This window comes from Marinomonas flavescens (assembly GCF_004352835.1).
In the GTDB taxonomy this organism is placed as follows: Bacteria; Pseudomonadota; Gammaproteobacteria; order Pseudomonadales; family Marinomonadaceae; genus Marinomonas; species Marinomonas flavescens.
Genome location: NZ_SJSB01000014.1, coordinates 1 through 57,671, shown reverse-complemented (window position 1 = coordinate 57,671; position 57,671 = coordinate 1). Strand labels below are relative to the sequence as shown.

Here is a 57,671-nt window from a genome sequence, read left to right as displayed (position 1 = left end):
TATTTCAGAATGGAGCATGATTTACGAACCCTCAGCCACTATTTTTTATGCTCATTAGAATCATAAGGAAATCGTTAGATTATGAAAATGCGAATTGAAAAAGACAGCATGGGTGAACTAAATGTCCCTGAAAGTGCGCTTTATGGCGCACAAACTCAACGAGCAATTAATAACTTTCCTGTTAGTGGCGAGCCTCTTCCTGAAGCGTTTATACGCGCTCTTATTCTGATCAAAGCGGCTGCGGCACGAGCTAATGAAACTCTAAAATGCATTACTTCTGAGCAGTCTCAGGCGATTCAAAGCGCGTGTGAAGTATTGTTGAGTGACACAAACCTAATGACGCATTTCCCTGTGGATGTGTATCAAACAGGCTCTGGTACTAGTACTAATATGAATGCGAATGAGGTGATAGCAACGATGGCAAGTCGTCACTGTGATACGCCGATTAGCCCTAATGATCATGTGAATTTTGGTCAAAGCAGTAACGATGTGATACCGAGTGCCATTCATGTGAGTGCGAGCATTGAGCTAACGGGGCATTTAATCCCAGCGCTTTCACATCTAAAAGCCGTAATTGAAGAAAAAGGCGACACATTAAAAGATTATACCAAAACAGGTCGAACGCATTTAATGGATGCTATGCCGGTTCGTTTTGATCAAACGTTTCATGCTTGGGCTGCTCAACTCGGCGATAATCTAGATAATTTGCAGTACATAGAGACGAAAATTACTCGCCTTGCACAAGGTGGAACGGCGGTTGGTACCGGTATTAATGCACACCCTGAGTTTGCCGCATTGTTTGCCAAAGAGCTTTCTTATTTAACTAAAGTAACCTTTACACCCGGTGAGAATTTCTTTGCTTTGATAGGTTCCCAAGACACAGCTGTCGCGCTGTCGGGCCAGCTGAAAGCGGTAGCCGTCACGTATATGAAAATCGCCAATGACCTTCGTTGGATGAATTCGGGCCCATTGGCTGGTTTAGGTGAAATTACTCTGCAAGCCTTACAACCTGGTTCATCTATTATGCCGGGTAAAGTGAATCCTGTTATTCCTGAAGCCGCGGCTATGGTGGCGGCACAGGTTATTGGTAATGACGCTGCGATTACCATTGGTGGGCAAGCTGGGAATTTTGAGCTCAATGTTATGTTACCAATGATCGCGAAAAATTTGCTTAGCAGCATTAAGTTGTTAGCGAATAGCGGTCAATTGTTAGCGGATAGTGCCATTGCGACATTGACGATCAACGAAGACAAGCTGAATGAAGCCTTGCATCGCAACCCGATTTTAGTCACCGCATTGAACCCTATTATTGGTTATGCCAAGGCCGCTGAAATTGCCAAAAAAGCGTATAAAGAAGGGCGTCCTGTTGTTGATGTAGCGGAAGAAAATACTGATTTGAGCCGAGAAGAATTATTGGCTTTATTAGATCCCGCAAAATTAACCCATGGTGGATTATAGTTTCACGATTCGTTTTGTCTCTCTTGCTAAAAAGCATAAATAGACCAGCGCAAATGCGCTGGTTTTTTTTGCAAAGTTTACATCGGGTCAAGGTGGGGATGGGTCTTCATTCGTGTATTTCTTGTGATGTTAAAAAGGTGATCCGATCCTAATACTTGCCTATTAAACAAGATAATGATTATCTTAGGACTCTTTCGTACAGCATGATATCGAGCAAGTGCTTCGTTCGTTGAATGCAAGAAATAGTACTTAATTTGGAGGCACCGATGAATTCGAAGTTTTTTCTTCGACCAGCGACCATGAGCGACGCCGATTGCTTATTGGAATGGCGTAATGACATAGTTACGCGCCAAGCGTCTCTCTCACCAGAAAGAGTGGAAGTAGCGAGTCACTTGAAATGGTTAAAATCGACTATTCATAATGAGCATCGTAAGTTGTGTATTGCTGAGTTGAATCATCGAGCGGTCGGAACAATACGTGCAGATAAAGACAAAGACGGTTGGATTTTATCTTGGACTGTCGCACCTAAATCTCGGGGTAAAGGCATCGCACAAAAAATGTTAAATGCCTTTATTCAAGGCTTCGATGGCGTGTTATTAGCACAAATAAAAGCGACTAATATTGCGTCGCAAAAAGTCGCTGAACGAGCTGGATTTACATTAATAGAGAAATCGGAAGGCGACGATCTATACCACTACCATCGAGTATGTAAAGCTTAATTATCAAAACGAATTCGAACCTTCGGTTCATCTGTTTTTTTCTCGGTTGGATTGCGCAGAGGATCTACTAATTTTTCCAAGCCATTAATTTTGATTTCCAATGCCAGTTGTAGCCACTGTCCTAGATTGCCACTCGGCCAACCTTCTTTGGCAAACCATAGTAAATAGGCTTCGGGTAAGTCGATCAAAATACGGCCATTGTACTTTCCGAATGGCATCGTTTGGCGGGCAACTTGGACAAGATCTTGTTGGGAAAACATAGCTGGCTCGTTTATCAAAATTGTTTAGCGTATTTAATCATAGGCACGCCTTACTGGCTATGCAGCCATCGCCGTGGCGTCTTTTGTTCTATCTGATACCAGCCAGTTGCCCACTGCGTTCCACCTTGTGTGGACTTAACTTATTTGAATAACACTATTTTCAATTTATAGAAGCACAACTGACATAAATTGATTTTTAATATATCTACTCATCCAAGCGTTAAGGAATAGCAATGAAATTGATCACAAAGAATCTACTTCTGGGGGGCATTTTAGCTCTATTTACCTCTTCGGCTTTTTGTAACACTTCGCCTTTAGCAACAAATACACATGTGCCATTTGATATACACATTACCTTTAGCTCCAGAGATGTATTGAGTTTAGCGACACCAGAACAAATCAAAAACAATCCTTCTTTCTTTAATGCATTACGTCATTTTGAGTCTCCTGTTATGCATGCGACTCAAAACATACACCATGAGAAAAGTCCGCTTTCATTAGAAAAAGCCTTTTCCGGTACGAAACAAACAACGACGTTAATTTCCCAATATACGACGCCTAATAAGGTGCATTTAAATGTGAAGCTAAACGCATCTTCACATACCGCATCTTTTCAGGGAGATTCTATTTTGATGGTGGATTTCACCTTTAACATTAGTGATGGAAAAGGGGATGCCATTAAGATTAAGGGCACGGATGTAATGGGGTTAAATATCCATGATTATGTCATTACTGTTAATAAAAATAATCTTAGATCCATGACGCTGGCCTCTTAATTTGGGGAGATTATAGATAGGCTTATTGAGGCTAAAAAGGCGGATTTTGTTTGAGTCGATGAATCAAATAATCACAGATTTTCTGTAACTTTGGCGAAGGTTGACGTACTTTTGGATAGACTAACCAAACACCGCTATAAGGGTATTGGTACTGTGGTAGCAGGGCAATGAGGTGTCCAGAAGCAAGGTCATCGGCAACATAATAATCGGGTAGCTGTGCGATACCGAGTCCTTTTCTAACGGCGTCTAGTAAGGCTGGGCCTGAGTTGCTGCGCCAATTACTGACGATTTTTACTTCTTTGCGTTGACCGTCTTGTTGAAATAACCAATGGTTTTTTGAACCGATAAGGCATTGATGTTTACTCAACTCGGCCAAAGTGTGAGGAATGCCGTGCTGATCCACGTAGCTTCTAGAAGCGCACAAATATTCCGCACGATCGCAGAGCCGTCGTGATAAATGGCTAGAGTCCTTTAGTGCCCCCATTCGGATGGCTAAATCATAGCCTTCTTCGATCAGGTCTACTTCTCGATTAGTAAGATGAAAATCCAATTCTATCTTGGGATGATCAATCAAAAAATCGTTCATTAAGGGCGCAATAAAGCGCTCCCCAAACGTTGTAGCGCAGGTCATTTTAAATGGGCCAATGGGCGCTTGATTTAGCGTAGAGATAACTTCTTCAGCACTGCTTAAGGCTTCTGGTAAACCTCGACAGTGTTGGTAGTAAAGTTCGCCTGCTTCACTTAAACGGATGCGCCTTGTAGTTCGAAACAATAAGGTGGTGCCCAGCTCGCTTTCTAGTTGAGTAATAAGGCGGCTGATGTGTGAAGCGGATACTTTAAGTTGTATGGCGGCGGCGGAAAAACTACCTTGTCGTACGACTTCAATAAAGGCCTCCATGGCTTCCCAGTTTTTCATTACGCGCTCGCTTTTTTCGTTAATTAGTCGGCTGGTATTTTAACGTGAATCTTTGAAAGAAAAAATGATTGATGCTGTGTGGCAATAATCATTTTCTAAAATAGCTATTATCGTCTTAATCATTTAGGGATAAAGTAGCTGCACTTAAATTATCTTATCCTTTTCGTTAAAACATATTTTGGAGAACGCAATGAAATGTAAAGCAGCAGTTGCTTGGGGCCCAGGCCAACCACTTAAAATTGAAGAAGTAGATGTTCAAGACCCACAAGCGGGTGAAGTGTTAGTACGTATGGTCGCAACGGGCGTTTGTCACACGGATGCGTTTACCTTATCGGGCGACGATCCAGAGGGCGTATTTCCTGCAATTCTAGGCCATGAAGGTGCTGGTGTTGTTGAAGCCGTCGGTGAAGGTGTCACGACGCTTAAAGCAGGTGATCACGTCATTCCTCTTTATACGGCTGAGTGTGGTGAATGTAAGTTCTGTAAATCAGGCAAAACTAATTTATGCAGTGCGGTTCGTGAAACGCAAGGTAAAGGCCTAATGCCAGATGGCACCAGTCGTTTTAGTATTAATGGTGAACCTATTTTTCATTATATGGGGACGTCAACGTTTTCTGAATACAGTGTAGTACCGGAAATTGCCCTGGCAAAAATTCAGGTTGATGCGCCACTGGAAAAAGTCTGTTTGCTAGGTTGTGGTATTACCACTGGTATCGGCGCGGTATTGAATACAGCGAAAGTAGAAAAAGGTGACACGGTAGCGGTATTTGGTTTGGGTGGCATTGGGTTGTCTGTTATTCAAGGCGCACGTATGGCGGGCGCAGGTCGTATCATCGCGATCGACATTAACGAATCTAAATTTGAAATGGCTAAGCAATTTGGTGCGACCGATTGCGTTAACCCGAAAAAATTCGATGCACCGATTCAGCAAGTCGTTGTGGACATGACTGACGGAGGCGTAGATTACTCTTTTGAGTGTATCGGTAATGTTGATCTTATGCGCTCAGCGCTTGAGTGTTGCCATAAAGGTTGGGGCGAATCCATCATCATTGGCGTAGCGGGTGCAGGTCAAGAGATCTCAACGCGTCCATTCCAGTTGGTAACAGGTCGAGTCTGGAAAGGCTCTGCTTTTGGTGGTGTAAAAGGTCGCAGTCAATTGCCTGGTTACGTAGAAGATTACATGAATGGCAAGATCGAAATTGATCCATTCGTGACGCATACTATGCCGCTTGAAGACATCAACAAAGCATTCGATTTGATGCATAAAGGCGAAAGTATTCGTACTGTTATCCTTTTTGATAAATAAATTTTTTCATACGGTCGCACGGTGTTTTCCGTGCAACCTGAAAGGAATGTAAAGATGGAATTGCTATCTAGTACAAAAGCTTTTGGTGGCTGGTTGAAACGTTACCGCCACGAAAGCTTGTCGGTTCGTGGTGAAATGACTTTTGCTATTTATTTACCACCACAAGCGGAAACACAAAAAGTACCAGTGTTGTATTGGTTGTCTGGCTTAACCTGTACCGATGAAAACTTTATGCAGAAAGCCGGTGCTCTTCGTAAAGCGTCAGAACTTGGCTTGGCGATTGTGTGCCCAGATACTAGCCCACGCGGTACGGATTATCCTGAAGAGCATGCTAGTTATGACTTTGGTTCTGGCGCAGGTTTTTATCTGAACGCCACGGTGGAACCGTATTCTAATACGTATCATATGTACGATTATGTGGTTCAAGAATTACCGCATTTGGTTGAAGCCCACTTTCCAGTGACGGATCAGCGTTCTATTTCTGGTCATTCTATGGGCGGACATGGTGCTTTGGTTTGTGCACTTAAAAATCCGGGCAAATACCAGTCTGTTTCTGCTTTTGCGCCGATCGTAAACCCAACACAATGCCCTTGGGGTGAGAAAGCCTTTACCGGTTATCTGGGTGAAGATCGCAAAGCATGGGAAGAGTGGGATGCTACTTATCTAATCGAGAAAGCGGAAGAGCGTTTGCCACTGTTTATCGATCAAGGTGAAGCGGATAATTTCTTAGTGGAACAGCTCAAACCTGAGGCGATTGAAGCCGCATGTGAAAGTGTTGGACACCCGATTACCTTGCGCCGCCAGCCAGGTTACGACCATAGCTACTTCTTCATCGCTAGCTTCATTGATGAGCACCTAGAACATCATTCCAGAGCATTAAGCTAACGGATAAACTGTTCAGAATAAGTAATAGAAAGGCGGGCTTAGGCTCGCCTTTTTTTGTTTAAAAATCGCACCGTCCCCGCCCATTATTGTCAATAATCTGTCGCCAAGGGAAAATTGTTTTATAAGAAATCTAAAAATATGCCGTAACTCATGCAATATTTTGGTTAATGAAAAAGCAATTACTAATTGCCACCTTGATTATTTTGGTGGCTCAGTCTGCACTTACAAAGTTAGAAATCGATAGAATAAATGTAATTATTTCGACTATGAATGCTAATATATTGAATAATAGTTATTTTTTAGAGAGCAAAAAAACGATGTGGTTTTAATCTCCGCTTTCTTGATCATTAGCGCTATACGGCCTCAATAGACACACCCAACACCCAACACCCAACACCCAACACCCAACACCCAACACCAAAGGCAGAGTAAGGCTTAATATCAACCATAATGCTATTGGTAAGGGTGATTGGTTTTGTTTCGAAAAAAGATTATATATGCAGCAAAAAGTAAGCCTAATAAATGTAGAAAACCAACGCATAATCGGCACTATTTTAGACCTTGACCTCTCGATATTTAATGTAAAAGTGACTAGCTTTCCTTGTCGTTAAAAAAACAGAATTATAACTATTAATATAGACCCGAATTCGATTCCCCCTCAGTAAATTTCAATTATAGGCAGAGAAAATGAGCGCAAAGTTAAAACTAATACTATCAATAGGTGGCTTATTCATAATAGCCATTTCTATTGTAACAACTAGCAATTATATGGCTTTTAAAAGTGAGTCGACTGGCAATGGAACCAGTATATTACAGAATGAATCGTTACTTATTTCAGACGCGCTTGATCAACATATGGAGCGATATTTTGACGCACTATCGATAGCCGCCCTTAGCGTTCCTGTCAGTGCAAATGGGGATGTGAATGATGAAAAATTAGCCCCTATACTTGCGTCTCTAATAAGCGAACTGGGTGCTGAAGAAGCCTATTTAGGCCTTAAAGATGGCAGTTCGCACGATAAAAATGGTATTGAAGTAGGCTTTAATGCAAAGGCACTTAAGCGAGAATGGTATGAACGTATCTTTTCAGGAGAGAAAAAAGTCGTTACTACGCCATTTCAAAGCGCATCCGGTAAGACACTTACGGCCGTTGCTGTACCAGTAATCCGAGATGGCGACCTTATTGGTAGTTTGAATATTAATATTTCAGTGGGGAGTGTTGCCAAATTTGCTAACAGCCTAACCAGTACGAATAATGTGATAATAACGCGGGCTGACGGATTCATTATCTCATCTACAGAACACAACGTAGGTGAAAATATTTACAAAGCAATACCTTCGCTAAGTGGTTACGAAGCAAAACCTGCTGGCCTATACAGTGTCTTGCTTAATGGACAGAAAAGCTTAGTCCAAAAAACGATAACGCGTGAGTTAAAGTGGATCGTATGGTCTAGCTCCTCTAATGCTGCTCTTAATTCTGCCTCTAATAGCAATCTAGTGCGCAGCATTCTGGTATCCACTGTTCTTATATTAATTTCCTTGTTTGTAGTCTACTTGATTATCAATAAATTAATGTACAAGCCTATCGGTGGCGAGCCAACCGAGATTGAAAGCTTAGTTCGTGACGTATCAGAAGGTGATCTCACTTTAAATAGAGCACCTACTCCTGATGACACAGGCATTTTCGCAGCAACCCTAAAGATGATTGTAAGCTTACAAAACATCGTTCATTCGATTACCGCTACAAATTTAAAACTTAAAGCTGCCTCCGATGAAACAGCGGCAGCCGCGCTGCAAACTAATAGAAGCTCACAATCTCAAATGGATCACTTGGTATCAACATCCACAGCCATGAACGAAATGACCGCAACGGCTGAAGAGGTTGCTCGCAATACGCTCATGGCTTCTGATGCGGCTGATAAAGCGAATATCTATGCACTCAATGGAGAAAAAGCGGTCAATGAAATGAACGACGACATCACTTCATTGGTTTCAGAAATCCAAAATGTAACGACAGCCACTCGACAGCTAGAATCTGAAACACAGGAAATTGGCTCTATCCTTGCGGTGATTGATGCCATTTCAGAGCAGACTAACTTGCTGGCATTAAACGCCGCCATTGAAGCAGCGAGAGCTGGTGAGCACGGGAGAGGTTTTGCCGTGGTGGCCGACGAAGTGCGTAATCTTGCTAATCGCACCAAAGCCAGCACACAAGAAATACAAACTGTGATTACCCGTCTCCAAAGCGAAGCGAAAAGATCGGTTGAGCTTATGGAGGCTAATGTTAATAGTGCGGTATCAACCTCAGCGAAGGCACTGACTGCAAATGAAGCACTTAAGAGTATAAGTGAAGCGATTTCCGATATATTGGATATGAACAATCAAATAGCAACGGCGGCCGAACAACAGACACAGGTCGCTTCAGAAATTAACAATAGCATCATTGATATCAATGAAATGGCTAAGCAAACACAGCAAAGCTCAGAAAGTAGTAAAGCTCTGTCATCCGAACTGCTTAGACTTTCAACAGAGCTAGACTCGTCAATCGATCAATTCAAAATATAATCTACTAAGGTGGATTAACATCGCTTATAGACCTCACGGCAAACCTGCTGTGAGGTCTATAACTTTACCTTATACAAATTACGTTCAATTCCATTTTTTTTAATTAGCCGCTTTGCTCTCAACGAGACGAAAGCGAATATGATCGTAGCCATAATTAAATGTGATGGCATACGCTAAGAAGAAAACAACTAGACCACTTGCGAAGATGAGTGCAGGCCAAGCAGACAGATTTAGCATCCACATAATGAGCGGTACGGTGGCGAGTAATAAACCTAATTCAAAGCCTAAACTATGAAATACTCTCGTCAGTAAGGTTCTTTTGATACGTTGATGGCCAAATATCGAATCGAATCCTAAGTTATACAAAAAATTCCATGTCATGGCCGTTAATGACATGGCGATACCTAGGCCTGTCATGGTCACCATTTCCGTTCCCATCAGTAATGCCGACGTCGGCACGACAACTAACAATGCCAGTCCTTCAAATAATAAGCTGTGAAAAACGCGTTCTTTTACCGACATCAGTGACATAACCAGAGAGCTCCAAGTGCAAGTGTTCTAAAAACGCAATAATGACCTGAAATCAGGATAGATCAAAGTTAATTACTATCGGTTTTAGTGATGGTAAAATGTTTTTTTCTAACAGAGTTTTTGATATGTATAGCTTGGAGCAATTAAGAATTTTTTCAGAGGTTGCCGCCACTGGTTCGTTTTCGGCTTGCGCCAGAAAACTCTCTAAAGCTCAGTCTGCCATTAGCCAATCTATTGCCGCATTAGAGATAGATTTGGATACCTTGTTATTTGATCGAAGCGCCAGAACACCGGTATTAACACCAGCAGGTGACAAGCTTCTTGGCTACGCCCAAGCGGTTTTAAAACAGAGTCAGGAGCTTAATAAAGCGGCGACCGCGTTATCTAAAGCGGAAGAGTCTCATCTCATTATTGCCATTGATGATGCTTTAATGTTGCCCAAGTTAAAAAGTATTTTGGTGGACCTTAGTCATCATTTTGTTGCCTCAGAGGTCGAAATACACAGTATTGCCAGTCCAGATATGATGGATCACCTCAGTCAAGGCAAGGCGGACATCGGTCTACAGTTTGCTAATATCGGTCTAGAAAGTGCGTTTGATGTTTGTAACTTAGGAGATTTGCCTTTTTACGCGGTTGCTCACCCTAATCATCCGTTAGCGGCGTTATCCCAGATTGATATACGCGATATTATGTCTCATAAGCAATTGTTAATTCGAGGTGTAAATGGGCGTCATCTCACGCATTTTTTGCCAATTTCAGTACAAAAAATGTACTGCAATAATTTTGATACTCTACGACAACTTACTAGGCTTGGTTTAGCGTGGAGTTATTTGCCTTGCCACATGGTTGAAGAAGATATTACGGGTGGTAAGCTAATGAAACTGCCTTTTAATTTTGACTATAAACCATGGCAAGCACCTGTAGAATGGGTGCGTCCTAGTCAGCAAACGGTGGGCCCCGCCTTGAGCTGGTTTGAGCAAGAATTGAAACACTTATTCAATTAATACAGGGTATTTTGTAAAGGTTGGAATAGACGCTCAAATGTCGTTAGGCACACCACTGGTATTGCTTTACTCTGATTATTGTCTATTAGGGTCATATAGTGAAAATAGCAGGGGGATGCAGTAGAACGTTGTCTAAGCTCGAATAGAAAAACCATAGGTAGATATTTGCTATCAATGGGTAACAACATTGTTTTGCATTATTAGCATTGAGATAACAGCGGATGTTAGCTGATATGAAGATAAGGAGTCGACATGAAAGAACCAAAACAACCGCCAAATGAGGCAGAACGATTGCATGCTTTAAGAGCGCTTAAAATCCTTGATACTTCTTATGAAGAAAGGTTTGACCGCATTACTCGTATGGCTAAGCAGATGTTTAAAGTGCCCATTACCTTGGTAAGTTTGATTGATGAAGATCGGCAGTGGTTTAAGTCTTGCCAAGGTTTAGAAGTAACAGAAACTCCTCGAGCATTGTCTTTTTGCGGTCATGCAATCAATCAGGATGAGGTCTTTATCGTACCTGATACCCTGAAGGATGAGCGGTTTGCTGATAATCCATTGGTAACTGGAGACCCTAAAGTTCGTTTTTATGCGGGCTATCCTCTTAAGTTACGCCCCGGAATTAATTTAGGGACCTTGTGTATTATTGATTCAAAACCCAGAGAGCTTAGTGCTGAAGATAAGCAGCTGCTAGAGGACTTTGGTGCAATGATTGAGCAAGAGATTAAATCGATGCAGTGGGCGACCTTTGATGACCTAACGATGGTTTCTTGCCGCCGTGGTTTTATGTCGTTGGCGGATTATGCCAAGAAAGTATGCCATCGTGACAAAATGTCTATGGTGTTTATTTTGCTCGACTTAGATAAGTTTAAAGTGATTAATGACCTTTATGGTCATCATGAAGGTGATGTTGCACTCATTCAGTTTGCAGAAGTTATGCGTGAAACGTTTCGAGAAAGTGACATTATCGGCCGTCTAGGTGGGGATGAGTTTGTCATCATGTTATCAGATATAGCTATCGACAAAGTTAATGCGCTGTTGAGTCGCTTTGACGATGCGATTGCAGACATGAATGTTCGTATTAATAAGCCCTACAAAATTGAATTTAGCGTTGGCGTAGCTTCTTTTCCTTATGATACGAAGAAGTCATTAGATGACATGGTAGCTGCCGCAGATTTGGCTATGTACGAACAGAAAAAACGTAAGAAATCCGAAGCAGAAAAGCCTGAATAAACCTCATTCGATAATACAGTAAAATAAAAAGTGAGCCTAGGCTCACTTTTTATTTGCTTTCGTTTTAGGAGGCAATGCCAATACTTAATCGAACGACGCCCAAATAATAGCAATGACCGTTAATGGGCAAACGAAACGCACGTACCATGGCCAAATTTTCCCGAACCTTGTATTACGAAACTCAGCAAAGCCGCTTTCTAACTCTTTGAATTTCGCATTTCGGTTCCATACCCAACCCCCAAATAAACAGAACATTAGGGCTGCAAAGGGCTGTAAATATTGCGTGGCGAGTGTAACAACTAATCCAAACATGGCGCCAAAGTGATAAACAATAACAGCGCTAAAGAGGGCAATGATAATACCAAGTACCCAGCTAGTGGGTGTGCGTTTGGTATTGAACCGTTCTGACACTAAAGCCACGGGGCATTCTAACATCGATATGGAAGAGGTAAGCGCAGCGATGGTCAGTAGAAGGAAGAAGATCACCGAGAACAACTGACCAAGTAAACCAAGGCTATTAAACATCAATGGCAGCACGGTAAAGACTAAGGTATCAGAGCTAAGTAGTGAACCGTCGTCGGCGTAAATTTGTACACCGTTGTGCATGGCAACAAACATGGCAGGGAGTACAACCAAACCCGCAACGAAAGCAACAGAGGTATCTATCAAGGTAACGCTTAGTGCCATTTTGGGAAGGTTTTCTTTCTTGCTTAAGTAAGATCCATAAATCAGCATCGAACAACCGCCAATGGTAAGCGAGAAAAAGCCTTGTCCCATGGCCGCGAGAATCAGTTTGCGATCCCAGATTTTGTCAAAGTCAGGAATGAGGTAGTGCTTTAAGCCTTCCATCGCTCCTTGTTGCATCATGATGTAAATGAACAAAATAATGAAAAGAGCAAAAAGGGCAGGCATGAGGCGTGTTGACCATTTCTCTATACCGCGTTTTACGCCACCTTGGACGATTAAGATGGTGAGCACATAGAAGAGGAGGGTGCCAAATAAGTTACGCTCAATACTAAAGCCTTTTAACCAGCTTGCTTGATCGGTTAAACCAACTAAACCTGCAATAGCGGCAAGTAGAAAACAAATAATCCAACCACCGACAATGCTATAAAACGCCAAAACAACACTGGGAACACTCAGACCGAGCCAACCAACCAAAGCCCCAATACGTTGTGCAATAGGGTTCTTGTTTAGCGATCGCATGCTATCGACAGGGTTGGCTTGACCATAACGGCCAATGGCCATTTCGACCACTAACATTGGAAAGGCAACTACGAAAATTAATACCAAATAGACCAGTAAGAAGGCTCCACCACCATTACTGGCCGCTTGTGTTGGAAAGCCCCAAATATTTCCTAAACCAACGGCCGCACCGGCCGCCGACAAAATAAACCCAATGCGGGAGCCAAAGGTTTCCCTAGTACTTTCGTTTTTCACGATATCTTCCATTACAATTACTTTAGATAGACAAAATTTTCCAGTAACCTAAGTGAAAAGAATCAAAATAACAAGTATTTAGGTCATAACTGGTACAGAGTGTTGATTAGGCACAAATGCTTTCACAGTGAGTGCAGGTGCTTGTTGCTATCTATTATGTTTTTCAAAAGAGGATCTAGCATGCAGTACTCGATTTTAATCACAGGTTGTTCAAGTGGTATTGGTCTTGAAGCCGCTAAAATGTTGCAAGAGCGTGATTTTTTGGTGGTGGCTAGTTGCCGACGTGAAGAGGATGTGGAAGCGCTAAAATTAGCAGGACTGCGTCATGTTGTGCAGCTGGATCTTGCTGATTCTGCCTCGATTGAAAAAGGCTTACAAGAAGCGTTAGTCATTACAGGTGGTCATTTATATGCGTTATTTAATAATGGTGCCTATGGGCAACCTGGCGCGGTTGAAGACTTGTCAGTAGAGGTATTAAAAACTCAGTTTAATACTAATTTCTTTGGTACTCATGAGTTGACCTGCAAAGTGCTAAAGCTAATGTTAGCGCAAGGTTATGGTCGTATCGTAAATAATAGCTCTGTCCTTGGCTTAGTTGCTATGCCATTTCGAGGGGCTTACAACGCCAGCAAGTTTGCCTTAGAAGGTTTAACCGATACTTTACGTCTAGAGCTTGCGGATACTCCGATTCATATTTGCTTAATTGAACCAGGTCCGATTGAAAGCCGTTTTAAAGCCAATGCCTTGGCCGCCTTAAGAGATAATGTAGATATTTCTCAAAGCCGACATCAACAAGGCTATGAAGAAGCGATTGGGCGTTTGTCTAAAGAAGGGCCGACTTCGTCACAGACATTACCAGCCAGTGCGGTAGTCGCCAAACTGATTCATGCATTAGAGTCTCGTCGTCCTAAGCCTAGATATTACGTGACAACACCGACTTATATTGCAGGTATTTTAAAACGAATTTTACCAACGCGATTGCTTGATTTGGTGATGAGTAAGCAGAGTAATTGACGGCTTACTCATCTGGTTTCTTTTCAATCTCATTTTTATGTGTTTGTTCTATCAGCCAAGAGTCGATACTGGCTAAGTAGGCTTCTCTGGCTGGTAAGTGTGATAGGTATAAGTCATGAAAACCTTTGGGAATAATCGCGATATCGAGGTTGGTAAAGGTTTTAGTGGCGGCGTCTTGCATGCTGTTTATATTAAGAACACCGTCACCCATTTGCATGTCTGCGACGTTTTTTGTATTGATGGTACTGATCTCAGAATGGCATAAGAGGGTGGGAGTCTCTATGTGTTTATTAGTCAGGCTACGCTGCGCCAAAGTAATTTGTTTGAGCCAGTGAAATGATAATGGGAAGCCAGCCGCCGGTTTCCAATCTAAACGATAATCCCATTCACCATTAAATGTCGTATGTAATGATTGAGAGTAGAGCGTCGCTTCTTTTGCTTGAAATGACACAAAAGGCAGTAATGAAACAAGCGTGTAGATAGGGCAATTAAGACGCTTCAGTACCTTTGGTGAAAATGGTAAAGCTAAAAAAGGGCTGTTTAAAATAAGGCCAGTTATTGCAGGAAAGGACGTTTTGTAATGGCTTTCTCGTTCAGATAATAAAGGATGTTTAGCGAGATAAGTCGCCGCTACCAGTCCACCAGTGGAGTGCGCGAGCATGATCACTTGGTCTACACCATCTTCTTTCATGGTTGCTAAGGCAATGTCGAGGTCCTGTCCGTATTGGTCTATCGAGTCACACCAGTTAGGCAGTAAATTCGGACGAATAGAGCGCCCATAGCCTTGTAAATCCACTGCGTAGAAGCGATAACCTTGAGCAATAAAGTGATCGGCTAAGCCAGTTTGAAAAAAATAGTCGGTGTAACCATGAATATACAAAATGCCCTGTTTGGCTTTTTGTTCACCAAGATGGTCAATTAGGGTGGTGTCGACTGGGCCTTTGGGGTCGGAGAAAGAAAAGGTCCGAGAGCGATAACTCGCTCCCAATAGGTCTTCACGTTCGTTTGTTTGTTTCCAGTGTTGTCCTATTGGTGCGTTCATATTGTTCTTCTTTTGGTTGTTATATTGTTTATGTCGTCTTTTTAGCCAAATAGATTGTCGCCTAGTTGGTCGATCGTCAATTTGCTTTTACGCAGAGTAATTTCCATACATTCGTCGCGATTAGGGATAAGATCTGAGCGAATAAATCTATGAACTTTTTGCTCGTCACCTTCTCCTTTGGTGATGGTTGCAGCAACGCGGTACTGACCACCTTCTTTCATTGGAGCTGGTATGATTTCAAACCCTTTGTACTCAACCGCTTCTTCTGCTTCGACTGGCGCGCTTTCGCCACCAGAAAATAGACCTTTCAGTCCGGATAAAATGCCCATTTATGTTCTCCTATCTTGTGATCTATTTTTTTATGAATTGATGCTATTTTTCGGGGATTTTGGTTATTAGTCAAATGTTCTAATGGGTTTTTTCTGTATTTCACCGCTTTAAAATCATTTGGGTATCTACGTAAGATACACCATTAGTTAAGGTATAATAGCGTAACGATTTTTTTAGAGTGAATTGGCAATGACAGCACAAGTGAATAATCCATTACATGGCATAAAATTAGAGAAAATAGTCACGGATCTAGTTGAGCATTTTGGTTGGGATGAACTGTCAATACGGATCAATATTAATTGTTTTAAGAGTGATCCTTCTGTGAAGTCAAGTTTGAAATTTTTGCGTAAGACGCCATGGGCTAGAGAGAAAGTTGAGGCGCTTTATCTTGAGGTATTTTCTTAATTTAACATTGCTGCCAATATCTATGATGCTAAATACAGACGCAGTTGCGTCCTTCGCTTTTAGCATCATAGAGCTTTTTATCCGCCGTACGTAGAAAATCACCGAGTGACTGTCCTGGTAAAAAACGTGAAACCCCAATGCTAATGGTGATGTTGATGCGTAAGTTATGGCTGTGGAAAAGGTATTGTTCAATAGAGTGCCGAATATTTTCTGCTTTAGGTTTGATTTCTATGTCGGTATGGTTTTTAAACAGAAGAACAAATTCTTCACCTCCCAATCGAAATATATTATTGGCGTCAACATACGTCTGTAAGCATTCGGCCATTTCTACTAACACATGATCTCCTATCTCATGGCCAAATTGGTCGTTTACTTTCTTAAAAAAATCAATATCGATCAATAACATATGGGCTCTATCAGAGCTTTTATCTAGATCACAAAAATGAGCCTCTAAGGCATGGCGATTCTGTACGCCAGTTAAGGCATCGCTCAGTGCGATTTTTTTGAGTTGTTCGTAGTTTCTTGACTGTTGTTGCTCATACAAATGGCATAAGAAGCAGATGAAGCTATGTGCTAGAGAGTAGTTAAGTATGGCCCGATAGGCCATAAATTGGTCAGTTACCATATGCGTATTGATAATAAAAATGCTTGGAATAAGAATAATGGAGGAGAGAAATGCTCCTCGGCGAGTGCCAAACATTATGTAGTAAACCATAGGCAGCGATAGTGCCCATAATATAGAGAATGCTCTGAAGTCTGCGGTATAGGCGGTAATGTAAATTGAGACGGTTACGACGAGTGCAAGAGCGTAGTGTAGGAGTACTTTGTCTTTGTTGTTTATCGTGGCCCAAAAACAATAAAAGCTAAAAATGGAAACAATGACATCCATACAACCAAGAGTCGGATTATTAAAATAAATAATATTAATTGGGCCAAAAAATGCCATTAATATACCGACGAGAATGCTTAAGCCTTTTTGAAGGGAGAGACGTAACTGGACTTGTGTTTTAGTTAGATGCATGAGAGAAGTTCTTTTCCATGATAGATACAATCAAAAGCGTGTTGTTATGACAGTGTAAACTCGCCTTTATCTCCTATCTAGTTGAGTAATAGATCGTCCTTGATCGGGTAAAACTTTGTTGCTGCGTTCACTAACGAGTTGGCAGTTAACATAGGAACCCCATAAACCTCGATTTGCGTATGGTATTTATGATTAAGCTTTTGTGCCAGTAAGTCAAAGTCTCCATCGCCAGAAGCTAATACTAAAACGTCACTGTCTGGTCCGTATTCCATAGCGTCTAATGTAATGCCGACATCCCAATCTCCTTTGCTTGAACCATCTGCACGCTGGATATAAGGTTTTAATTTTACTTCAAAGCCAATCGCTCTAAGAATATTTTGAAATTGTCGTTGTTTTTCATCGCCCCTGTCTACGGCATAGGCAATGGCTTTTACGACGTTCCTGTCTTGAGTTATTTGCTTCCAAAAAACGTTGTAATCGAATCGACGGCCGTAAGCTTGGCGAGTTGTGTAATAAATATTTTGAACATCTACTAATATGGTTACGTTGGTCATTTATCACTCGATTGGTTAAAAGTGCTTTTACGATAAAGTAGTTTAAACAAGCGAACAAGAAAATACAGGGTTTATCCCAATGTAGGTCATGTTTTGAGCTATCTATTGGTCTTATCGAGCTGAAAGGCTCATATCGGAGTTTTCATAGAGTGATTCATTTCGAACAAACTGCATTAGCGTCTTAAGTTTGATCGGTTGCTTAGGTGCCATTGAAAAAGAAAGCGTATTAGCTTTAGTGAGGAATGTTGTCACTTGAGTGCTGATATGATGGTTTTGTATTGAATGATAAGGCGCTAAACCAAGATAGGCGGACAAGGTTTTGAAATAAGGTAATGCTTCATGACTAGATTTCGCAGAAAACTCAGGCCACTGCCGCTTGATAAGACCTTCGTCTCGAAACCGTAACGCTATTTTATGGAAGGCAATACTGTCGCCATACAAAATAGGTATGGCATCAAGTTGCCCTAACGCCATTGAAGCCAGTAAATCTGAGCGAAACTCCTGCAAAGAAACATCTTGGTTCAATATATCTATATTACTGTTGAAAAAAAGATGCCCAACTTGATCAACCTGAAGCGTTAATGTGGAGTCAATATTTCCCTCTTTAGGCGCTGATAGGAAATGCCCTTGTCCAGTGAGTTGTTGTATTCCCATGAGCGTCATTAGTCGTCGAGTGTCACGAGCAATAAATGAGGTCTTGTTATCATCAAATTGGAAATCTACGTTGAGTTTGGGGTAAATAACAGGAAGGTAATTGAATTTAATATGCGTAAGTCTTAGCCAAGGATAACGTTTATTGCCTATCGAAACGGAGTGCATAACCGGCGTAAGTGTCAGCGGATTAAAGCTTATGCTTTTATAATGAATAAGAGGAGCAAGGCCAGATTCGTGTATTTGTTTGTCGATCACTTGAGTGGCATAGCGGGTACCAAAATATTTTGCAGCAGAAAACAATAGAATCAATAAAATGAGCAGAGCCAATAAGCTAACAGCGCCCCTGCGTATTTTGTTTCGTTGTGTTTTGGTACTTGGCTGAAAAGTGCTTTGCATGTAGCCCTCTTTGTCTAGGTGCTAAGTGTGTTGAAGCGATGCTAGTTAGGGCCGCTCTATTGATGAACTTAATCGATAGCGTAGACCTCTATTAGAGTGGGATCTTATAAGAAATCACGTAAGATAGACAAAACTTCTAACATCTTACCTTTAACAGGAGCGCTTTATCTCTTCATTGATACCTTCACAGCAGGATTTGTGGTTTTTGCCTCTAGGTGGAACGGGCGAAATTGGCATGAACATGAACCTATATGGTCATGACGGCCAATGGTTAATGGTGGATTGTGGCGTTTCTTTTAATGAGCCATTAAAGCCGGACGACATTCATACTGCCGAAGTAGTATCAGCTGATCCTTCTTTTATTGCTGAACAAAAAGAGCGCCTTGCGGGTATCGTGATTACCCATGCCCATGAAGACCACGTAGGTGCTTTGCCTTTTTTATGGCGACGTTTTAAATGCCCTGTTTATACCACGGCTTTTACTGCAGAAGTATTACGCCGTAAGTTAGCGCAAGTCGGATTGGTTGATGAAGTTCCGGTGATTGTGGTGAAAGAAAATGAAACGCAAAAAATTGGTGTTTTCAATGTGTCTTGGTTGGCGTTGACACATTCGGTGCCAGAACCCTTTGCAATGACAATCGATACCCCAGCGGGGCGTATTTTTCACACCGGTGATTGGAAAATTGATAAACGCCCCATTATCGGTGAAGGCTTTTCGCCCGCTCGTTTTCAAGCGCTCGCGAAAGAAAATATTCTCGCCATGGTGTGTGATTCTACCAATGCATTACGAGACGGGCACTCAGCGTCAGAAAGTGACTGTTATGAAGGCTTGTTAGCCGCCATAGCACCAGAAAAAGGCCGTGTCGTGGTGGGCTGCTTTAGCAGTAATGTAGCAAGGCTGGTGGCATTAGGGCGAGTGGCTAAAGCAACTGGTCGTTATTTAGCGCTCATTGGTCGCTCGCTTACGAATATGGTGGGTGCCGCGAAAGCGACGGGTTATTGGCCTGACGATCTGCCCTTGATTGAATCTGCTCATTTAGGCTATTTGCCAAGAGAAGAGGTTTTGGCGGTGGTGACGGGGAGCCAAGGAGAGCCTAGAGCGACACTCAATAGATTAGCAGCGGACAATTGTTTTGATCTGAGCCTTGATGCCAATGATTTGGTGATTTTCAGTGCGATGATGATCCCCGGGAATGAAACCGCGATTATGCGTTTGGTTGAGCAATTTAAAGGTCGAAAGATTCGAACGTTACAGCAACAGGATACAGACTTGACGATCCACGTTAGTGGACACCCTTGTCGAGATGAGTTGAGCCAATTGTATACGTGGGTTCAACCTGAGCTAGCCGTGCCTTGTCATGGTGAGCCTGAACATTTGGCCGCCAATGCCCAAGTGGCAAAGTTAAGCCATGTTCCGCGCCAATTAGTAGGACGAAATGGTGATCTATACCAATTCGCCCCACAGGTTAGTATTCGTCGACAACAAGTAAAAACAGAGCGTATTGCTTTATCTCGGTAAGTTTATGGCATTGTTCTACTGTAGAAATAATCACTAATCTGCTTTATAAATAAGCGCTAATCGACAATGGGAGCAAACACGGTTTTCGCTTGTTTTCCGGGTATTTCTTTGGCCAGCCTTGGTACCAAGTAGCCAGGCAGTTCGGCAGCAACTTTCCCCATTAGTCGTTGTGCTTGTTCAACACTAATATCAAAATGTGCAGCGCCTTCGACCGGGTCTAACGTGAACATATAATAAGGCAACAAACCTGCTTTAAATACTGCTTCGCTAAGATCCACTTGCGCTTTGACGCTGTCATTAATGCCTTTTAAGAGTACGCCCTGATTTAATAAAGTAACGCCTGCGTGCTTTAATTGTTGAGCTGCGTGTATGACATCTTCATCCACTTCGTTAGCGTGGTTAATATGCCACACCATAATAATGTCTAAACGGCTATTTTTTATCCAAGCCAACATCTCGTCACACACTCTCTGCGGAATGACGACAGGCAAGCGTGAATGAATTCGTAAACGTTTAATCTGTGGCAGTGCTTCAAGTTTATGGATTTTGTCAGCCAGTAGAGCATCCTTCATCATGAGAGGATCGCCACCACTGAGAATGACCTCGTTAACTTCTGGATGTGCTTTCAGGTAGTCAATAACAGATTGCCATTCTGCTTGCGCGAGTTGGTTCTCGCCATAAGGAAAGTGACGTCTAAAACAATAGCGGCAGTTAACAGCACAAGTGCCTGTGGTAATAACCAATAAGCGACGCTTGTATTTATGAACGATGGCTTTTTGAGGGCTGTGATCTGCTTCTTCTAATGGATCTGTTGTATAGCCAGGAACAAGCCGCATTTCAGCCGCACTGGGCAGTATTTGCAATAGGAGTGGATCGAGTGGATTACCCCGTTCGATGCGCGACAAGTAGGGACGTGGGACCAATAATTTAAAGGTATTTTGCGCCTCGTTACCATCTTTAACCATGTTAGTGGGTAGAGCGAGATGTTGTATTAGTTCGGGTAAGCTCGTTAACGCCTTAGAAAGGTGTTGCGACCAAGTTAAAGTACTTTCTGTTTGAATCTCTATCACGTCAAATATCTGCAAAGTCGAATGGATTTGGGTTATCATTGGCGCCAAATTATTTCTGGCCGAATAGGCCTTGGGCTCTTTGAGATCTTTGCAAACGTTCTTTTACTATTATAAAAAGATGTTTGCTGAGATCGTCAGGCTGACATGATACGTCAGTTAGAGCCTTTTCTCTAAAAAAGACACGGTGAGGATGTATGGCTAATATTTCTACCAGCGAAATGCGCAATGGTACCAAGTTAATGGTTGACGGTGATCCATGTACTATATTGGATAATGAACATGTTAAACCGGGTAAAGGCCAAGCGTTTAACCGCTTGAAGCTACGTAACCTGCGTTCAGGGCGTGTTTGGGAACGTACCTTTAAATCTGGCGAGACGTTAGAATCGGCAGACGTAATGGAAACCGATATGGAGTATTTATACACCGACGGTGAGTTTTGGCACTTTATGGTAACCGACGGTTCATTCGAGCAATACGCGGCGGATGAAAATGCAGTCGGCGATACGAGTAAATGGCTTAAAGAGCAAGAGAAGTACATAGTAACTTTGTACAATGGCGCACCGCTTGTGGTTACGCCGCCAAACTTCATTGAGCTGGAAGTAAAAGATACAGATCCAGGTGTTAAAGGAGATACCGCAAACGGCGGTTCTAAGCCTGCATTTTTGACGACTGGCGCCATGGTACGTGTGCCACTATTTATCAACATTGGTGAAGTATTGCGCGTCGATACTCGAACCGGTGAATACGTATCACGTGCTACTGGAAAGTAACACGTAAGACGTAAAACTATCCTTATAAAGCCCTCGGTGTTTGCGCACTGAGGGCTTTTTTGATTTTAGTGAGCAAATTAAAAGGAGTGATTTTTAAAATTATGTATATTTGTCATTTTTTGAATTTTGTAAGTTTCTATTATCTTTAATTTCATGATCGTTTCTAGCTATTAAAATTAGTAAAAATTGCAATGAATTATTTTTTAAACGTGAAAATTCTCAAAAAACAAGATTTATAAATCCTTGTTTTCAATGAATAAAATCATAAATAAGTTTTGTTTAAATTACCCCTTGAGTTTTTTACAAGCTTTTCGCGTGTTTTTTTGATGTTTTCGAGTCATATATTTCCTTTCTACGACTAAATAAATCACATTTTTTTAATGCTATATATTTGCTGTGATCTTCCTCTATTTTAGTGCATAAAAAGTGAACTTCTCTGTTTATAGTAAAGACCGTCTAAAAACAAATGGTCAAATCTAAACAAGAGGACAGCTCAAATGAGAAAAACAATCCTAGCACTCGCTATTCCAGCAGCGACTATCATGATGGCGTCAGCACACGCAGCAAATGTTTACAATGCAAACGGTTCTTCTCTTGACGTATATGGCAAGGTGGAAGCGGATATGACACACGCTGGCTCTACAGGCGATTCTGATGCCAAGGGTGATTTAACGACCAGTGCCCGCCTTGGTATTAAAGGTGAAACCCGTGTTAACGATAACGTCAGCGTGTTTGCTAAAGGAGAATGGCAAGTCGCAGGCCAAAATAGTGATGGCAGTAAGTTTACTACTCGTAAAGCTTATCTAGGCGCCGATTTTGGTAAAGACGGTAAAGTGTCTTTTGGTCAACAAAATACACCTCTTTATACCAGCCTTACGCAAGCCATTGATATTTTTGACCAATGGGGGATGGAAGCTCAGACCGGTATTTACGGAGAAAGTCGTCAAGCTAGCCAAGCCATTTACTCTAATACATTTGGCAACTTAGATGTTCAAGCCGGCTACCAATTCCGCAATAATGATGGAAAAGACATTGGAGCAATTTCAAAGAATACTGAGCAAGACAATGCTTACTCTTTAGCGGGCGTATATCACATTGGTACTGGTTTGAATCTACGTGCCGCTTATGCGCGCCAGAACTTTGGTAATGGTATCACTAATACCTATGCATTCAATCCAGCAACAGGTGGTAATACTGTTACTAGCGTATCTACAGGAAATTCTGACGGTAAAATTGATACTTATGGTTTAGGTGCTGACTATACCCTGAATGATCTTTACCTTGCTTTTGTTTACCTAGGGTCTAAAACCGATAATGGAGCAGCAGTAAACAGTAATACATCAATGAATTCCTATGATTTAGTAGGCGCTTACAATATTAATCAATACCGTCTATACACAGGCTATGGTTTGCAGAAAACGAATGCTGACGGATCCTCTTCTCAAAATAGTGTAAAATCTTACAAACTTGGTCTTGAATACAACATTACACCTAACGCCTTAACTTGGGTTGAATATCGCCATAATAATGCTGATGGCACTTACGATGGTGCAGCTGGCTATGCTAAAAACGAAGTGGCTTTAAGTGGCGAATACGATTTCTAAGATTGCTGACTTAAGCAAATTTTAAATTTCTTATTGATGGTGTTACAAATAAAAAAGGCGAGATAATTTTATCTCGCCTTTTTTTCGTTATTGTCCAGACCCGAAATAGGTTCACACCTAGGAGACTGTTCTTTCCTGAAATATTGAACTTAAAACCCCCTCACTACTGCTAACCACGCCATCAAATAGCTGGATGTATTCTGATACATGCCATCCATGAGTGTTTTTTTCAAGCCGTCACATTATCTAAGCGAACAGTTTTTGTGGGCTGCAGGCTATTAAGAAAAGGCCTTTAAAGGGCATTGTTAATTATTATGCTCATTTGTATTGAAATCGTAAGAAAATGTCATAAAATATGCTTATGATTAATAAGTATACAGATGTTTACCCTCTGCATCTGATTTTTCTAAAGAGGGCATTTTCTTGGAGATCACTATGAGACGATATTTAGTAGCAATGAGTGTCGCTTTCTGCGCATTATTAACCAGTCTTAATGCACTGGCTAGTAATCCAGGGCAAAGTGCGGCGAGCTGCTTGGATGCTTCTACCAATTCAAAAAGTTCGCACAATCTTATCTTTAAAAATCGGTGTGGTTATCAAATCTTTGTGGTTTGGTGTGGAGATCTGAAGTACAGCAAAAAAGAATGTGGTGATGGCCCTAAAAACACCTATTACACACAGTCTGCCAATATCAAAGGATATGGTGAAAAAGGAGTAACGTTAGAAAGAGGTGGCTCCTATGAATACGCGTCTTGTAAAGGGAAAATTGGTTTTGGCTCAAAAGGAATAGTGCACTCTGCAAATGATAATGGTCGCTACCGTTGTACTCGCTAATGTCAGATTTATAGTGTCCGTATCGGGCCCTAAAAAGGCATTAGTTCAAACAAACTAAAAAGCTCGATTTTGCCTGAATTTAGGCGTGTCGAGCTTTTTTATGTCTTGTGTTTCTTGTTATTTTTTTGAATACAGTGCGGTGACAAAACCATCTGTTAATTTGAGTGTTGCGATGACTTGGCCAATGTCATCTGGGTCTCTTGTGATAGTGAAGCCTAGGTGTTTACAGAAAGTAATCATGCGTTTATTTTCGGCCAGTACAATACCTTTCATAACACGAATGCCTTTATCAGCAGCGGCTAAAAAAAGCTGTTTCATTAGATAAGAAGCTAACCCTTGTCCTTGAAAAGTATCGTCTAATACGACGGCAAATTCGCAGCTTTGATCATCAAAATTATCAATGTACCGAGATGTGCCTATTAAGTGTTCTTTGCCATCAATCTCTTGTACCGCCATGAACGCCATTTCGCGATCGTAATCAATATGTGACATGGTCGAGAGCATGCGAGGGGTCAGTTCTTCAATGTTTGAAATAAAGCGTAAATAACGCGTTTCTTTTGACATACCACGGACAAAGTCCGCAATCATTGAAGAGTCTTCAGGACGCACTGGGCGAACGGTAATGCTACTGCCATCTCGAAGCGTCAGAGTGCTTACCCATTGACGAGGATAAGGTTGGATCGCTAAATGTTCGTAGCGTCGTACATTTGGGCAAGGAGCAAGAGTTGCAGATACTTCACCGGTCAAACAGTCGTATTTGTCGATGTAGAGTTTACTTAGTTGCAGCGTTTGGCATTCGGGTAACTCACAGGCCAAGCTTGAGATATTCAATAGTAAGGCTTCTATTTGTGGGTAATTCCCACGTGGTAATAATTGAGAAATAAGATCCCGTGCCAGTAACGTATTCAGCGGTGGTAAGCCGACAACTTCACTTTTTTGCGCAGAGCCCTGATCTGAGCCGCCTAATGCCAAACCAATCGCAGTACCAAAGACAGGATCGCGAAAGATACGCACATGCAATGCGGCGTTAATGACGCTTTGAGATCGGTGGAAGTTCGCTAGGCTTAGATGAAATAAAGCCAGAATAGGAGCGAAATCGACAGCATTAAGTTGCTTCTTGTCTTGTCGTAAAAAGGCTTGAAGCTGCATTCTTGCCTGTTCTACATTCACTTGTTCGCTGGCGGCGTTACTGTCAGGCGACTGTTTTGCAAGTCGCTGATTTCTTTGGAATTGTTCTAAGAATTGAAACCCTTCAATGGCGGTTTCTGGGGTGCGAAAAGTAGGGATGCCTGCTTCATTAATACGCGTTCGCATCGTGACAATATCACCACCGCCAAGCAAACACACCATGATGAGCTTTTTCTGTTTGCGGTGTAGCTCAATAACTTGTTCATAAAACGACGATAGGTCAATTAACGCCGTAGGGCTTAACATGAGTAACACTGCGCCACAGGACTTATTGCTTAGTGCCGTTTGTGCAAGGTCCACGAACACATCGCTGGCGCAACTTGCCCACACGGTACTGACAGGACCAATGTGTCCACGGTGATCGACAATTTCTTCCAGTTGTTTACGTAAAGTTTCTTCAGGCTCCAGCAGCGACAAATTAAGCTCTGCGGCACGTTGTGCGGCTAATTCTCCTGGCCCAGCGCCATTGCCAATGATCATCAAGGCGCCTTCTTTAATGCGTCGGGCATTGGTCATTACAGAAGCGGCACCGATTAAATCGTTTAAGCGACGACCACGCACAGCACCAGTTCGGCTTAACGCCGCATCAAGGACTCGAGGATCAGCACCAAGGTTGTGTTCAGTGACTACTGCGACAGGTTTACTGCGACTGGCAGCGCGCAAGCTGCTAAGGAATCGGGTAGGTTGCCCAACGCTTTGTAAATACATCAAGATGGCTTGGCTTTCAAAATCATTGGATAGAAAGTCGAGTATTTGCGATGGCATCACATCCACTGGCGATCCCATAGCAATGACTTGTGAAAAGCCGATACCTTGCCAGCTTGCCCAATCGACGAGTGCGCTGGCGACTGTGCCAGATTGAGACATTAATGCCAGTCTACCTGGGAGTGGGTGAGTGAGCCCAAGCCAAGCTGAAAACCTTTGTTTGGGTCGACAAATACCAAAACTGTTGGGACCAATAAGGCGAACATTATGTTGTCTTAAGTGTTGCTGAATATCGTTTGACGCCTCGCCGCTCCAAGACAGCATCAGCAAAGAATGAATACCCGCTTGTCCACAGGCTGCGATGATTTCACCCATGGGCTGTGTTGTTTTACCTGCAAGAATCGCTAAATCATAGCTTTTATCGAGTTCACTGAGTGTTGATAATTGCGTGATCGAAGTGGTGCTGTCTTTCCATTTTGGGGTGACGCCGACTAAAGTGAGGTGATCTTTGAGCTTGCTTAATGAATGCAATAGCGCCATAAGAATGGAGTCATCTGGGTCTTGACCGGTAAGGACGACCACAGAAGAAGGGGCTAAAAGGGGTTGCAAAGCATGTTGAGACACAGAGAATCTCCTTTAAAAGACACGCCCAATTTGGGCAAGTAGATCACACCAGTAGACCATAGTAGGATAGCGTATTTTACATTGAGTATGTTTTGATTTAGCTCAGCGTAAAGTCAATATGTTTAGGCTATAAGTTAATACGTTAAGCTAAAAATAATAACGGACGGAATCAAGATGACAACAGCGTACATTACTCACTATCATTGTGACAAACACAATATGGGCGAGGATCATCCAGAATCACCAAAGCGTTTAGGTGTGATTCATGATCGTTTGATTGCTGGTCAATTGCTCGATTATCTTCGTCATATAGAGGCTGTTCCAGCGACCCTAGAGCAGTTATCCGCTGCTCATGATGCAGATTATGTAAGGTCAATTTTCGCTAAAAATCCAGCACAAGGACATGTCGAAATTGAACCAGAAACGTTACTAATGCCTCACACCTTAGAAGCGGCAACTCATGCCGCTGGTGCCGTAATTCAAGGGGTTGATTTGGTGATGAATGGCAAAATGGACAACGCCTTTTGTGCCGTCAGGCCGCCGGGTCACCATGCTGAAATTGATCGAGCAATGGGCTTTTGCTTTTTCAATAATATTGCCGTGGGTGCTAAGCATGCGTTACAACATTATGGCTTGAAGCGTGTCGCTATTGTCGATTTTGATGTACATCACGGTAATGGAACAGAAGACATTTTTAAATCAGATACCTCCGTGCTTTACGCGTCTAGTTATCAGCATCCCTTTTATCCTTATGCCGATCCTGGTGCCTCTCATGACAATATTCTTCATATGCCGCTTGATGCTGGTACGGGCAGTGATGTTTTTCGTTCTGTCATAAGCGATACGCTTTTACCTCGATTAGAATTGTTTCAACCTCAGATAATTATGATTTCGGCTGGATTTGACGCGCATAAGTCTGACCCTATGGGGCAGCTTCGTTTAGAAGACAGTGATTTTCAGTGGATAACAGAACAACTTATTGATGTCGCGGATAGGCACTGCCAAGGGCGCATTGTGTCAGTGTTAGAAGGGGGCTATCACTTGGATGCGTTAGGGCGATGTGCGTTCAGCCATATTCGAAGTTTGATGAAAATGTAATACCGTTACGAGATTTTACCTTTTATTACGTCATTTTGGATAAGAAATACCATTAAATAACAAAAAAGTAGAAGCTATCTCCCCGCGCATCAGAAGGGCTATGTTAAAATAGGAATGAAACGTTTTTAATGACGCTTCCATTATTTAAAAACTGTTTTTATGGGCTAGGATTACCCATCGAAATCAGTTTTTCCTATTGAGTAGGGCAAACTATGAGCCAGGTGTTTTTGGACCTCAGAGTTTGCTGAACTGGTATATTTTTGATGCGTTATTCTAAATTTAAAAAGCACATGCTAACGCTTTCTCTTGTTAGTTTTATCAGCATGCTTATCTTGCTGCTGGTTATTGTTTGGCATCTTTATAGTTCAATACTCAAAGAACGAAAAATTCTAATTCACTCCCAAGTGGATACCGTCATGAGTCTAATGCAAGAAATGTATCAAGACTCCCTCGACGGTACGCTCACCAAAGAAGAAGCCCAGCATCAGTTTTTAGCGTATGTAGAGAAGCTTAAGTATTCAGGTCATGGTTATTTTTGGGTGCTTAACACCGAAGGGGTGATGATAATGCACCCCTATAACAAGAGTGGTATAGGTAAGTCCTTAATCAATGTTAAAGACAAAGATGGTAAGTTCTATGTACGGTCAATTATATCGACTATCCAACAGAACGAGAACGGCTTTGTGTCTTATTATTGGCCAAACCCTAATTACGAGGTGTTAGCCCAAAAACTCAGTTATGTTGCGTTGTTCAAACCATGGGGATGGATTGTGGGCACTGGGCTGTATGTGAGTGATTTGAATCGTGAGATTTTGAGTCAAATATATATTGGCTTGCTCGTCATCATCGGTTTGTTTTCATTAAGTGTTTTTGTCAGTTTACGTCTATCCCGACGGTATATGACAGACCTAAGAAATGTGGCTATTTTCGATCGATTGACGCGTCTTTATCGACGCAGTTATTTGGATGAAATGGGCCCTCGGATGCTAAAAGAAAAACATACAAAACCGCTCTCTGTCATATTTTTTGATATCGATTTATTCAAAAAAGTAAACGACCAATACGGCCATGATTATGGCGATATTGTATTGTCCGCAATCAGCAGCATTATCCAAAAAGAGCTGCTGCCCCACAAAGACGTGTTTCGTTATGGGGGAGAAGAAATAATAGCCTTGCTGTATGCCTCTGAAGAAGAGAGTCGAGTGTTTGCAGAGAAAGTAAGGCGTGCTACTGCTGAGCATGTTTTTCATTACTCCGACACAGAGCACTTTAATATTACGATAAGTTCAGGCGTTGCTGTACAGAACGCGCAAGACTCCTTTTCTGACCTCATCAGAAGAGCCGACCGGTGTATGTATTTTGCTAAAGCAAGAGGGCGAGATAAGGTCGTGACTGAATCCGAAGTACGCGAAATAGCAGAAGCCTAAAAGCGCTATTTTTAGTATTTCCCCCGCTATGAAGAAGTGATTTTGTTATGATGTGTTTTATTTAACAGAGCCTTTTTATGTACGATGCATCCTTGTGGCAACCCAGTGCGGATATGGCGACCTTGCAAAAGCGCGCCCAGTTATTTTCCACTATTCGCGATTTTTTTAGCGCCAGAAATGTGATGGAGGTGGATACCCCCTGTTTGTCATTAGCCAGCATCACAGATCCTCATATCGAAGTCTTGACCAGTCATACTCATTCACTTGGTAAAGCGCTGACTTATTACCTGCAAACCTCTCCAGAATACGCGATGAAACGCTTGCTGTGCGCGGGCTCTGGCTCGATTTATCAATTAGGTAAGGTGTTTCGAGCGGAAGAAATTGGCCGTCGCCACAGTATCGAATTTACTATGCTGGAATGGTATCGAGTGGGTTTTGATCATTGGCAATTAATGGACGAAGTCGAGCAGCTGTTGGCGAGTGTCTTACAGCTTGATAATTTGCAATGTGAGCGCTTGAGTTACCAAGAAGCTTTTCTTCGTCATCTCGAATTAGACCCGTTCACCTCGTCGCTTAGCCAGTTGCAAGAATGTGCTCATAAACACACGGAATACGGACGCCAAGAAGAAGACAGAGATACGTTACTAGAGCTGATTTTTTCTACTGTGGTTGAGCCCGCGATTGGTCAACAGTCTCCTTGTTTTATCCACGACTACCCGACGACACAAGCCGCCTTGGCAAAGATTTATCAAGATGAAAAAGGCCAGTCTGTCGCAGCGCGATTTGAATTGTATTGGCAAGGTATGGAGTTAGCCAATGGCTACCATGAGCTAACCGATGCACAAGAACAGCAACAACGTTTTGATGAAGATAAGCACGCTAGGCAAGATCTTGGCTTGGTAGATCGTCAGTTCGATGAACGCCTGATCAGTGCTCTTCATGCGGGTTTACCAGAGTGTGCTGGCGTTGCCCTAGGCATTGATCGGTTGCTGATGTTGCTGTGTGAACAGAAGCATATAGACGCCGTGATTTCTTTTGCCCACCAAAGAGCTTAATTGCTCTTTCTGAGTCGGACTTTTATCCACTGAACCGCTTTAATGTGTTTTATTCAGTACAAATCCTGTAGATAATTCACGTTAATATCCACATAGCATTCTGAACGCCTTGTCTGTGGATAAATATACTAGGTCTTTTTGCGTCGCTCCATTTAACTAATGATTATACAGTTAGCGTATGATTAGATATTTAGGTGCTGCAACTGTCACTTGCCTGTATTAAGAAAAACACAACTATACACTCACGCTTTTTGGATTTTCATTTGAACGGAAAAATCAATATTAATATTCTTTTGCCAATTTTAAATATCATTCGTAAAAGATTGATTTTGTTTTTCTTTTTTATTTTTTTGCTTGCTCTGTTAGCAATTTGGAAAGGAGGAGATGCACTTCGTGCTCAGCAAGTTAAAAATTTGCGTATGAGCACACATGAACAATTAGATCAGTTAGCGAATGTGCTTGAAGGTGCCATTGCTAAGTATCAAAACATGCCAACTTTATTAGCGTCTAATGATCGGGTGAAAAAAGCCTTACGCAATAGCACTCCAGAAGATATAAAACAGTTAGATCGTGAATTAGAACAAATTAACCGAATTACAGAAGCATCAGACAGCTACATTATTAATGCCGATGGTTTAACCATAGCGGCGTCAAATTACCAAAAGAACACCAGTTTCGTGGGTAATAACTTTTCTTTTAGACCTTATTTTCAGGATGCGATGCAGGGCAAAGCGGGTCGTTATTATGCTTTAGGGACGACGTCTAAACGTCGAGGTTACTATTTTTCATACCCTGTCTACGATGGCAAAAAAATTATTGGCGTAACCGTTGTTAAAGTTGATTTAACGCAGTTCGAAAAACGCTTTAATAATCAAAGTTATGAATTTTTGCTAATTGATCCAGATGGCATCGTATTTAGTAGCTCGCGTTCTGATTGGTTGTATCACCTATTAGGTGAGCTTTCACATCAAGAACTACAACGTATTGCACAAAGTCAGCGTTATAACGGCAAAGAAATACAAAAGCTGGCCATTGTTTATAGTAAGCCATTGGATGAAAAAACGCGCATTGTTGATATATTAGATAATGTCATTAGGCCCAATCATAAAACGTTGCTATATCGCCATACTTACTTACAAGTAACGCGACCGATTCAGTTACTCAACTTTCAAGTTTCTATTTTAGCCCCACTAAAAACCATTAATGAAGAGATCGCCTTATGGCGAGCAATTTTTGCGGGTGGCGTCACCATTACCGTCTTGCTGTTTGGTTTGGCTATGTTGCGTACTCGCATGTTGCGCGAACGTTTCGATGCGAATGAGATGACGCGTCATAATCAAGCGTACATTCGAGAAGTAATCCAAAATACGCAAGCAGGTTTGGTGACCTTGGATGCCGCTCATCGAATAGAATCATTTAACCCTGCGATTGAAAATTTGATGGGGCAGCCATTATCACCTTTAGTTGGAGAGCCGTTAAGCGTGCTTTTCAAACCACTTGATGAAGCCGTAGAAGAGACACAACAAGGGCAAGTGGTTTCTCTTGATACCGATGGGCTTGGCGCTAAGGTGATCACTATGGAAGGGGCGTTATGCTACTCACAGAGCCAGCCTATTGCAGTCGAAATGACCTTGTCTGAAATGCAATTGCCTAATCGTCGCAGCTATTTAGTAACGTTTCACGATATGACAGAACGTAAGCGTTATGAGCAAGAAATTACACAGGCACGTAATGCATTGGAAGAGCGTGTTCGTGAAAGAACATTTGAGTTAGAAAATGCCAATACTTTATTACGCCAAGAAATAGAAGAGCACAAAGGCACGCAACGAGAGCTTATTCAGACGGCTAAACTTGCTGTGTTAGGACAGCTTAGTGCTGGGATTAATCATGAACTTAATCAACCGCTTACCGCTATTAGAGCCTTTGCTGATAATGGTCTAAAATTTTTAGATCGAGAAAATTACCAGCAAGCCTATGCAAACTTACAGCATATTAGTCAGCTTGGTCATCACATGGGAGACATTATTGCTCGCTTTAAAGTGTTTGCTCGTAAGGGCGATGTTCAGCCCGCACCCATTGCCGTTTTTACCGCGATTAAAGGCGCGTTACACATCATGGAAACGCGCTATAAAGAAGTGGGAATTGAACTCTTGTTAACAGACGGCGATGAAGGGCTGATTGTTAATGGTGACATGGTGTTTTTAGAGCAGGTATTAGTCAACTTGTTAGCCAATGCAGCAGACGCTATTTTAGAAAATGATCCAGCCATTAAGCGTGTGATTATTCAGCAAATGGCGAGTGAGAAAGAGGTCTCTATTTATATTAAAGATTCAGGCGATGGCTTGAGTGAAGACGCGATTAAGCATTTGTTTGAGCCTTTTTTCACTTCTAAACCCTCCGGGGCTGGATTGGGGTTAGGTTTATCCATTAGCCAGCGCATCGTTGAGGCAATGGGTGGCCAAATACTCGCTAAAAACCAAGCTGAAGGTGGAGCAGAATTTTGTGTTACGCTACCGCGCTATCAAGCATCTTTGAATCGTAAAGGGGAGTCCTAATGTCAGACAGCAATCAGATTATTTTGATTGATGATGAGCAAGCCGTTCGCATGGCTATTTCTCAAACACTGCAATTAGAAGACTTCGATGTCATTGAATGCGCCAGCGCGAAGGGAGTCGTTGAGCGCTTATCCATTGACTGGTCTGGCGTTATCATTAGCGATATCAACTTGCCGGGAAAAAGCGGCTTAGAGCTGTTTGAAGAAGTAAAAAAAATTGATGCAGAAATTCCTTTTATTTTGATCACCGGCCATGGCGATATCAGCATGGCAGTGAATGCAATTCGAGATGGCGCCTATGACTTTATTGCTAAACCATTTTCCAATGAAGATTTTTTAGAGGTAGTTCGTCGCGCGAGTGAAAAACGACAGTTAACGTTAGAGAATCGTAACTTACGCTTAGAGCTTGCTGCCCAAAATGCGCCCGGCCCTCGAATTATTGGTAACACACCAGGTATACATAGATTGAGGCAAGCCTTATTGCGTGTGGCGGATACTGGCGCAGATATTCTTGTTCAAGGAGAAACTGGTACTGGTAAAGAGTTAGTCGCGCGTTTTGTTCATGAGCATAGCTCACGTCGCAATCATACTTTTGTGGCTATTAACTGTGGTGCTGTACCTGATTCTATTATGGAGTCAGAACTATTTGGCCATGAAAAAGGTGCTTTTACCGATGCGAAGAATCGACGTATTGGTAAATTAGAACATGCGAATGGTGGTACCTTATTTCTGGACGAAATTGAAAGTATGCCGATGTCTATGCAAATTCGTTTATTGCGAGTTTTAGAAGAGCGTCGTGTAGAGCGACTCGGTTCTAATGTGAGCATTGATCTTGATTTACGAATACTGGCCGCCACTAAGGTTGATCTTAAGCAACTTAGTGAGAGCGGTGCTTTTCGAGAAGATCTTTATTATCGGTTGAATGTCGTGCGCGTAGATATTCCGCCATTGCGTGATCGTAAGGATGATATTTCTTTGCTATGGCAGCACTTTTGTTTGGTTGCAACAGCACAATATAAACGTGAATCAGAACTTTTATCTGCGGCTCGCATGCATAGCTTACTGAGCTACGATTGGCCGGGTAATGTTAGAGAATTACGTAATCTTGCCGAACGCTATGTATTAATGGGAGAGGCTGGGTCATTTGAGTTTGATGATATTATCACGAATGAAAATAATCCTGGCGTGATGACGTTACCAGAGCAGATGGAGCGCTTTGAAAAAACGTTATTAGAGCAAGAGTTACTACGCCAAAAAGGGTCAATAAAAGGAACAATGGATGCGTTAGGCCTGCCACGAAAAACACTCTATGACAAAATGCGAAAATATGGATTAGATAAAGATATCTTCAAACAATAAGCGCTAGATCAAACTTTCTTATAGTATTCATAAAGGTTATCTATTGTTCTTGATAGCAACACTTGATACTGTTTAATGCATTAGTAGATGATAGGTTATAGGAAATGGATGTTAGCTTTTTAATAGCGATTGTTTGTCTCTTCTGGAGGTCAAATGACTGCATTAACTAGAATGGCCCTTCGTAAATTAGGCCGATTTGGTTTAGTTGCGCTACTGACTGTTTTATCCGCTTTACTTGCCTATGTGCTTAATTACATCATAGTGGAATCACTCGATTTTGTTTATGTTCTAGAACAAGACATTATCGTTATCACAATTATTACCTTTTTAGTGACGCCTTTACTCTCTTGGTATTTAGTTGGACTTTTCTTTCAAATAGATCGATTAGAAGTGAAAATGGCGAAGTTAGCGTCCATTGATAGCTTAACCAGCGCATACAACCGTGGGTATTTTTATAAAGAAAGTGAGTTAGCACTATCAACATTATCTACTGATCAGAAACAGCTAAAACCGGTTGTTTTGGTATTAGATCTCGATGATCTGAAGATGGTAAACGATCAATTCGGCCATGCTGGTGGCGATAAGGTACTTGTTGAATTCTCTTCAATATTACTCGATGTTATTAATCCGTTAGGTATTGTTGGCCGTTTAGGTGGTGATGAATTTGGTGTCTTTTTTAAGCAAATTAACTCAATTGAGCTGCAGAAAACGATAGACACGATATTGGAACGAGTGCGTTCTAGTATGGTAGAAATTGAGGGACAACATTACTCATTCACCGTCAGTATTGGTGTATCTTTTATTGAACAATATGATACTCATGGGCTTGAAACGGCGTTAAAAACGGCTGATGCTGCCTTGTATAATGTTAAAAGATCAGATCGAAATGGCTATTCAATGCATGATAACCACGCAATAAAAGTGTGTTCGAATGGTTAATATTCATTAGCGTTATAAAACCTATTATTTATCTTCCCCATCCTTACATGAATAATTTCTTGCCCTTATTTGTCGTAATGACAGGTCTTATCTTTTCTTGTCGCCAGCGTTAGTAACATATAGGCTCAAGTGATAAACACATCATATTGAAAAGTGCCCAGCTAATAGTTAGCAAAGGCACCCTTGTATCTGATGCGTTATATTCTACGTGGCTGACTAAAATTCGTTCTGAATACGTTTATAACCGCTGACAAATTCGTTATTAGTACGCGCTACATCTTCAGAAAATTCGCTGGCATCCGCAGACACCTGTGGCATCGAATCGATATCGGTATCAGCACCAATACGTTCAGTAGAGCGAACATAAAAGCCTGCTGGTAAATGGCAACCGTCTACCACAGCGTTGTACCGTACAACACAGCCATCGTCTACTTGGCAGTTGAATAGCACGCTATTAAAACCAATAAACACACCATTTCCTATGGTACAAGGACCATGAATAATTGCACGATGGGCAATAGAAGTGCGTTGTCCAATGACGACTTTTTCACCTGATTTGGAATGAATCACCACGCCATCTTGAATATTAGAATGCGCGCCAATAAGGATAGGATCAATGTGCCCATTTATGTCCATTTCATCAGCACGAATGACTGCATAAGGGCCAATAAAGACATTTTCTTCGACGATGACCAAACCACATAAAATAGCGGTAGGATCAACAAATGCGCTGGGGTGAACCTGTGGTAGATCACCACGTGGATTTCTACGGATCATAATAAATAACCTTTTTTTCAGATGTAAACTGCTTAAATAATGACAGACAATGTGACCGCTTACGCACTTACTGGATGCGACCACGCCACCGCATCATGAGGATGTAAGCTTTCTAAGTGCCGAACATGAACGCTAGGGTTGATAAAAGTGCCATGAAGTTGTGCTTGAATACGACGTGCTGCGTCTTCAACAAACATTAAGTTTTGACCGTTAAGAGCTGCAAAGGCTTGTTCATCGGCTCTTTTTACTGCGGTTTGCAATGGTGTTTGCAATGCTTGCTCTACATTATTAATCAACGCGAGAAGAGATAAATTAGCCGCATCGTGTGTTATTTCGACGGAGACTTTCGCCTCACTACGCTGGCTATGTGGGGTGGCCAATGTGGCATTTTTTCGCAACCATTGCGCCACGCTTTGTCGGGACATTGGAGCATTTTCCGGAAAGCTTTCTAAGAAACCTTGTTCTACTAATTGCCGTGTAAGAGCGGCAGAGCAAGGACACGTTGAGGAGTATTCTACGGTGGCTGTGGTACGGATGTGAAAGCCTTGATTGGTGATGTGAGCGTCAATACAGATGGGATACGATCTCCAACCACCCATTTTTTCGGTGAGCAAAGCAGGCCGTTTGACCAGTAAATTAAAGGCAAGGTGTAATCGAGCGCTGTCTGTATGGCAGTCTTGGTGTGTGTCTATCATACTTTTTAGTGTGGCTTCGATACGATCTGGAGAGAGAGCGTGGTCTTCTGTTAGCTCCCCTAATAAGGTATACAGCCGAGACATATGTATGCCTTTTATATGCGCAGATGGCAGGTTTACCTGTATATTTGCTTTAGCATGAAGTTCTTTTTTATACTGACCTTCAGATATCACGATGGGTAAATCGATTCCTTGCATCCCAACCCATTCTAAAGGGAACTGATGAATAGCAAGGTCACTGATAGAAACGTCCGGTAGTACTTCATCCATTGTATTGAGTCCTTATCTGTTACTTTTGAAGAAATGGGGGCTTTTCAAGAGCGCAATGGAAATTAACCCCATTCAGGGAAAGGGTTCGGCCATGTTTCCCATATCGCAGGGCCTTGTGCCATCTCTTCATCTGTTAACAAGCACGAATCGAGCGAAACGCGCAGTGTCTTTTCGTCCATGTTTATGCCGATCAAGACCAATTTTTGTCGAGCATCACCGACGTTTTCGTCCCACTTTTCTTCAATTAACGATAGGGATTCGATATCAGTCGGCCAGTCTGCTTTAGGGATAGATGCCCACCAATGTCCAGCTGGTCCGTGCCTTGCAGCAGCCCCCGCTTGTGACCAAGTTCCTGCTTCTGCAGGTGCGCAGCCTAGCCAAAAGTACCCTTTGGAACGGATCACGCCAGGCCAATCCTGGTTTACTAGTTGGTAAAAACGATTAGGATGAAATGGTCTGCGAGCAGAATACACAAAGCTGCTAATACCATATTCTTCTGTCTCAGGTGTGTGTGAACCACGAATTTCTTGTAACCATGCGGGCGCTAATGAAGCTTCTTCGAAATCAAACAAGCCAGTATTCAGTAATCGATCAAGAGGGACTTGACCAAATTTAGCCATTTCTATTTTTGCTCTAGGGTTCAAGCTGCGAAGAATGGCGATTAATTGATTACGATCTTCTTCACTGACGAGGTCAATTTTGTTGATCACCATCACATCGCAGAATTCAATTTGTTCAATCAATAAGTCAACGACAGTCCTATCGTCTTCTTCTCCTAACGATTCACCTCTTTCTTGTAAGTCATCTTGGCTGCTGTAATCACGCAAAAAGTTAAGAGCATCAACCACAGTGACCATGGTATCGAGCTGGGCGACTTCGTTGAGGCAGCGTCCGTCTTCACCTTCAAAGGTGAAGGTTTCAGCGACAGGTAAAGGCTCAGATATCCCTGTTGACTCAATCACGAGTTGATCAAACTTGCCTTCTTTAGCAAGGCGTTCTACTTCAAGTAAAAGATCTTCTCGTAACGTACAGCAAATACAGCCATTGCTCATTTCAACCAGCTTTTCATCGGTTCTTGATAGTTCAGCACTGCCTTCTCTAACAAGAGCGGCATCAATATTTGCCTCGCTCATATCATTCACGATTACAGCAACACGTCGGCCTTCACGATTATTAAGAATATGATTTAACAACGTGGTTTTACCTGCACCCAGAAAGCCGGAAAGGACAGTGACAGGAAGTTTTTTTGTGGATAGGAGGGTAGAAGAGTGTTCGTTCATATGGAGCCCAATAATGTGACTGGAGTGTCATTAATACGGAAGACGAAAGTTATATTATTAATATGTTATAACATAACGTTAAGTTTTCAAAATATTAAATATCATTCACTCTAAAATTTGGGGGCTACAAGTATTAGGAAGTTACTGGCAGAAGTTGATCAAAAACGCCCTTGCTAGATACTTCAGCACAAGGGCGTTTTTATATGAGTGATCATGATGTTGTTAAGCGTTTAAGCCACTAAGAGAATAGGGATTAATCTTGTTCTAATCGCCTAATACTAACCCTTCACGTCTTGGGTCTGCGCCGCCGGTTAATTGACCATTACGAATCTCGATCCCTTGAATGCCTGAATTCATATCACTCACGGAGACTTTGAATCCCATTTTTTCTAAAGGTTGTTTCAACTGAACCGCAGAAGTGCCTTTTTCTAATTCAAACTTACCAAAGCGGTTGACACTGTTTGGTAATGAAATAGCTTGTTGAATGTTCATTCCCCAATCGAGAGTCGCGATCAGTGTTTTTGCAACATAACCAATAATGCGAGATCCACCAGGTGAACCAACAACCAAATAAGGTTTACCTTCTTTCATGACAATAGTAGGCGACATGGAAGATCGAGGACGTTTACCCGGCTCTACACGATTGGCAATGGGACGACCATCTTGATAAGACTTAAAGGAAAAGTCAGTGAGTTCGTTGTTGAGTAAAAAGCCGTGTGTCATTAGCGTTGAGCCAAAACCATGTTCAATGGTCGTTGTCACAGAAATGGCATTGCCTTCTTTATCAATGATGGAAATATGACTAGTACAAGGAAACTCAATGGATTGGTCATCGGCTTCAGCAATGGGATGACGCCATGCAGGGTTGCCGGGTTCAGCTGTTTTCAGTGCTTTACCTGGTGTAATAAGTTTGGCGCGTGCTTTCAAATAGTCCGCATCTAACAGGCCTTGTGGCATAGGAACAAAATCCGTATCGGCCATATAACGTCCACGATCAGCAAATGCTAGACGTGATGCATCGCCAATGATTTGCCATGCTTCTGGTGATTTCGGCCCCATTTTGGTCAGATCGAAATGGCTTGTTATGCCTAATATTTGCCCTACCGTTAGTGCGCCAGAGCTTGGTGGCCCCATACCACAAACGTCATAACCTTTGTAAGGAAGGCACACAGGAGTGCGTTCTTTTACTTTATAGCTAGTGATATCTTTGTCGGACAGGACACCTGGATTGTCGGTGGCGCCATGTACTTTAGAGACGATATCTTTACCAATTTGTCCGGTGTAGAAAGAGTCGGCGCCATAGGTAGATAGCATCAACAAGGTTTCCGCGTAAGGGATATTTTTAAGGCGTTGCCCCGCTTGTCTGGTGGTGCCATCAGGATTAAAAAAGTACGCTTTAGTTTGCGGATAACGAGCCAAGCTTTTTTTGCTATCAGCGAGCTCTCCAGCCAAACGTGGCGACACAATAAAGCCGTCTTGCGCTAATGTGGTCGCTGGTGCTAATAAGTCTTTCCAAGGCATTTCCCCGTAACGATCATGGAGCTCGCCCAACAGTTTTACGGTGCCAGGTGTGCCAACAGAGCGTCCGCCGACGACGGCGTCATAAAATTTAAGAGGCTTACCGTTACTGTCTTGAAATAGCTCAGGCGTGGCTTCTAATGGGGCTGTTTCTCGTGCATCAAAAGTTGTGAGCTTATGTTTTTTCGCATCGTAATATACGGCGAAGGCACCGCCACCTAAACCAGAAGATTGAGGTTCAACCAAGCCTAACGCCATTTGTACTGCAACGTAAGCATCGGCCGCAGAACCACCGGCTTTGAGAATGTCATAGCCTATTTTGGAAGCGACAGGGTTAGCGGTTGATATCATGAAGTGTTGGGCATGGGCGAGCTTTTTGGTTTGTAGAGCACTTGCCGCCTCTGGAGCAACGGAGTCCGCAGCTTGCCCCGTTGCCAAAGTCAGGGAGCTGGCTAAGCAAAGTGGTGCAATAATAAAAAGTGGTCGCCAATGTGTTCGTTTGATCATGTTTAAAATCCTTTTTGCTCGTTTTCTTTCATGGAAACAAAAATAAAGGACTTAGAGAAGCCCCTATTCGACATTTACACTTTTATAGACAGTTGTATGTTAAAGGTACGAGGGAAGGTACTGCCGTGCTCAACTATGCTGAACACAGGCAGTCGTCAATAAAGGGTAAAGTTTGGGAGTAAGTAACCTATTTTCTAAGATCGATTTTACTCCCGTTCAGTAAGTTGTTATCTATGATGATCTCGTTGCTAATCACTATTTTTAGGAGACACTATGTACATTGCAATGAACCGTTTTCGTATTGCGTTAGGTCGTGAAGAAGAGTTTACCGATATTTGGCGCAACCGTGATACACACTTAAAAGATGTGCCTGGTTTCAAAGAGTTTCACTTACTCAAAGGCGCGACTGATGAAGAGTGCTCGCTGTTTGCCTCTCATACTATTTGGGAAAGCGAGCAGGCGTTCCGTGACTGGACCCAATCTGAGGCATTCAAAAAAGCCCACGCCAACGCAGGCTCATCAAAAGGGGTCTACCTTGGGCCACCAAAGTTCGAAGGCTTTAGCGTCGTTGTTTAGTCTCTATTTGGATAGCCGTCAGGCGCAAAAATGCCAGCACGATCGCTGGCATTTTTGTGTATTTGATCGCCAAGTTGAATCTATCAACAGATAGCATCTTCTTATAGGGAGAGATTATTCTGGGTAGGAAATATGATTATCCAGTAGGTTTTGGATATCATCTAGAACAATATTTGCTGCAATTGGACCTGAACTGTCAGTCCAAACTTGGCTACTAACAGGAATGACATGGCCTTTTTTTATCGCATTTATTTGTGTGAAAACAGTCGTTTTTTCCACTGCTTTTAAAGTTTTCTTGCTGCCTACATTAGGCGTTGCTAGGAACAACCAATTACTATCAATTTTTGCTAGTTTTTTAAGATCTAATGGGCCGCTATACAAGCTACCTTTTTTTACCAAATTATCATCATTTGCCTTAAACCCAGTGCTTTCTAAAACGCTATTAGCGAAGGTGTTAGAAGACATAATAAGCGCGCCTTGTGGCGTCCAGTGAATAACAGAAGTGCTAAGTTGCGTATTCGGCACTTTCACTTCAACGATGTTTTTAATGTCGGCCTCACGATCATGAATATTATCAATGACGGCTTTGGCTTCTTGTGATTTGTTAAAGACTTTACCGAATAGTCGAGTGTCGTCCTCCCAGGATGATGAGGCATGGGCATTTAATTTTGGCACAATGGTTGGTGCAATTTTTGACAGCAACTTATATTCATCAGCCGATAGGCTAGTCGGCGCTAAAATGATATCAGGATGCGCTGCTGCCACGGCTTTGAGGTTTATGTTATGAGTTGTCCCTACAATATTGATGCCTTTTGTTTGATCGCCAAAATAGGTGGGCGTCATATCGCTGTTGGGTGCCGCAATAGCACCAACAGGTTCAACCTCTAATGCGTAGCTGATGTCCAAAGCTCCTTCATACAAGGTAACAACACGTTTTATATTGTTATTTACTTTTACATCACCGTATTTCGTACTGACAATATGGTCTGCTGCAAGTGCGCTCATCGCACAGGTTAATCCCGCTGTGATTAGTGCGGTATGGCAAAATGATCGGGCTGAAAACATCAAAGGCTCCTTTTTAGGGTGGTTAGTTAGAGTGTACTCTTGACCTAATAATCGTAGTTGCTATCAATTTGTAAAGAAGAGGACAATTACCACCACTCTGAATCAGGGGCGAATGCTAGAAGGGGTATTTTTAGATAAAAGCATGATAGTTAATAATGTGAAATTTATTGACCTAGTCAGAAATAAAGAAGCATGAATCTACTTTATCATAGCCAAAAAAAAGCGCCCCGAAGGACGCCAAAATCGAATAATGCTGTTCTGTTCTGTTCTGAAACTCATGTATGGTTTAGTGAACAATCTCTGGGCCCATAATGCTGTATGGCAGCATAGTAGAAAGAGCAGGGATGTAAGTCACCAATACTAAGAACACCATCAAAACAAGTACAAATGGCATTGCGGCTTTAACAACACGAGCCAAACTCATACCTGTGATACCGGATGTCACGAATAGGTTCAAACCAATTGGTGGGGTAATCATACCGATTTCCATGTTAACCACCATGATGATACCGAGGTGGATAGGATCGACACCTAGTTTCATCGCGATTGGGAAAACTACAGGTGCCACAATGACTAACAGACCTGATGGCTCCATAAACTGACCACCAATCAACAGCAAGATATTGACTGCGATTAAGAAAGTAAACCAGTTAAAGCCAGCTCCCAACATCCATTCAGTGATCATCTGAGGGATACGTTCAGACGATAGTGTGTGGGCAAACAACAAAGCGTTAGCGATGATAAACATCAGCATGATGGTGGTTTTAGTCCCTTCCAACATGACTTTACGAGACTCATCACCAAATAAGGCAGGGAAGAAACCACGTAACATAAGAGAAAGGTTACGGCTCCAAATAGGCAAGCCTGCGATTAAGCATGTGCCAATGGATTGTTCTAATTTCGACGAACGTTTATAAACATAGAACACGGCCAAAGCCACCGACATAACCGCTCCCCAAAGAGCGCGGTCACCGCCTGTTATTGTTTCGCTACCAGCGAGAGCAAAGAACGACATGATTTCCCAAACAAGGAAAAAAGACACGCCGTACACTGTGCCATTAAAGCCAACACGAGCATGAGAAGCGTCGCTGTCTTTCGTCCAAGTTTCGCCTTTTAGAGGCCCCATATCACGGTAGATAAACAGAGCGACAAAAATGGAATAAATGGCGGCCACAACCGCGGCTTCCGTTGGTGTAAATACACCACCGTAAATTCCTCCCATGATGATGACGACAAGGAACAAGCCCCAGCCCGCTTCTTTACCGCCACGCACGAGATTACCAAAGCCTTTCCACTCTTCGGCAGGTAGGTTCTTAATGCGTGCGACAACATAGATTGCCAACATCAGCATGCTGCCGGCTAATAGCCCAGGAATGACACCCGCCAAGAACATACGACCAACAGACACATCTGTTGCCGCGGAATAAACCACCATCACGATAGAAGGCGGAATCAAAATGCCCAAGGTACCTGCGTTCGCGATGATGCCGGAAGCAAACTCTTTTGAGTAACCGACCTGCTGCATACCAACGATCGCGATACTACCAATAGCGACTACCGTTGCTGGTGATGAACCAGACAAGGCTGCGAACATCATACAAGCCAACACAGAAGCCATGGCTAAACCACCGCGAAAGTGTCCGACACTGGCAATGGCGAAGTTGATCAAGCGCTTTGCAACACCGCCTGTCGACATGTAGGACGAGGCGAGAATGAAAAAAGGGATGGCCAACAAAGTATAATGTTGACCCGCCCCAAACAGGGAAATAGCAACCGATGACAAAGAGTCATGGGAGAAAAATGTAATAAATAGAATGGACGATAAGCCCAGCGAAATACCAACAGGAATACCGATAAACAGCATCGCTAGTACTAAAACAAATAAAATAATCGCTTCCACAGTAAGCTCCTAACTCGGCTAGTCTTTTAAGGCGTCTTTGTGTTCTTTGACCAGTTCTTGTGCTTCATGACCACTGATCAACATGTCACGTTTACCACGTGCGATATCGATAAAGGCCTGCAAAGAGCGGAGAGAGAGCATGGCTAAACTAATAGGTAAAATGACCAACACTAACCAGCGTTGAACGCGTGGGCGTAAATCAAACATATCTTGCATAAAAACAGGGTAACGAAGTTCTTCAGTGCCAATGCCAATTTTGAACATTTTCGCCCAATATTCGATAGCACCACCGCGAGCGTCCACTCCTAATAAAGCTAACCAAGTGGAATCAAGAAGAATAAGGCCGTACATAATGGCCGCGAAAGCACCGAACAAAGATAGCGCTTTCGATATCGGTTTAGGCACGGCATTAAGAACGATGTCGACCCCAAGATGAATCCCCGTTTTGATGCCATAGCTCATACCAAGAAGGATTAACCAAGAGAAAGCGATGGTATTAAATTCTAATGCCGCGTCCCAGCCAGTATTAAAACCGTAGCGTGCAATAACTTGACCAAATGAGACCACCATAATCGATGAAATAACGAGGATAAGTAGGTTTTCTTCTGCTCGTTCCATCACCGCTGGAAAGCATTTTTCCAATGCCCAAAGCACGAGGATGAAAATCAGTAAATATATATGTGGCCAATATGCCATTGGGTGTCTCCTGAACAAATATAAAGCGCAGCGCTAACGAGTAAAGTGGGAGAGGCTTATTCTTTGCGAAAAGGTTATAAAGAAAGCGAGTCACTTAATTTAGTAAGAACTGGCCTAGTTAGGCCAGCTCTTACTGAGTCTTGAGCGATTAATTACGCGCCAGCAGCTGCGTTGATGATGTTTTCACCGATATCGCCTTGGAATTTCTTCCATACAGGTTTCATCGTATCAACCCAAATTTGACGCTGTTCTGGGGTCAACGTATTGATCTTGCCACCTGCTTTTAGGATATTGGCGCGGTTAGCCGCTTCTTTTGCTTTAACCGATTCGTTAGCTTCTTGAGTGACTTCATCAGCAATGGCTAGGAATTGCGCGCGATCTGCTGGTGAAAGACTGTCTAAAAAGTCCTGTGACGTCATGAACAAGTACGCTAACAACTGGTGGTTTGTTTCTGTGATGCTGTCTTGTACTTCGTAGAATTTTTTCGTGTAAATGTTAGACCAAGTATTTTCTTGGCCGTCTACGACACCTGTTTGCAATGCGCCATATACTTCAGAAAATGCCATCGCTTGTGGTGATGCACCCATTGCTTTAATCATGGCTTTTGCAACATCTGAGGTTTGTACGCGGAATTTCAAACCTTCTGCATCGCTAGGTAGAATCAATTTTTTATTGGCAGAGAAGTATTTCATGCCAGACATCCAATAACCCAAGCCAACGAACCCAGCGTTGTCTTTCATTGCCATCAACAAGTCTTTACCTTCAGGTGTTTTGGTAAAGCGAATGGCTTGGTCCATGTCTTTAAAGATAAACGGTAGATCAAAAACACCATATTTAGGTGTGTAAGAACCAAATTTAGCTAAAGAAGGAGCAAGTAATTGAACATCGCCTAATAGTAGGGCTTCAAGCTCTTTGGAGTCACCGAATAGAGTTGAGTTAGGGTAAACAACGACACACAATTTGCCGTTCATTTCTTTGTTTATGCGATCTGCGAAGTTATTAGCTGCGACAACTTTAGGGTGAGTTGTACCACCAGTCACGTGGCTAAATTTAACAACGCGTTCACCTGGATCACAAGCGGAAGCGGCAAAAGCGGTTCCGGCAGAAAAAGTAAGGGCGAGAGTGGTCAGGACTAAATTGAGTTTTTTCATTGTTCTTGGACTCCAAAACTAAATAATTATTATTGTTGCTCGACTAGTCTTTGTTAGTCGGATAACAAGGTTAATAAGTAACATTGCTGCATTACTTATTACACATTTTGTGCCAATTCTTTAATATTAGACTTAACGTTATGATTTATAAGTAATATATTGTATTTTTGGTTGGTTGTAGAAAAGAATGAGAGGGTTTTTTGGGTGGTATTTCACCCATTTTGGATGTTCTGGTGGGTGAGCTTTCGCTCATTTTTAAGGGTGAAGCTTTAATGCATTAATCTATCAAGCCTTTAATGACAGACTTTAAGTGCTTATCAACTTGTTTCTTGGTGTTTAAATGAAAGGCTGAGAAGTCTATTCGGTTGGCTGGTTGACTAATAACAGCGTGTAGCAGAGGGTAATCTGGATGCGTTGTGGTTAGTTGATGATGGCTGATTTTGCTGACCACCAGCCGCGTAAGTTGTGCGCGTATGGTGAGATAAGGTCGGTGGTGATAGACAAACAGGCTAAGGTCTTTGTTGTCTTTTTCAGTCAAGTCTTGCGGGCATGCCGCGATATTATGGTGAGTCTCATTTAGGCATGAGGTTGTGAGTTTAAGGGCTAGCTCAGCATCGATATCGGCGTAATCTCGGGGCAAATTGATCGCAAGGTTGGCCAAATACCCCCGATGCCAGCGAGACGCTTGTTGTCGCGCTTCGTCTGTCAGCGGTTTTACCATCATCAATGAGTAACTGCCACTGGCTTGATCTTTAGTGGTACCAAGGCGTACTGGGACAAACCCATTCTTGAGCCAAAACGCCACCACTTCTAGGGTGGCTGCAAAACTGGTGCAAAGAAAGTCACAGCGTTCACTTGCGATGGTGCTTTTAGCGCGTATTTCTAAGTGGTTCAGCAGTTCACTGGCCAGTCCTTTGTTTTGCTCATTGGCTTGCGTCGCGATACGGCTGATGCGCCAATAGCGATATTGCCCTGCGTCTTCTATGCCTTCATGAGCCAATAAAGATTGTGGTATCAAATGACCACGAGGTCGGCGCGTGCCTTGCAGCACAGCAACACTGAGCTCATCTGGGAGGGGGCCTTCTTCCGTGACAATTGCCACGCTATGAAGACGGTTGTCTTGCATCGATATATACGTTGAAACCGAAGGATCATCAAGTACCCAACGTAAGTTATCTGGAGAGGTTTGGTAGTGCGCGCTGACCAAGAGTTGAAACGTTTGCGACAAGAGAGTCGCCTGCGTTAGCCATTCGGCTCCCTTGATGGCACGGTATTCAGCATAAAATGGATCGTTATTAAGCGCCGAGCATGGGGTTTCTGTGTTGGGTTCTGGCGCTAAAAAGAAACAATCATTGATCCAGTTTTCCAGTGGGTCATTTTCCCCCCACCGAATAGGACGACGTAAGGTAAGCCGCTCCAGTGGTCGTCGCTGATGATCGGATTGACTTTCTAAGTAGGTACAAAAGCGGATGCCAAAGCCTTTCCCTGCGCCTTCGTAGCCATAATCTGTGGTGCTAAAAAGGCAATGATCGGCTTTTTCATTGAGCGCTATGAGCATAGGAAGCGGAATACTTGAGGCTTCATCGACCAGCAGAACATCCCAATGAGCGTCCATCGAGAGTAAGGCGTCAGGGGCAATGAAAGGGAACTCGAAGTCTGATTCTGCAACAAGGCTTTCATAGCGTTTTTTTAGGGTCGTAATGGCGGTTTGATTGGCGGCGGTTAAAGCGACCTTTTTACCGGCTTGCTGCAGCTTAGCAAGGCTATCACCGAGTAGTGTTGATTTGCCTCGACCGCGAGGAGCAATCAGTACATAGGACTTGGCTTTTAGATCTAGTAAACAAGCTTGTGCCGCTGTTTGCTCTTGAGTTAATGGGGCATTTTCATTAAGACATTCCAAGACAGGCAAAGGTGTTTGGTGAGGCGAGTGGCGTTTGCTTGAAATGGCCGTAAAAGGCGATGTGCTATTTTCCAGGCGCGCCAATAAAAAGCGTTTAAAGCTTGAGTCGATTTGTTTGCTTTCATAAGGCCAAGGCAAGTAACGAGGTAAATCTTGATCGACGATAGACAGCCAGTCGCCCTCAGGTAAGGCGATGGCAAACACGCCATTGCCACGTACGGTACCCGCTAAAATAGCAAGCGCGCTTGCCGACACACCATGGGTTAAATCCACCAAAATCGCATCATGGCTGCTGCCAAGTTCTTGGCGCGCTTGTTTAAAAGTGCAGGTTTGAAACGATGTATTTTGTGACGAGGCAAGTTGCTGATAGGGCGTAATGTCATGAGCACAAATAAGCGGTTCTGTGAGCGGCTCGCAGAGCCGTAGAAAATCTGACAACACCTCAGGAACAGATCCTTTTAATAGAAAACAGTGGCGGTGGTTGTCAGATGAATGCATAAAATCTCCTCATGGTCAGCGTATGATACTGTGACCATGAGGCAGAGCCAATAAACAAAAAAGCACTTATCGGAATAAGTGCTTTTGGCCATTAAGTGCTTTGGCTATTTTGTGCTATAGCCACTTATGGTGACGGGTGAAACCTGAGCCTAAGCATCAAGGCCGTCAGTTAGGCGATAACGAACAAATCCATAAAGCGGTTTACCGGTGTTTGTTCTAGTGTCGCTTGGTCTTTACAAAGGCTGAAGATAGTTTGGCATTGGCGGCTAGGGAAGCGAGTTGCCAAGTTGTTTTTAAACTTCTGCTCCAATAAAGGAATGCCTTCTTCACGACGACGGCGATGGCCAACTGGGTATTCCACGACCACTTCTTCCGTGCTACTGCCGTCTTTGAAGAAGACTTGAATCGCATTGGCAATGGAACGCTTGTCGGCTTCTAAATATTCTGCCGTGAAACGTTTGTCTTCAACGATTTCCATTTTTTCACGCAGCTCATCAATGATCGGGTGCGTGGCATGGAAGTCATCTTCGTAATGCTCAGCGATTAAGTTACCAAAGGCTAATGGCACAGCGGCCATGTATTGCAAGCAATGGTCTCGGTCGGCCGCATTGGCTAATGGGCCAGATTTTGAAATGATGCGAATCGCTGACTCATGAGTACGAATGACGATTTTATCGATTTCAGCCAAACGGTCTTTGACTTGAGGGTGCAAAGTGACCGCGGCTTCTGCTGCGGTTTGAGCGTGGAACTCAGCAGGGAAAGAAATCTTAAATAAAATATTCTCCATTACATAAGTGCCGTAATCTTGAGAGAAAGAGAACTGACGCTCGGCTTCTGGTTTTAGCGCTTGGTCTTTGTTTGTTTTCGAGAAAGACACATCATAAAAGCCCCATTGTGGCGCGGTTAGCACACTTGGAATGCCCATTTCGCCACGCATCGACATGTCTGCTAAGCGTACAGCACGAGAGGTAGCGTCGCCGGCTGCCCAAGATTTACGAGAACCTGCATTCGGCGCATGGCGGTAGGTGCGTAGCGCTGAGCCATCGACCCAAGCTTGTGAAATGGCGGCCATGATTTGCTCACGATCGCCGCCCATCATTTTGGTGACAACGGCTACCGAAGCGACTCTTACTAACAGTACGTGGCATAAACCCACACGGTTAAAGGAGTTTTCAAGCGCGATAACGCCTTGGATCTCATGGGCCATGACCATGGCTTCTAGTACTTCTCGCATGGTTAGCGGCGCTTCACCATTCGATAGACGAACTTGAGACAAGTGATCGGCTACAGCCAAAATGCCGCCTAGGTTGTCCGAAGGGTGTCCCCATTCTGCCGCCAACCAAGTGTCGTTGTAGTCAAGCCAGCGAATAATACAGCCAATGTCCCAAGCCGCTTTGACTGGGTCGAGAGACAAAGAAGTACCAGGAACTCGTGCGCCATTCGGTACTATTGTGCCTTGCACAACAGGGCCCAAATGTTTTGTACATTCTGGGAAGCGTAGGGCGAGTAAGCCACAGCCAAGGGTGTCCATTAGGCAGTTACGAGCGGTATCGATCGCTTCTTGGCTACTGACTTTATAATCGATCACGTAGTCAGCAATATCTTGGATGACTTGGTCGTAATCTGGGCGGTTGTTTACATCTACGTTGGCGCTCATGTGCTTTCCTTTAAACTTTAAGAAGATATTAACGTTATTAAAAAGTAATCAATAACGTGATCAATAGAGTGATAAATACGCTGCTGAAATCGGTTTATGGACGCTTGTCTATCTCCACCCACTCGGCGTGATCTGGGCCGATATAATCTGCGCTAGGGCGAATAATCCGGTTGTTGGCTCTTTGTTCCATAATGTGAGCGGCCCATCCTGTGATGCGCGAGCAGACAAAAATAGGCGTAAACAACTTGGTTGGGATGTCCATAAAACGGTAGGCACTCGCATGGAAAAAATCGGCGTTACAGAAGAGTTTTTTCTCGCGCCACATAACCGCTTCGCAACGTTCTGACACTGCGTATAAGTGGTCGTCGCCGGTTTCTTCGCTGAGTTTTTTAGACCATTTTTTGATGATGTCATTGCGCGGATCGCGTTCGCTGTAAATCGCATGACCAAAGCCCATGACTTTTTCTTTATTGGCGAGTTTTTCCATCAGCGCCGCTTCCGCTTCATCAGGCGATTGCCAAGGCTCAATCATCTCCATCGCCGCTTCGTTTGCACCACCATGCAGTGGTCCGCGTAAGCTGCCAATGGCGCCGGTGACACAAGAGTACATGTCCGACAAGGTAGAAGCGCAGACACGAGCGGTAAAGGTCGACGCATTGAATTCATGTTCAGCGTACAGAATCAGCGACACATTCATGACTTTAGTGTGCAATGCGCTAGGTTCTTTATCGTGAAGCATGGTCAGGAAATGGCCAGCCAGTGATGGCACATGACGGTTTTGTGTGTCGATGCGCACACCATCATGGGTAAAGCGATACCAATAGACCACGATGGCTGGCAAGGTAGCAACCAGACGATCCGCGGCGGACAATTGGCCGGAAAAAGGCTGCTGCTCGGACGTTAGCTCTGGTTCAAGATTGCCTAAGAAGGAACAACCTGTGCGCATCACATCCATTGGGTGTGCGTCTTTAGGGATCAATTCTAAAGCCGCTTTGAGTGGCTCAGGAAGGCTGCGCAATTGCATTAATTTCTGTTCGTAGTCTTGCAGTTGAACTCGGTTAGGCAAGGCCCCGTAGAGTAACAAATACGCCACTTCTTCAAAGCTTGCGTGGTCGGCTAGAACATCAATGTCGTAACCGCGATAGGTCAACCCTGCGGCCGCTTTACCAACCGTACAAAGGGCGGTTTCACCGGCACTTTGTCCACGTAAACCGGCACCAGAAAGTACTTTAGCCATGTCGTCTCTCCTTTATTATTGTTCGCTGAGAAATCATTTATTCACTGTGCTTTATGTCTTTTTATACGATCTTTTTATGCAATCTATTTTATGCAATTTTCTTCATGGTTTTTATAAGGTGAAACGCACCTTATTTTTGCGTTTTCTGTTCTGAGAAAAGCGCGTCTAGCTTGTCTTCGTAATCGTGGTAGTTAAGAAAATCGTAGAGCTCGTTGCGGGTCTGCATAGTGTCTACCGTGGCACGTTGATGACCGTCGTTTAACAAATGCTGGTAGACATTAAGCGCCGCTTTGTTCATTGCTCTAAACGCACTCAGTGGATAAAGCACGAGGTCAACCCCTGCGCTGGCTAACTCTTCTTTACTGAACAATGGCGTCGCACCAAATTCAGTGATATTCGCCAACACTGGCACATTCACTGCCGCCACAAACTCTTTGTATTGGTCCAATGTGATCATGGCTTCAGGGAAGATCATATCCGCACCGGCTTCAACACAAGCAATGGCTCGCTCAATAGCGGATTCCATGCCTTCTACTGCCAAGGCATCGGTACGCGCCATGATGACAAAGTCGTCGTTACGGCGAGCATCAACACAAGCTTTCACGCGGTCGACCATTTCATTCTGGCTGACGATGGCTTTATTCGGGCGGTGGCCACAGCGTTTTTGTTGCACTTGGTCTTCAATGTGAACCGCTGCGGCACCGGCTTGTTCCATTTGTTGAACGCTTCTGGCGATATTAAATGCGCCACCAAAGCCAGTGTCGATATCGACTAAGAGCGGCAGGTTAGACGCCGAGGTAATGCGACGCACGTCTTCCAGCACATCGTGCAAATCGGTCATGCCTAAATCTGGTAATCCATACGAGGCATTGGCGACACCGCCACCGGATAAGTAAATAGCATGGTGTCCGGTTTGCTCGGCCATCATGGCGCAATAGGCGTTGATAGTGCCAACGACTTGCAATGGAGATTGTGTTTGAACCGCTTTTCTAAAACGGGCACCGGCAGATAGATTAGTCATGATCTGGCTCTCTTTTTGTTATTCGAATAAACGGGGGTCGACTTATTGAGAAGCGAGAGAACTGAGTTCCATCGCTTGCTTTAATAAATGACTGGCCCGACTGATATGGCGACGCATCAGCAGCTCGGCGAGGTCGCCTTCGTGATTAGCAATGGCGTCTAAGATCGCGCGATGTTCACGTAATGCTTGGCGCGGGTCACTGCGTTGATCAGCAGTATGGCGGCGATACATTCGAATCACCGCGTATAATTCTTCGGTCAGCAGACGGACCAGTTTGGCGTTGCCACTGGCATGAATGATGCGTAAATGAAAGTCATCATTGCCACCTTGCTGGACATAATGCTCGTCTTGATTGTCATCTAAGTAGGCTTGGTGTTTATCGAGCAGCGCATACAAACGATTCACTTCGTTACGCGGCATCGACGTCGCTGCTAGTCTGGCTGCCATACCTTCTAATGCTTCACGCATGCTAAAAGTGTCTAGCATGTCTTGCGTATTTAACTGGATAACGCGCGCGCCGACATTAGCAGTGCGAGTAACCAAGCCAAGCCCTTCTAATTTAACGATGGCCTCTCTAAGAGGGCCTCGAGAAACGCCGTATTGTTTAGCGAGTTCTGGTTCAGAAATTTTACTGCCTTGCGGAATGTCGCCTTGCACGATGGCATTGCTAAGTTGCTGCGCAATGTCTTCAGACAGCGTGGCAGATTTGATGGAAACAAGGTTATTCATAAAAAGCGCTACTCATAAGGAAACAAAACATCACATTGTCGACAATATGCTTATTTATAATCTTGTTTGGCCCCTTTTTCAAGCTAGATTGTCGACAATTTCTGTGTTTTTAGATTATCCTTTAGTCTCATATAAGACGCTTAAGGTTTCACTAAATGTACTCAAGGTTTTGTTTATAATCGTTTTTTACGCTTTATTGGGTAGAAATATTTGGCAAAATGCAAAAAGCTGCTAGAGTCAGGAAAATATTTCAAACTGTGATTTGAGCTAATGTGTCGACAATTTCCCTTGTTCCATGGAATAAGTCGACAATCACTCTTTAGTGAGCAAATACACGAATAGATGAGGACAAAGATGAAAAAGATTAAAAATGAAGCAGGGCTGAGTAAAAAAGCCATACAAGTCGGTGAAAATTATGCACTTAAACGAGGCTACGAAGGTTTTTCATCGACTATGTCTGCCAATGAAAAAACCGAGGCCATCTATCGCCTGTTAGTGTTGGATAAGTTGATTGTGGCATTACCGGCCGATAAAGAAGATTTGCCAAGTATGAAGCATAAATTAGCATTGTGGATTCAAAAACACCTTCCTAAAGATGATCCACTGCTTAAATAACCGATAATAGAGCAAAGCCTTTTGTCACCTTGCTGTCTCGATATAATGCGACGTTTCTAGTCTAAAGGAAGCTGGGTGACGTTCTTGACTTCGCGCATGGTGAAATGGCTTTGTGCTTCTTGGATATGAGGCAGCTGCAATAGCTTGCTGCGTAAGAAGGTTTCATAACTACCAATGTTTTTTGCCACTACACGTAAGCTGTAATCCATGGCGCCTGAAATCGTCCAACATTCCACTACTTCTGAAAAATCGACAATAGCCTGCTCAAATTCATCCAGCATTTTTCGACCATGTGAAGACAGCTTAATATTAACTAAAACAACGATATCCAATCCGACTTTATGACGGTTTACAATTGCCTGTGTGGACTGAATAAACCCTTCTTGTTGCAGTCGGTTAATGCGCCGCCAGCAAGGTGATTGAGATAAACCAACGCGTTCTGCGACCTCGGTCGCGGTTAAGCTGGCATTCATTTGCAATAATTTTAGAATCTTTCGGTCAGTTGGATCAATTTCACCCATAAATGGTCTCGTCTTATTTTTTAGAAAAATGTCTTAGTATTACCAATTTATTGGCATGTTATTCCAGTCTAGGTAGGCGGCTTTTTGGTCTACTTCTGCTTCATCAAGAACGAATAATAACCTTTTCGCTACAAACTCTGGGGTAAATAGTTTTTCTTTGGGAACCGATCTCTGAAAAGGCTTAGACAAGGGTGTGTCGGTGGTGCCTGGATGAAAGGCAACAAGCTTCACATTTGGTGCGCGCCTAGCGTATTCAATCGAACTGGTTTGTATCAGCATATTTAAGGCCGCTTTAGAAGCGCGATAGCTATACCATCCCCCCGTTTTATTGTCTGAAATACTACCGATCCGAGCGCTAAATACTGCCATTTTCACGGATTGTTCGCTTATCAGAAGAGGAAGTAAGTGACTGATCCAGAGCATGGGGACAACAGTATTGCAGTGATATAAGTGAATAAGCTGCTCGGTATTAATATCTTCAAGTTTTTTTTCTGGCATGATCGGCTGATTATTAAGCCCATTAGTATGAAGTATACCGTTACAGATAAGCACTTGAGTGATGCTGCCAGCATAAGGTTTTAGCGTCTTACAAATATTATGTATTGAACTATCACTGTAATCGCACAGTAGTGGGGTTACTTTGTTTGTGGAAAAATTAAGCGGACACTGGCTGACGGTAAAAATGCGTCGACACTCTGGATTATCAGCTAAAAGAGTGACGGCCGCTTGGGCAATGGAACTGCTCGCACCAATGATAAGGGCGTTAAAAGACATTGCATGATCCTCAAAAGTTTACATTTTCAGGTATAGCTTGGTGTCTACTTTGCACCTTATGTGTCTTATTTACAGCGATCACAGGCGCGCTTGCCTGATATTACCGCTGCAATAGAGTGACGATAACGAGCAAAAAACCGGTACCCCACGTTAGCAATCGGCTTGATAAAAGGCCAGCGTAGTACCTGAATCCATTTATGTTTTCCTACCAGTTTCCATGCTGAACAGGTTACCTCTAAGCCAAAAATCAAGGTGCCATCTTCCCATTGTCCATGCAAAATTTTATCAGCACGAATAGGGTCGATGTGAGGGAAACGAGTATTAAATGACTCGTCATAAATGTTTTCTAGTTGTAAGAGATTATCTTGATCGTATTCCTTTAACGCTATCATCTCTCTAAGACAGAGGGGGCAATTACCATCATAAAAAACTGTCAACATTCCAATCGCTCCGAAACGTTAATGCTTTCTCCACTAATATTGAGGAAAAATCACTAATATGTGTAAAACACATACTACGGTGATGAGAGCAAAGCGGATCTTAGAATGACCGGAATTGTTAGAAAATAATAATTTGAGGCAGCGAATTTCTAGCCAAAAGGTTGAGATAAAGCCGAGCAGTAACACCACGATAGCAAGAGTGGGTACGCCCATTAAAATAGTGCCCCAAGCCAAGATCGTGATGAGATGAGTAAACATCATGATGCGACGGCTATAAGGTCCTTGAGAATTTTCTAAAACCTGTCCAAATATAACACCATTAAAGAAGCTTAAAATGATGGCGCCATAGCTAGCAAAGAGTTGAACACCTGTGTATCCCATCATTCTGGTGTCTGTCATGGCGAGAATTGTCCACACTAAAAATGGCAGCACTCCAAAAAGGCCAAAAAGAAAAATGGGAGTAGACGATGAACGCATGGTAAATCCTAGTGATGTTTCAAATGTGTAATTAATACGAATTATCTTACATAATGAAGACAAAATCACCTGATGATGATCCTATTTGATGCTTTTTAAGTGTAAATAAGAGAACTTTTATGATTTCTCTGCTCTGCGTTTATATAGATAGGGAATTCTATTGTTGTAGACGATAAGAAATGCGAGTTATTTTCCCGAGTAATCGCCATTGAGCGAAATTCGGCCACAGAGTACAATGTGTCATTATGATAATATTTGATATTCGCTTCCTGTATATGAAGCGTCTTTTCTACTAACGAATTTGCTTAAGGTGTGTTTAGAAATGCCAGCTAAAACAATGGATGAACTCGTTTCCCTGTGTAAACGTCGCGGATTTATTTTCCAAGGCAGTGAAATCTACGGTGGTATGCAAGGTGCTTACGATTACGGTCCGTTAGGTATTGAATTAAAAAACAACCTAAAAGCGGCTTGGTGGCGTTCGATGGTTTATGAACGTGATGATGTAGAAGGCTTAGATGCCGCTATCATCCAAAATAAAAACGTCTACAAATACTCAGGACATGAAGATACCTTCACCGATCCAATGGTAGATTGCCACGAATGTAAATCACGCATGCGTGCTGATCACATGAAAGACATTAAAGTCTGTGACAATTGTGGTTCTACTAATGTCACTGAGCCTCGTGATTTCAATTTGATGTTTAAAACGAACGTTGGCCCGATGGTTAACGAAGAGTCTTACACTTACCTTCGCCCAGAAACGGCACAAGGTATTTTTACAAACTTCAAAAACGTAGTGGACTCTACTTCTCGTACGCTGCCATTTGGTATTGCACAGATTGGTAAATCATTCCGTAACGAAATTACGCCACGTAACTTTATCTTCCGTGTTCGTGAATTTGAACAAATGGAATTGGAATTTTTCTGTAAGCCAGGTGAAGACGAAAAATGGCATGAGTTTTGGGTCAAAACACGTAAACAGTGGTGGTTGGACCAAGGCCTTACAGAAGAAAACATTGAATTCGAATACGTAACGGGTGATGACCTAGCGCATTATTCAAAATCAACAGTGGATATTTTATACAAGTTTCCACATGGTTTTGAAGAACTAGAAGGTGTCGCTAACCGTACCGATTACGATCTAGGCTCTCATACAAAAGCACAAGAAGAGTTTGATCTGTATGCGAAAGTGAAAAAGAACGAGCATTCGACAACGAAACTGGCGATTCGAGATCTAGAAGCCGGTAAATGGGAAGTGCCTTTCTGTATCGAACCTTCTGCTGGTCTAGAGCGCGGTTTATTAGCCGTGATGACAGAAGCTTATACTGAAGAAGAGCTTCCAAATGGCACGACTCGTACGGTTCTTAAATTTAAGCCACATCTAGCGCCGATTAAAGTCGCTATCATGCCTCTTAAAAAGAATAAGCCAGAAATCGTAGCGCTTGCGAAAGAATTGAAAAACAAGCTTCAGAAATTGGGCTTGGGTCGCATTCTTTATGAAAACACCGGTAACGTTGGTAAAGGCTACCGTCGTCATGACGAAGTCGGTACGCCTATCTGTGTCACAGTCGATTTCGATTCAATCGAAAAAGAAGGCGCACCAGTGACCGTTCGTGATCGTGATACGATGGAACAAATTGTAGTAAACGCAGCGGATCTTCCAGCTTACGTGATCAACTACTTCATCAATCAAAACTAATTTGCTGATGTGTTATGCGCCTAGATAACATCTAGTCGCATAAAAGTAGTTTCTAACAAGCCACGATAGCACACGTTATCGTGGCTTTTTCAGGTCTACTTCACGATACCGATGCGGCTGTGGATAAAAAGTGGAGAAGCACTTAAAAATAAACTGTGAGTCGATGATGAGCATTGAGTAAACAAGCCAAATTAGCAGGCGCCATTTTTTAAAAATTCTGCAATAGCCCTCTCTTAAATAGCTCTCGTAAGTGAGAATAACATGAGTTTTGTAGGCTAATAATCCCCTTTAAACCTGAATTCAAGTCCGAAGTGCGACACTTTTCATTTCAAGCAACCAAGCATAATTCCTTGAAAATCATAGCTGGTTGCTTGAACCCTAGACACTTTCTTGGGCGATTGTTTATTCGTCCC

The 57,671-nt window shown here is 42.9% G+C and carries 52 protein-coding genes (1 of these 52 running past the window's edge); 24 read left to right on the top strand and 28 right to left on the bottom strand.

What is annotated here, in order from left to right; translation table 11 throughout:
- The 3 genes from E0D70_RS13800 to E0D70_RS13790 all read left to right on the top strand — a co-directional run.
- Window positions 1-66 carry the 3' end of a hypothetical protein gene (locus E0D70_RS13800; protein WP_133012873.1) on the top strand. It extends 291 nt beyond the left edge of the window, so only the last 66 of its 357 coding nucleotides appear in the window; its start codon lies off the left edge, out of view; the stop codon is at window positions 64-66.
- Window positions 67-81: 15 nt separating this feature from the next.
- Window positions 82-1,458: a class II fumarate hydratase gene (locus E0D70_RS13795; RefSeq protein ID WP_133012872.1), complete on the top strand. Its 1,377-nt coding sequence runs from the start codon at window positions 82-84 to the stop codon at window positions 1,456-1,458.
- Window positions 1,459-1,724: 266 nt separating this feature from the next.
- Window positions 1,725-2,177, top strand: coding sequence for a GNAT family N-acetyltransferase (locus tag E0D70_RS13790; protein ID WP_133012871.1), 453 nt, complete (start codon window positions 1,725-1,727; stop codon window positions 2,175-2,177).
- On the opposite strand, the gene E0D70_RS13785 is transcribed toward E0D70_RS13790, so the two are convergent.
- On the bottom strand, window positions 2,174-2,437 hold the full coding sequence (locus E0D70_RS13785; protein ID WP_133012870.1) for a DUF3820 family protein: 264 nt from the start codon (window positions 2,435-2,437) through the stop codon (window positions 2,174-2,176). The two genes, E0D70_RS13790 and E0D70_RS13785, sit on opposite strands and share 4 nt — an antisense overlap.
- 233 nt (window positions 2,438-2,670) lie before the next feature.
- Between E0D70_RS13785 and E0D70_RS13780 the strand changes: the two genes are divergently transcribed.
- A complete protein-coding gene (locus E0D70_RS13780) occupies window positions 2,671-3,213 on the top strand; it encodes a hypothetical protein (protein WP_133012869.1) in 543 nt (180 codons plus the stop codon).
- Between the two features lie 31 nt (window positions 3,214-3,244).
- Here E0D70_RS13780 and E0D70_RS13775 read toward each other — a convergent pair whose 3' ends face one another.
- The gene (locus tag E0D70_RS13775) at window positions 3,245-4,129 is read right to left on the bottom strand and encodes a LysR family transcriptional regulator (protein ID WP_133012868.1); all 885 of its coding nucleotides are present in this window, start codon (window positions 4,127-4,129) and stop codon (window positions 3,245-3,247) included.
- A gap of 190 nt (window positions 4,130-4,319) precedes the next feature.
- On the opposite strand from E0D70_RS13775, the gene E0D70_RS13770 reads away from it, so the two are divergent.
- The 3 genes from E0D70_RS13770 to E0D70_RS13760 all read left to right on the top strand — a co-directional run bounded on the left by E0D70_RS13770 (window position 4,320) and on the right by E0D70_RS13760 (window position 8,885).
- The gene (locus E0D70_RS13770; RefSeq protein ID WP_133012867.1) at window positions 4,320-5,435 is read left to right on the top strand and encodes an S-(hydroxymethyl)glutathione dehydrogenase/class III alcohol dehydrogenase; all 1,116 of its coding nucleotides are present in this window, start codon (window positions 4,320-4,322) and stop codon (window positions 5,433-5,435) included.
- A 54-nt stretch (window positions 5,436-5,489) separates the two neighbouring features.
- Window positions 5,490-6,320, top strand: coding sequence for an S-formylglutathione hydrolase (gene fghA, locus E0D70_RS13765; protein WP_133012866.1), 831 nt, complete (start codon window positions 5,490-5,492; stop codon window positions 6,318-6,320).
- A 687-nt stretch (window positions 6,321-7,007) separates the two neighbouring features.
- Entirely contained in the window at window positions 7,008-8,885 is a 1,878-nt protein-coding gene (locus E0D70_RS13760) for a methyl-accepting chemotaxis protein (RefSeq protein WP_133012865.1), read from the top strand.
- A gap of 99 nt (window positions 8,886-8,984) precedes the next feature.
- Here the strand turns inward: E0D70_RS13760 and E0D70_RS13755 are convergent, their stop codons facing one another.
- Window positions 8,985-9,416, bottom strand: a complete 432-nt coding sequence (locus tag E0D70_RS13755) for a PACE efflux transporter (RefSeq protein WP_207923274.1) — start codon at window positions 9,414-9,416, stop codon at window positions 8,985-8,987.
- A 125-nt stretch (window positions 9,417-9,541) separates the two neighbouring features.
- On the opposite strand from E0D70_RS13755, the gene E0D70_RS13750 reads away from it, so the two are divergent.
- Together E0D70_RS13750 and E0D70_RS13745 are read left to right on the top strand one after the other, a co-directional pair.
- Window positions 9,542-10,420, top strand: coding sequence for a LysR family transcriptional regulator (locus E0D70_RS13750; protein WP_165942911.1), 879 nt, complete (start codon window positions 9,542-9,544; stop codon window positions 10,418-10,420).
- 252 nt (window positions 10,421-10,672) lie between these two features.
- The gene (locus E0D70_RS13745) at window positions 10,673-11,653 is read left to right on the top strand and encodes a sensor domain-containing diguanylate cyclase (protein WP_133012863.1); all 981 of its coding nucleotides are present in this window, start codon (window positions 10,673-10,675) and stop codon (window positions 11,651-11,653) included.
- A gap of 84 nt (window positions 11,654-11,737) precedes the next feature.
- Here E0D70_RS13745 and E0D70_RS13740 read toward each other — a convergent pair whose 3' ends face one another.
- Window positions 11,738-13,105 (bottom strand): sodium-dependent transporter, encoded by a 1,368-nt coding sequence (locus E0D70_RS13740; protein WP_165942910.1) that lies wholly within the window; start codon window positions 13,103-13,105, stop codon window positions 11,738-11,740.
- Between the two features lie 168 nt (window positions 13,106-13,273).
- Here E0D70_RS13740 and E0D70_RS13735 point away from each other — a divergent pair, with 168 nt between their 5' ends.
- Complete coding sequence (locus tag E0D70_RS13735) at window positions 13,274-14,107, top strand: SDR family NAD(P)-dependent oxidoreductase (RefSeq protein WP_133012862.1); 834 nt, start codon at window positions 13,274-13,276, stop codon at window positions 14,105-14,107.
- A gap of 4 nt (window positions 14,108-14,111) precedes the next feature.
- Here E0D70_RS13735 and E0D70_RS13730 read toward each other — a convergent pair whose 3' ends face one another.
- The gene (locus E0D70_RS13730) at window positions 14,112-15,149 is read right to left on the bottom strand and encodes an alpha/beta hydrolase (RefSeq protein ID WP_133012861.1); all 1,038 of its coding nucleotides are present in this window, start codon (window positions 15,147-15,149) and stop codon (window positions 14,112-14,114) included.
- Window positions 15,150-15,190: 41 nt separating this feature from the next.
- Window positions 15,191-15,478 carry an HlyU family transcriptional regulator gene (locus E0D70_RS13725; protein ID WP_133012860.1) on the bottom strand — a complete coding sequence of 96 codons (288 nt, stop codon included), beginning with the start codon at window positions 15,476-15,478 and terminating at the stop codon, window positions 15,191-15,193.
- A 190-nt stretch (window positions 15,479-15,668) separates the two neighbouring features.
- On the opposite strand from E0D70_RS13725, the gene E0D70_RS13720 reads away from it, so the two are divergent.
- Window positions 15,669-15,884: a VF530 family protein gene (locus E0D70_RS13720; RefSeq protein ID WP_133012859.1), complete on the top strand. Its 216-nt coding sequence runs from the start codon at window positions 15,669-15,671 to the stop codon at window positions 15,882-15,884.
- A 28-nt stretch (window positions 15,885-15,912) separates the two neighbouring features.
- Here E0D70_RS13720 and E0D70_RS13715 read toward each other — a convergent pair whose 3' ends face one another.
- The 3 genes from E0D70_RS13715 to E0D70_RS13705 all read right to left on the bottom strand — a co-directional run bounded on the left by E0D70_RS13715 (window position 15,913) and on the right by E0D70_RS13705 (window position 18,509).
- Window positions 15,913-16,905 carry a GGDEF domain-containing protein gene (locus E0D70_RS13715; protein ID WP_133012858.1) on the bottom strand — a complete coding sequence of 331 codons (993 nt, stop codon included), beginning with the start codon at window positions 16,903-16,905 and terminating at the stop codon, window positions 15,913-15,915.
- A gap of 77 nt (window positions 16,906-16,982) precedes the next feature.
- Window positions 16,983-17,459, bottom strand: coding sequence for an NYN domain-containing protein (locus tag E0D70_RS13710; RefSeq protein WP_133012857.1), 477 nt, complete (start codon window positions 17,457-17,459; stop codon window positions 16,983-16,985).
- A gap of 111 nt (window positions 17,460-17,570) precedes the next feature.
- A complete protein-coding gene (locus E0D70_RS13705; protein WP_133012856.1) occupies window positions 17,571-18,509 on the bottom strand; it encodes a hypothetical protein in 939 nt (312 codons plus the stop codon).
- Between the two features lie 235 nt (window positions 18,510-18,744).
- On the opposite strand from E0D70_RS13705, the gene E0D70_RS13700 reads away from it, so the two are divergent.
- Complete coding sequence (locus E0D70_RS13700) at window positions 18,745-20,028, top strand: ribonuclease J (RefSeq protein ID WP_240537142.1); 1,284 nt, start codon at window positions 18,745-18,747, stop codon at window positions 20,026-20,028.
- Between the two features lie 56 nt (window positions 20,029-20,084).
- Here E0D70_RS13700 and epmB read toward each other — a convergent pair whose 3' ends face one another.
- Window positions 20,085-21,098, bottom strand: a complete 1,014-nt coding sequence (gene epmB / locus E0D70_RS13695; RefSeq protein ID WP_133012892.1) for an EF-P beta-lysylation protein EpmB — start codon at window positions 21,096-21,098, stop codon at window positions 20,085-20,087.
- Between the two features lie 194 nt (window positions 21,099-21,292).
- On the opposite strand from epmB, the gene efp reads away from it, so the two are divergent.
- The 3 genes from efp to E0D70_RS13680 all read left to right on the top strand — a co-directional run bounded on the left by efp (window position 21,293) and on the right by E0D70_RS13680 (window position 24,306).
- Window positions 21,293-21,868 (top strand): elongation factor P, encoded by a 576-nt coding sequence (gene efp / locus E0D70_RS13690; RefSeq protein ID WP_133012855.1) that lies wholly within the window; start codon window positions 21,293-21,295, stop codon window positions 21,866-21,868.
- A gap of 497 nt (window positions 21,869-22,365) precedes the next feature.
- A complete protein-coding gene (locus tag E0D70_RS13685; protein WP_133012854.1) occupies window positions 22,366-23,472 on the top strand; it encodes a porin in 1,107 nt (368 codons plus the stop codon).
- 435 nt (window positions 23,473-23,907) lie between these two features.
- A complete protein-coding gene (locus E0D70_RS13680; RefSeq protein ID WP_133012853.1) occupies window positions 23,908-24,306 on the top strand; it encodes a hypothetical protein in 399 nt (132 codons plus the stop codon).
- A gap of 117 nt (window positions 24,307-24,423) precedes the next feature.
- On the opposite strand, the gene E0D70_RS13675 is transcribed toward E0D70_RS13680, so the two are convergent.
- Window positions 24,424-26,823 (bottom strand): bifunctional acetate--CoA ligase family protein/GNAT family N-acetyltransferase, encoded by a 2,400-nt coding sequence (locus tag E0D70_RS13675; protein ID WP_133012852.1) that lies wholly within the window; start codon window positions 26,821-26,823, stop codon window positions 24,424-24,426.
- Between the two features lie 174 nt (window positions 26,824-26,997).
- On the opposite strand from E0D70_RS13675, the gene E0D70_RS13670 reads away from it, so the two are divergent.
- The 6 genes from E0D70_RS13670 to E0D70_RS13645 all read left to right on the top strand — a co-directional run bounded on the left by E0D70_RS13670 (window position 26,998) and on the right by E0D70_RS13645 (window position 35,255).
- Window positions 26,998-27,921, top strand: a complete 924-nt coding sequence (locus tag E0D70_RS13670; protein WP_133012851.1) for a histone deacetylase family protein — start codon at window positions 26,998-27,000, stop codon at window positions 27,919-27,921.
- A gap of 263 nt (window positions 27,922-28,184) precedes the next feature.
- Window positions 28,185-29,348, top strand: coding sequence for a cache domain-containing protein (locus E0D70_RS13665; RefSeq protein WP_133012850.1), 1,164 nt, complete (start codon window positions 28,185-28,187; stop codon window positions 29,346-29,348).
- A 77-nt stretch (window positions 29,349-29,425) separates the two neighbouring features.
- Window positions 29,426-30,403 (top strand): EF-P lysine aminoacylase EpmA, encoded by a 978-nt coding sequence (gene epmA / locus E0D70_RS13660; protein ID WP_133012849.1) that lies wholly within the window; start codon window positions 29,426-29,428, stop codon window positions 30,401-30,403.
- Between the two features lie 263 nt (window positions 30,404-30,666).
- Complete coding sequence (locus tag E0D70_RS13655) at window positions 30,667-32,958, top strand: ATP-binding protein (RefSeq protein ID WP_133012848.1); 2,292 nt, start codon at window positions 30,667-30,669, stop codon at window positions 32,956-32,958.
- On the top strand, window positions 32,958-34,316 hold the full coding sequence (locus E0D70_RS13650; RefSeq protein ID WP_133012847.1) for a sigma-54-dependent transcriptional regulator: 1,359 nt from the start codon (window positions 32,958-32,960) through the stop codon (window positions 34,314-34,316). Before E0D70_RS13655 ends, E0D70_RS13650 begins: the two co-directional genes overlap by 1 nt.
- Before the next feature lie 153 nt (window positions 34,317-34,469).
- The gene (locus tag E0D70_RS13645; protein ID WP_133012846.1) at window positions 34,470-35,255 is read left to right on the top strand and encodes a GGDEF domain-containing protein; all 786 of its coding nucleotides are present in this window, start codon (window positions 34,470-34,472) and stop codon (window positions 35,253-35,255) included.
- A gap of 216 nt (window positions 35,256-35,471) precedes the next feature.
- On the opposite strand, the gene E0D70_RS13640 is transcribed toward E0D70_RS13645, so the two are convergent.
- From E0D70_RS13640 to ggt, 4 genes are all read right to left on the bottom strand, one after another.
- Window positions 35,472-36,032, bottom strand: a complete 561-nt coding sequence (locus tag E0D70_RS13640) for a gamma carbonic anhydrase family protein (RefSeq protein ID WP_133012845.1) — start codon at window positions 36,030-36,032, stop codon at window positions 35,472-35,474.
- 59 nt (window positions 36,033-36,091) lie between these two features.
- On the bottom strand, window positions 36,092-36,997 hold the full coding sequence (folE2, locus tag E0D70_RS13635) for a GTP cyclohydrolase FolE2 (protein WP_133012844.1): 906 nt from the start codon (window positions 36,995-36,997) through the stop codon (window positions 36,092-36,094).
- Between the two features lie 62 nt (window positions 36,998-37,059).
- On the bottom strand, window positions 37,060-38,277 hold the full coding sequence (gene zigA, locus E0D70_RS13630; RefSeq protein ID WP_133012843.1) for a zinc metallochaperone GTPase ZigA: 1,218 nt from the start codon (window positions 38,275-38,277) through the stop codon (window positions 37,060-37,062).
- A gap of 264 nt (window positions 38,278-38,541) precedes the next feature.
- A complete protein-coding gene (gene ggt, locus E0D70_RS13625) occupies window positions 38,542-40,302 on the bottom strand; it encodes a gamma-glutamyltransferase (protein WP_133012842.1) in 1,761 nt (586 codons plus the stop codon).
- Window positions 40,303-40,575: 273 nt separating this feature from the next.
- Here ggt and hmuQ point away from each other — a divergent pair, with 273 nt between their 5' ends.
- Window positions 40,576-40,878, top strand: a complete 303-nt coding sequence (gene hmuQ, locus E0D70_RS13620; RefSeq protein ID WP_133012841.1) for a heme-degrading protein HmuQ — start codon at window positions 40,576-40,578, stop codon at window positions 40,876-40,878.
- 114 nt (window positions 40,879-40,992) lie between these two features.
- Here the strand turns inward: hmuQ and E0D70_RS13615 are convergent, their stop codons facing one another.
- From E0D70_RS13615 to E0D70_RS13575, 9 genes are all read right to left on the bottom strand, one after another.
- Window positions 40,993-41,943, bottom strand: a complete 951-nt coding sequence (locus E0D70_RS13615; protein WP_133012840.1) for an ABC transporter substrate-binding protein — start codon at window positions 41,941-41,943, stop codon at window positions 40,993-40,995.
- Window positions 41,944-42,229: 286 nt separating this feature from the next.
- The gene (locus E0D70_RS13610) at window positions 42,230-43,843 is read right to left on the bottom strand and encodes a TRAP transporter large permease (protein WP_133012839.1); all 1,614 of its coding nucleotides are present in this window, start codon (window positions 43,841-43,843) and stop codon (window positions 42,230-42,232) included.
- An 18-nt stretch (window positions 43,844-43,861) separates the two neighbouring features.
- On the bottom strand, window positions 43,862-44,539 hold the full coding sequence (locus E0D70_RS13605; protein WP_133012838.1) for a TRAP transporter small permease: 678 nt from the start codon (window positions 44,537-44,539) through the stop codon (window positions 43,862-43,864).
- Window positions 44,540-44,691: 152 nt separating this feature from the next.
- Window positions 44,692-45,690 carry a TRAP transporter substrate-binding protein gene (locus E0D70_RS13600; protein WP_133012837.1) on the bottom strand — a complete coding sequence of 333 codons (999 nt, stop codon included), beginning with the start codon at window positions 45,688-45,690 and terminating at the stop codon, window positions 44,692-44,694.
- Window positions 45,691-45,967: 277 nt separating this feature from the next.
- Window positions 45,968-48,088, bottom strand: coding sequence for a tRNA(Met) cytidine acetyltransferase TmcA (locus tag E0D70_RS13595; protein WP_133012836.1), 2,121 nt, complete (start codon window positions 48,086-48,088; stop codon window positions 45,968-45,970).
- Window positions 48,089-48,257: 169 nt separating this feature from the next.
- A complete protein-coding gene (gene prpD, locus E0D70_RS13590; protein WP_133012835.1) occupies window positions 48,258-49,745 on the bottom strand; it encodes a 2-methylcitrate dehydratase in 1,488 nt (495 codons plus the stop codon).
- 94 nt (window positions 49,746-49,839) lie between these two features.
- On the bottom strand, window positions 49,840-50,982 hold the full coding sequence (gene prpC / locus E0D70_RS13585) for a bifunctional 2-methylcitrate synthase/citrate synthase (RefSeq protein ID WP_133012834.1): 1,143 nt from the start codon (window positions 50,980-50,982) through the stop codon (window positions 49,840-49,842).
- Window positions 50,983-51,112: 130 nt separating this feature from the next.
- On the bottom strand, window positions 51,113-52,003 hold the full coding sequence (prpB, locus tag E0D70_RS13580) for a methylisocitrate lyase (protein ID WP_133012833.1): 891 nt from the start codon (window positions 52,001-52,003) through the stop codon (window positions 51,113-51,115).
- Between the two features lie 42 nt (window positions 52,004-52,045).
- Window positions 52,046-52,732, bottom strand: a complete 687-nt coding sequence (locus tag E0D70_RS13575) for a GntR family transcriptional regulator (protein ID WP_133012832.1) — start codon at window positions 52,730-52,732, stop codon at window positions 52,046-52,048.
- 354 nt (window positions 52,733-53,086) lie between these two features.
- Between E0D70_RS13575 and E0D70_RS13570 the strand changes: the two genes are divergently transcribed.
- On the top strand, window positions 53,087-53,347 hold the full coding sequence (locus tag E0D70_RS13570) for a DUF5062 family protein (RefSeq protein ID WP_133012831.1): 261 nt from the start codon (window positions 53,087-53,089) through the stop codon (window positions 53,345-53,347).
- Between the two features lie 56 nt (window positions 53,348-53,403).
- On the opposite strand, the gene E0D70_RS13565 is transcribed toward E0D70_RS13570, so the two are convergent.
- From E0D70_RS13565 to E0D70_RS13550, 4 genes are all read right to left on the bottom strand, one after another.
- Window positions 53,404-53,868 carry an Lrp/AsnC family transcriptional regulator gene (locus E0D70_RS13565; RefSeq protein WP_133012830.1) on the bottom strand — a complete coding sequence of 155 codons (465 nt, stop codon included), beginning with the start codon at window positions 53,866-53,868 and terminating at the stop codon, window positions 53,404-53,406.
- Between the two features lie 39 nt (window positions 53,869-53,907).
- Window positions 53,908-54,642, bottom strand: a complete 735-nt coding sequence (locus E0D70_RS13560; protein WP_133012829.1) for an SDR family NAD(P)-dependent oxidoreductase — start codon at window positions 54,640-54,642, stop codon at window positions 53,908-53,910.
- A gap of 65 nt (window positions 54,643-54,707) precedes the next feature.
- Window positions 54,708-55,082 (bottom strand): thiol-disulfide oxidoreductase DCC family protein, encoded by a 375-nt coding sequence (locus E0D70_RS13555; RefSeq protein WP_133012828.1) that lies wholly within the window; start codon window positions 55,080-55,082, stop codon window positions 54,708-54,710.
- A 33-nt stretch (window positions 55,083-55,115) separates the two neighbouring features.
- Window positions 55,116-55,559: a DUF3429 domain-containing protein gene (locus E0D70_RS13550; RefSeq protein ID WP_133012827.1), complete on the bottom strand. Its 444-nt coding sequence runs from the start codon at window positions 55,557-55,559 to the stop codon at window positions 55,116-55,118.
- 322 nt (window positions 55,560-55,881) lie between these two features.
- Between E0D70_RS13550 and E0D70_RS13545 the strand changes: the two genes are divergently transcribed.
- Window positions 55,882-57,258: a glycine--tRNA ligase gene (locus E0D70_RS13545; RefSeq protein ID WP_133012826.1), complete on the top strand. Its 1,377-nt coding sequence runs from the start codon at window positions 55,882-55,884 to the stop codon at window positions 57,256-57,258.
- Window positions 57,259-57,671: the final 413 nt, after the last annotated feature.

Coding starts and splice junctions, on each gene's coding strand:
- E0D70_RS13795 (WP_133012872.1), top strand. CDS start 82: ATGAAAATGCGAATTGAAAAAGACAGCATGGGTGAACTAAATGTCCCT.
- E0D70_RS13790 (WP_133012871.1), top strand. CDS start 1,725: ATGAATTCGAAGTTTTTTCTTCGACCAGCGACCATGAGCGACGCCGAT.
- E0D70_RS13785 (WP_133012870.1), bottom strand. CDS start 2,437: ATGTTTTCCCAACAAGATCTTGTCCAAGTTGCCCGCCAAACGATGCCA.
- E0D70_RS13780 (WP_133012869.1), top strand. CDS start 2,671: ATGAAATTGATCACAAAGAATCTACTTCTGGGGGGCATTTTAGCTCTA.
- E0D70_RS13775 (WP_133012868.1), bottom strand. CDS start 4,129: ATGAAAAACTGGGAAGCCATGGAGGCCTTTATTGAAGTCGTACGACAA.
- E0D70_RS13770 (WP_133012867.1), top strand. CDS start 4,320: ATGAAATGTAAAGCAGCAGTTGCTTGGGGCCCAGGCCAACCACTTAAA.
- fghA (WP_133012866.1), top strand. CDS start 5,490: ATGGAATTGCTATCTAGTACAAAAGCTTTTGGTGGCTGGTTGAAACGT.
- E0D70_RS13760 (WP_133012865.1), top strand. CDS start 7,008: ATGAGCGCAAAGTTAAAACTAATACTATCAATAGGTGGCTTATTCATA.
- E0D70_RS13755 (WP_207923274.1), bottom strand. CDS start 9,416: ATGTCACTGATGTCGGTAAAAGAACGCGTTTTTCACAGCTTATTATTT.
- E0D70_RS13750 (WP_165942911.1), top strand. CDS start 9,542: ATGTATAGCTTGGAGCAATTAAGAATTTTTTCAGAGGTTGCCGCCACT.
- E0D70_RS13745 (WP_133012863.1), top strand. CDS start 10,673: ATGAAAGAACCAAAACAACCGCCAAATGAGGCAGAACGATTGCATGCT.
- E0D70_RS13740 (WP_165942910.1), bottom strand. CDS start 13,105: ATGGAAGATATCGTGAAAAACGAAAGTACTAGGGAAACCTTTGGCTCC.
- E0D70_RS13735 (WP_133012862.1), top strand. CDS start 13,274: ATGCAGTACTCGATTTTAATCACAGGTTGTTCAAGTGGTATTGGTCTT.
- E0D70_RS13730 (WP_133012861.1), bottom strand. CDS start 15,149: ATGAACGCACCAATAGGACAACACTGGAAACAAACAAACGAACGTGAA.
- E0D70_RS13725 (WP_133012860.1), bottom strand. CDS start 15,478: ATGGGCATTTTATCCGGACTGAAAGGTCTATTTTCTGGTGGCGAAAGC.
- E0D70_RS13720 (WP_133012859.1), top strand. CDS start 15,669: ATGACAGCACAAGTGAATAATCCATTACATGGCATAAAATTAGAGAAA.
- E0D70_RS13715 (WP_133012858.1), bottom strand. CDS start 16,905: ATGCATCTAACTAAAACACAAGTCCAGTTACGTCTCTCCCTTCAAAAA.
- E0D70_RS13710 (WP_133012857.1), bottom strand. CDS start 17,459: ATGACCAACGTAACCATATTAGTAGATGTTCAAAATATTTATTACACA.
- E0D70_RS13705 (WP_133012856.1), bottom strand. CDS start 18,509: ATGCAAAGCACTTTTCAGCCAAGTACCAAAACACAACGAAACAAAATA.
- E0D70_RS13700 (WP_240537142.1), top strand. CDS start 18,745: ATGAACATGAACCTATATGGTCATGACGGCCAATGGTTAATGGTGGAT.
- efp (WP_133012855.1), top strand. CDS start 21,293: ATGGCTAATATTTCTACCAGCGAAATGCGCAATGGTACCAAGTTAATG.
- E0D70_RS13685 (WP_133012854.1), top strand. CDS start 22,366: ATGAGAAAAACAATCCTAGCACTCGCTATTCCAGCAGCGACTATCATG.
- E0D70_RS13680 (WP_133012853.1), top strand. CDS start 23,908: ATGAGACGATATTTAGTAGCAATGAGTGTCGCTTTCTGCGCATTATTA.
- E0D70_RS13670 (WP_133012851.1), top strand. CDS start 26,998: ATGACAACAGCGTACATTACTCACTATCATTGTGACAAACACAATATG.
- E0D70_RS13665 (WP_133012850.1), top strand. CDS start 28,185: ATGCGTTATTCTAAATTTAAAAAGCACATGCTAACGCTTTCTCTTGTT.
- epmA (WP_133012849.1), top strand. CDS start 29,426: ATGTACGATGCATCCTTGTGGCAACCCAGTGCGGATATGGCGACCTTG.
- E0D70_RS13650 (WP_133012847.1), top strand. CDS start 32,958: ATGTCAGACAGCAATCAGATTATTTTGATTGATGATGAGCAAGCCGTT.
- E0D70_RS13645 (WP_133012846.1), top strand. CDS start 34,470: ATGACTGCATTAACTAGAATGGCCCTTCGTAAATTAGGCCGATTTGGT.
- E0D70_RS13640 (WP_133012845.1), bottom strand. CDS start 36,032: ATGATCCGTAGAAATCCACGTGGTGATCTACCACAGGTTCACCCCAGC.
- folE2 (WP_133012844.1), bottom strand. CDS start 36,997: ATGGATGAAGTACTACCGGACGTTTCTATCAGTGACCTTGCTATTCAT.
- zigA (WP_133012843.1), bottom strand. CDS start 38,277: ATGAACGAACACTCTTCTACCCTCCTATCCACAAAAAAACTTCCTGTC.
- ggt (WP_133012842.1), bottom strand. CDS start 40,302: ATGATCAAACGAACACATTGGCGACCACTTTTTATTATTGCACCACTT.
- hmuQ (WP_133012841.1), top strand. CDS start 40,576: ATGTACATTGCAATGAACCGTTTTCGTATTGCGTTAGGTCGTGAAGAA.
- E0D70_RS13615 (WP_133012840.1), bottom strand. CDS start 41,943: ATGTTTTCAGCCCGATCATTTTGCCATACCGCACTAATCACAGCGGGA.
- E0D70_RS13605 (WP_133012838.1), bottom strand. CDS start 44,539: ATGGCATATTGGCCACATATATATTTACTGATTTTCATCCTCGTGCTT.
- E0D70_RS13600 (WP_133012837.1), bottom strand. CDS start 45,690: ATGAAAAAACTCAATTTAGTCCTGACCACTCTCGCCCTTACTTTTTCT.
- E0D70_RS13595 (WP_133012836.1), bottom strand. CDS start 48,088: ATGCATTCATCTGACAACCACCGCCACTGTTTTCTATTAAAAGGATCT.
- prpD (WP_133012835.1), bottom strand. CDS start 49,745: ATGAGCGCCAACGTAGATGTAAACAACCGCCCAGATTACGACCAAGTC.
- prpC (WP_133012834.1), bottom strand. CDS start 50,982: ATGGCTAAAGTACTTTCTGGTGCCGGTTTACGTGGACAAAGTGCCGGT.
- prpB (WP_133012833.1), bottom strand. CDS start 52,003: ATGACTAATCTATCTGCCGGTGCCCGTTTTAGAAAAGCGGTTCAAACA.
- E0D70_RS13575 (WP_133012832.1), bottom strand. CDS start 52,732: ATGAATAACCTTGTTTCCATCAAATCTGCCACGCTGTCTGAAGACATT.
- E0D70_RS13570 (WP_133012831.1), top strand. CDS start 53,087: ATGAAAAAGATTAAAAATGAAGCAGGGCTGAGTAAAAAAGCCATACAA.
- E0D70_RS13565 (WP_133012830.1), bottom strand. CDS start 53,868: ATGGGTGAAATTGATCCAACTGACCGAAAGATTCTAAAATTATTGCAA.
- E0D70_RS13560 (WP_133012829.1), bottom strand. CDS start 54,642: ATGTCTTTTAACGCCCTTATCATTGGTGCGAGCAGTTCCATTGCCCAA.
- E0D70_RS13555 (WP_133012828.1), bottom strand. CDS start 55,082: ATGTTGACAGTTTTTTATGATGGTAATTGCCCCCTCTGTCTTAGAGAG.
- E0D70_RS13550 (WP_133012827.1), bottom strand. CDS start 55,559: ATGCGTTCATCGTCTACTCCCATTTTTCTTTTTGGCCTTTTTGGAGTG.
- E0D70_RS13545 (WP_133012826.1), top strand. CDS start 55,882: ATGCCAGCTAAAACAATGGATGAACTCGTTTCCCTGTGTAAACGTCGC.